Origin of the sequence: Devosia elaeis (genome assembly GCF_001650025.1) — a bacterium.
Lineage (GTDB): Bacteria > Pseudomonadota > Alphaproteobacteria > Rhizobiales > Devosiaceae > Devosia > Devosia elaeis.
In genome coordinates, this window is the sequence record NZ_LVVY01000065.1 from 1 (window position 1) to 57,671 (window position 57,671).

Annotated in this window: 49 protein-coding genes and 2 tRNA genes (1 of these 51 running past the window's edge); 26 read left to right on the top strand and 25 right to left on the bottom strand. The window is 62.8% G+C overall.

What is annotated here, in order from left to right; translation table 11 throughout:
* Positions 1–603, bottom strand: a 603-nt coding sequence (locus A3840_RS04095) for a hypothetical protein (protein WP_067452308.1), incomplete at its 3' end; no start/stop codon positions are given.
* On the opposite strand from A3840_RS04095, the gene A3840_RS04100 reads away from it, so the two are divergent.
* Both A3840_RS04100 and A3840_RS04105 read left to right on the top strand, forming a co-directional pair.
* Positions 602–985 (top strand): hypothetical protein, encoded by a 384-nt coding sequence (locus A3840_RS04100; protein WP_067452312.1) that lies wholly within the window; start codon positions 602–604, stop codon positions 983–985. The genes A3840_RS04095 and A3840_RS04100 overlap by 2 nt on opposite strands.
* Entirely contained in the window at positions 982–1,413 is a 432-nt protein-coding gene (locus tag A3840_RS04105) for a thermonuclease family protein (RefSeq protein WP_067452315.1), read from the top strand. Before A3840_RS04100 ends, A3840_RS04105 begins: the two co-directional genes overlap by 4 nt.
* On the opposite strand, the gene A3840_RS04110 is transcribed toward A3840_RS04105, so the two are convergent.
* Positions 1,414–2,286, bottom strand: a complete 873-nt coding sequence (locus A3840_RS04110) for a DUF2971 domain-containing protein (protein WP_067452318.1) — start codon at positions 2,284–2,286, stop codon at positions 1,414–1,416.
* Positions 2,287–2,344: 58 nt separating this feature from the next.
* Positions 2,345–2,707 (bottom strand): hypothetical protein, encoded by a 363-nt coding sequence (locus A3840_RS19390; RefSeq protein ID WP_131798243.1) that lies wholly within the window; start codon positions 2,705–2,707, stop codon positions 2,345–2,347.
* On the opposite strand from A3840_RS19390, the gene A3840_RS04115 reads away from it, so the two are divergent.
* The gene (locus tag A3840_RS04115; protein ID WP_342669887.1) at positions 2,691–3,053 is read left to right on the top strand and encodes a hypothetical protein; all 363 of its coding nucleotides are present in this window, start codon (positions 2,691–2,693) and stop codon (positions 3,051–3,053) included. The two genes, A3840_RS19390 and A3840_RS04115, sit on opposite strands and share 17 nt — an antisense overlap.
* 11 nt (positions 3,054–3,064) lie before the next feature.
* On the opposite strand, the gene A3840_RS04120 is transcribed toward A3840_RS04115, so the two are convergent.
* Together A3840_RS04120 and A3840_RS04125 are read right to left on the bottom strand one after the other, a co-directional pair.
* Complete coding sequence (locus A3840_RS04120; RefSeq protein WP_067452321.1) at positions 3,065–4,117, bottom strand: hypothetical protein; 1,053 nt, start codon at positions 4,115–4,117, stop codon at positions 3,065–3,067.
* Positions 4,118–4,343: 226 nt separating this feature from the next.
* Positions 4,344–4,420 (bottom strand) — tRNA-Arg (locus tag A3840_RS04125).
* A gap of 146 nt (positions 4,421–4,566) precedes the next feature.
* Here A3840_RS04125 and prfB point away from each other — a divergent pair.
* Positions 4,567–5,692, top strand: a protein-coding gene (prfB, locus tag A3840_RS04130) for a peptide chain release factor 2 (RefSeq protein ID WP_109442275.1) whose coding sequence is annotated in 2 segments (ribosomal slippage) — positions 4,567–4,635 and positions 4,637–5,692 — 1,125 coding nt in all. Because the reading frame shifts where the segments join, the coding sequence is not laid out codon by codon here.
* A 154-nt stretch (positions 5,693–5,846) separates the two neighbouring features.
* On the opposite strand, the gene A3840_RS04135 is transcribed toward prfB, so the two are convergent.
* Both A3840_RS04135 and A3840_RS04140 read right to left on the bottom strand, forming a co-directional pair.
* A complete protein-coding gene (locus tag A3840_RS04135; RefSeq protein WP_165603118.1) occupies positions 5,847–6,986 on the bottom strand; it encodes a M23 family metallopeptidase in 1,140 nt (379 codons plus the stop codon).
* A 79-nt stretch (positions 6,987–7,065) separates the two neighbouring features.
* The gene (locus tag A3840_RS04140; RefSeq protein WP_067452330.1) at positions 7,066–7,542 is read right to left on the bottom strand and encodes a peroxiredoxin; all 477 of its coding nucleotides are present in this window, start codon (positions 7,540–7,542) and stop codon (positions 7,066–7,068) included.
* A gap of 247 nt (positions 7,543–7,789) precedes the next feature.
* Between A3840_RS04140 and A3840_RS04145 the strand changes: the two genes are divergently transcribed.
* The gene (locus tag A3840_RS04145; protein ID WP_067452333.1) at positions 7,790–11,197 is read left to right on the top strand and encodes a YhdP family protein; all 3,408 of its coding nucleotides are present in this window, start codon (positions 7,790–7,792) and stop codon (positions 11,195–11,197) included.
* Positions 11,198–11,273: 76 nt separating this feature from the next.
* Here A3840_RS04145 and tyrS read toward each other — a convergent pair whose 3' ends face one another.
* Positions 11,274–12,518 (bottom strand): tyrosine--tRNA ligase, encoded by a 1,245-nt coding sequence (gene tyrS / locus A3840_RS04150; protein WP_067452336.1) that lies wholly within the window; start codon positions 12,516–12,518, stop codon positions 11,274–11,276.
* A 153-nt stretch (positions 12,519–12,671) separates the two neighbouring features.
* Positions 12,672–13,334, bottom strand: a complete 663-nt coding sequence (locus A3840_RS04155; RefSeq protein ID WP_067452339.1) for an alpha/beta hydrolase — start codon at positions 13,332–13,334, stop codon at positions 12,672–12,674.
* 286 nt (positions 13,335–13,620) lie between these two features.
* Here A3840_RS04155 and A3840_RS04160 point away from each other — a divergent pair, with 286 nt between their 5' ends.
* The 9 genes from A3840_RS04160 (at position 13,621) to aroA (ending at position 22,587) form a co-directional block, all read left to right on the top strand.
* Positions 13,621–14,766, top strand: a complete 1,146-nt coding sequence (locus A3840_RS04160) for a cysteine desulfurase family protein (RefSeq protein WP_067452342.1) — start codon at positions 13,621–13,623, stop codon at positions 14,764–14,766.
* Positions 14,767–14,829: 63 nt separating this feature from the next.
* The gene (gene sufB / locus A3840_RS04165) at positions 14,830–16,359 is read left to right on the top strand and encodes a Fe-S cluster assembly protein SufB (protein WP_067452345.1); all 1,530 of its coding nucleotides are present in this window, start codon (positions 14,830–14,832) and stop codon (positions 16,357–16,359) included.
* Positions 16,356–16,856: a cupin domain-containing protein gene (locus A3840_RS04170; protein ID WP_067452347.1), complete on the top strand. Its 501-nt coding sequence runs from the start codon at positions 16,356–16,358 to the stop codon at positions 16,854–16,856. Before sufB ends, A3840_RS04170 begins: the two co-directional genes overlap by 4 nt.
* A gap of 38 nt (positions 16,857–16,894) precedes the next feature.
* Entirely contained in the window at positions 16,895–17,656 is a 762-nt protein-coding gene (gene sufC / locus A3840_RS04175; protein ID WP_067452350.1) for a Fe-S cluster assembly ATPase SufC, read from the top strand.
* Positions 17,657–17,658: 2 nt separating this feature from the next.
* Complete coding sequence (sufD, locus tag A3840_RS04180) at positions 17,659–18,867, top strand: Fe-S cluster assembly protein SufD (protein ID WP_067452353.1); 1,209 nt, start codon at positions 17,659–17,661, stop codon at positions 18,865–18,867.
* Between the two features lie 176 nt (positions 18,868–19,043).
* Entirely contained in the window at positions 19,044–20,264 is a 1,221-nt protein-coding gene (locus A3840_RS04185) for a cysteine desulfurase (RefSeq protein ID WP_067452356.1), read from the top strand.
* Positions 20,265–20,275: 11 nt separating this feature from the next.
* On the top strand, positions 20,276–20,665 hold the full coding sequence (locus A3840_RS04190; RefSeq protein WP_067452359.1) for an SUF system Fe-S cluster assembly protein: 390 nt from the start codon (positions 20,276–20,278) through the stop codon (positions 20,663–20,665).
* Between the two features lie 55 nt (positions 20,666–20,720).
* The gene (locus A3840_RS04195; RefSeq protein ID WP_067452362.1) at positions 20,721–21,101 is read left to right on the top strand and encodes a HesB/IscA family protein; all 381 of its coding nucleotides are present in this window, start codon (positions 20,721–20,723) and stop codon (positions 21,099–21,101) included.
* Positions 21,102–21,309: 208 nt separating this feature from the next.
* Positions 21,310–22,587: a 3-phosphoshikimate 1-carboxyvinyltransferase gene (gene aroA, locus A3840_RS04200; RefSeq protein ID WP_067452365.1), complete on the top strand. Its 1,278-nt coding sequence runs from the start codon at positions 21,310–21,312 to the stop codon at positions 22,585–22,587.
* A gap of 49 nt (positions 22,588–22,636) precedes the next feature.
* On the opposite strand, the gene A3840_RS04205 is transcribed toward aroA, so the two are convergent.
* The 3 genes from A3840_RS04205 to parE form a co-directional block, all read right to left on the bottom strand.
* Positions 22,637–23,704, bottom strand: a complete 1,068-nt coding sequence (locus A3840_RS04205) for a GGDEF domain-containing protein (protein WP_131798244.1) — start codon at positions 23,702–23,704, stop codon at positions 22,637–22,639.
* Positions 23,705–23,845: 141 nt separating this feature from the next.
* Positions 23,846–25,294 carry a DEAD/DEAH box helicase gene (locus tag A3840_RS04210; protein ID WP_067452371.1) on the bottom strand — a complete coding sequence of 483 codons (1,449 nt, stop codon included), beginning with the start codon at positions 25,292–25,294 and terminating at the stop codon, positions 23,846–23,848.
* Between the two features lie 544 nt (positions 25,295–25,838).
* The gene (gene parE / locus A3840_RS04215) at positions 25,839–27,857 is read right to left on the bottom strand and encodes a DNA topoisomerase IV subunit B (protein WP_067452374.1); all 2,019 of its coding nucleotides are present in this window, start codon (positions 27,855–27,857) and stop codon (positions 25,839–25,841) included.
* 270 nt (positions 27,858–28,127) lie between these two features.
* On the opposite strand from parE, the gene A3840_RS19590 reads away from it, so the two are divergent.
* Positions 28,128–28,295, top strand: a complete 168-nt coding sequence (locus A3840_RS19590; protein WP_165603119.1) for a hypothetical protein — start codon at positions 28,128–28,130, stop codon at positions 28,293–28,295.
* Between the two features lie 262 nt (positions 28,296–28,557).
* The gene (locus tag A3840_RS04220) at positions 28,558–30,069 is read left to right on the top strand and encodes an ABC-F family ATP-binding cassette domain-containing protein (RefSeq protein ID WP_067452377.1); all 1,512 of its coding nucleotides are present in this window, start codon (positions 28,558–28,560) and stop codon (positions 30,067–30,069) included.
* 177 nt (positions 30,070–30,246) lie between these two features.
* Here A3840_RS04220 and A3840_RS04225 read toward each other — a convergent pair whose 3' ends face one another.
* The 3 genes from A3840_RS04225 to A3840_RS04235 form a co-directional block, all read right to left on the bottom strand.
* Positions 30,247–31,416, bottom strand: a complete 1,170-nt coding sequence (locus A3840_RS04225; protein ID WP_067452380.1) for a GGDEF domain-containing protein — start codon at positions 31,414–31,416, stop codon at positions 30,247–30,249.
* A 162-nt stretch (positions 31,417–31,578) separates the two neighbouring features.
* Positions 31,579–32,958, bottom strand: a complete 1,380-nt coding sequence (tig, locus tag A3840_RS04230) for a trigger factor (RefSeq protein WP_067452383.1) — start codon at positions 32,956–32,958, stop codon at positions 31,579–31,581.
* A gap of 47 nt (positions 32,959–33,005) precedes the next feature.
* Positions 33,006–33,090 (bottom strand) — tRNA-Leu (locus tag A3840_RS04235).
* Positions 33,091–33,406: 316 nt separating this feature from the next.
* Here A3840_RS04235 and A3840_RS04240 point away from each other — a divergent pair.
* Together A3840_RS04240 and glnA are read left to right on the top strand one after the other, a co-directional pair.
* Positions 33,407–33,745 (top strand): P-II family nitrogen regulator, encoded by a 339-nt coding sequence (locus tag A3840_RS04240; protein WP_067452386.1) that lies wholly within the window; start codon positions 33,407–33,409, stop codon positions 33,743–33,745.
* A gap of 55 nt (positions 33,746–33,800) precedes the next feature.
* A complete protein-coding gene (gene glnA / locus A3840_RS04245; protein WP_067452389.1) occupies positions 33,801–35,210 on the top strand; it encodes a type I glutamate--ammonia ligase in 1,410 nt (469 codons plus the stop codon).
* A 49-nt stretch (positions 35,211–35,259) separates the two neighbouring features.
* On the opposite strand, the gene A3840_RS04250 is transcribed toward glnA, so the two are convergent.
* Positions 35,260–35,919 carry a hypothetical protein gene (locus A3840_RS04250; RefSeq protein ID WP_131798245.1) on the bottom strand — a complete coding sequence of 220 codons (660 nt, stop codon included), beginning with the start codon at positions 35,917–35,919 and terminating at the stop codon, positions 35,260–35,262.
* A 127-nt stretch (positions 35,920–36,046) separates the two neighbouring features.
* Complete coding sequence (locus tag A3840_RS04255; protein WP_067452395.1) at positions 36,047–36,694, bottom strand: PilZ domain-containing protein; 648 nt, start codon at positions 36,692–36,694, stop codon at positions 36,047–36,049.
* A 145-nt stretch (positions 36,695–36,839) separates the two neighbouring features.
* Here A3840_RS04255 and A3840_RS04260 point away from each other — a divergent pair, with 145 nt between their 5' ends.
* On the top strand, positions 36,840–38,312 hold the full coding sequence (locus A3840_RS04260) for an NAD(P)H-hydrate dehydratase (protein ID WP_281180541.1): 1,473 nt from the start codon (positions 36,840–36,842) through the stop codon (positions 38,310–38,312).
* Between the two features lie 207 nt (positions 38,313–38,519).
* Here A3840_RS04260 and A3840_RS04265 read toward each other — a convergent pair whose 3' ends face one another.
* Both A3840_RS04265 and metH read right to left on the bottom strand, forming a co-directional pair.
* Positions 38,520–38,876 (bottom strand): hypothetical protein, encoded by a 357-nt coding sequence (locus A3840_RS04265; protein WP_067452398.1) that lies wholly within the window; start codon positions 38,874–38,876, stop codon positions 38,520–38,522.
* 340 nt (positions 38,877–39,216) lie between these two features.
* The gene (gene metH, locus A3840_RS04270) at positions 39,217–42,978 is read right to left on the bottom strand and encodes a methionine synthase (RefSeq protein ID WP_067452408.1); all 3,762 of its coding nucleotides are present in this window, start codon (positions 42,976–42,978) and stop codon (positions 39,217–39,219) included.
* A 268-nt stretch (positions 42,979–43,246) separates the two neighbouring features.
* On the opposite strand from metH, the gene A3840_RS20115 reads away from it, so the two are divergent.
* The 7 genes from A3840_RS20115 (at position 43,247) to A3840_RS04305 (ending at position 50,763) form a co-directional block, all read left to right on the top strand.
* Entirely contained in the window at positions 43,247–44,293 is a 1,047-nt protein-coding gene (locus A3840_RS20115) for a septal ring lytic transglycosylase RlpA family protein (protein ID WP_281180542.1), read from the top strand.
* A 62-nt stretch (positions 44,294–44,355) separates the two neighbouring features.
* The gene (locus A3840_RS04280) at positions 44,356–45,498 is read left to right on the top strand and encodes a D-alanyl-D-alanine carboxypeptidase family protein (RefSeq protein WP_245676545.1); all 1,143 of its coding nucleotides are present in this window, start codon (positions 44,356–44,358) and stop codon (positions 45,496–45,498) included.
* 388 nt (positions 45,499–45,886) lie between these two features.
* Positions 45,887–46,573: a dTMP kinase gene (tmk, locus tag A3840_RS04285; protein ID WP_067452413.1), complete on the top strand. Its 687-nt coding sequence runs from the start codon at positions 45,887–45,889 to the stop codon at positions 46,571–46,573.
* Complete coding sequence (locus tag A3840_RS19945) at positions 46,570–47,595, top strand: AAA family ATPase (RefSeq protein WP_067452416.1); 1,026 nt, start codon at positions 46,570–46,572, stop codon at positions 47,593–47,595. Before tmk ends, A3840_RS19945 begins: the two co-directional genes overlap by 4 nt.
* Complete coding sequence (gene metG, locus A3840_RS04295) at positions 47,592–49,142, top strand: methionine--tRNA ligase (RefSeq protein ID WP_067452419.1); 1,551 nt, start codon at positions 47,592–47,594, stop codon at positions 49,140–49,142. The genes A3840_RS19945 and metG overlap by 4 nt, the downstream gene beginning before the upstream one ends.
* Before the next feature lies 1 nt (position 49,143).
* Positions 49,144–49,923 carry a TatD family hydrolase gene (locus tag A3840_RS04300; protein ID WP_067452423.1) on the top strand — a complete coding sequence of 260 codons (780 nt, stop codon included), beginning with the start codon at positions 49,144–49,146 and terminating at the stop codon, positions 49,921–49,923.
* Positions 49,924–49,926: 3 nt separating this feature from the next.
* Positions 49,927–50,763 (top strand): MBL fold metallo-hydrolase, encoded by an 837-nt coding sequence (locus tag A3840_RS04305; RefSeq protein WP_067452426.1) that lies wholly within the window; start codon positions 49,927–49,929, stop codon positions 50,761–50,763.
* Positions 50,764–50,945: 182 nt separating this feature from the next.
* Here the strand turns inward: A3840_RS04305 and A3840_RS04310 are convergent, their stop codons facing one another.
* From A3840_RS04310 to A3840_RS04335, 6 genes are all read right to left on the bottom strand, one after another.
* On the bottom strand, positions 50,946–52,439 hold the full coding sequence (locus A3840_RS04310) for an amidohydrolase (protein WP_067452429.1): 1,494 nt from the start codon (positions 52,437–52,439) through the stop codon (positions 50,946–50,948).
* Positions 52,440–52,502: 63 nt separating this feature from the next.
* Entirely contained in the window at positions 52,503–53,516 is a 1,014-nt protein-coding gene (locus tag A3840_RS04315; RefSeq protein ID WP_067452432.1) for an ABC transporter ATP-binding protein, read from the bottom strand.
* Positions 53,513–54,520 carry an ABC transporter ATP-binding protein gene (locus tag A3840_RS04320; protein WP_067452435.1) on the bottom strand — a complete coding sequence of 336 codons (1,008 nt, stop codon included), beginning with the start codon at positions 54,518–54,520 and terminating at the stop codon, positions 53,513–53,515. Before A3840_RS04320 ends, A3840_RS04315 begins: the two co-directional genes overlap by 4 nt.
* Positions 54,517–55,428: an ABC transporter permease gene (locus A3840_RS04325; RefSeq protein ID WP_082903641.1), complete on the bottom strand. Its 912-nt coding sequence runs from the start codon at positions 55,426–55,428 to the stop codon at positions 54,517–54,519. The genes A3840_RS04320 and A3840_RS04325 overlap by 4 nt, the downstream gene beginning before the upstream one ends.
* Entirely contained in the window at positions 55,425–56,402 is a 978-nt protein-coding gene (locus A3840_RS04330) for an ABC transporter permease (RefSeq protein ID WP_067452438.1), read from the bottom strand. Before A3840_RS04330 ends, A3840_RS04325 begins: the two co-directional genes overlap by 4 nt.
* Positions 56,403–56,457: 55 nt before the next feature.
* On the bottom strand, positions 56,458–57,671 hold the 3' portion of the coding sequence (locus tag A3840_RS04335; protein ID WP_082903642.1) for an ABC transporter substrate-binding protein. It continues 364 nt past the right edge of the window; only the last 1,214 of its 1,578 coding nucleotides appear in the window; the start codon falls outside the window, past its right edge — the gene reads right to left on this strand; the stop codon is at positions 56,458–56,460.

Consider the following 57,671-nt stretch of genomic DNA (forward strand, 5'->3'; position numbering starts at 1 on the left):
TATGCCGGCTGTCCGGTCAAAATGGGGTGCGCTCCACGCGAACGGATCATGCAAAAACTCTGGATAGCGCTGTTTCAAATCCTGCAACGACGCCCCTTCGCCATGCTTATAGACGTTGACCACCAGCCGGCAGGCGTCGAGTGATTTGAAATATGGTGCGGCGCGCAATGCCCACCCAAAACTCTCCAGCAGATCGATTATCTGGACAAAGTCTGCTCCCCAGACTTTTGCACGAACGTTGTCACCACGATGCCAATGCTGAATCTCGCGGACGAGCCAATCTCGAAGGGCCTTGTCCCACTGATGGTACATGCCGGCCACGACGCTCAGGCGAGTTTGCTCGCGCATATCTCTGAGCATCTGATAATGCTGAATGCCGACATCATTGGCCGCTTCGTAATAGCTCCCCGGATCATCGTTGTCGGGATCGAACCATTTGCCGCTTGCTTCAAGCCACTCGTCTGCCGCCTTGTCAGAATCTGCTTCGATGTCGTCGAACCTCGAGAGCAACCGATTGCGGGCTTCTTTGACATAGAACTTATGCTGCTCGATCAGCGAAGCGCGATAGGGCCCCCACATCTGGAAAAGTACGTAGTCGCCCATGGCTGTCCTTTATTGTGTAAGGGATTGGAAGCTAGGCGGACTTGGGTTCAAATGGAAGCTGATTGCGGGGGGTAAGGTGCTGGCCAGACATGGCCGAATGGAAGCGAGTTTTGGTGCTGATGCTATGAGAGTTCCGAATGCAGGCAAAGCCGAGCGTGAACGGCAGGATCAGTTCCGTCGACTGGGGAAGAAGCTCGCCTACTTCCAGTCGATTCCAGCGCACCGGCGCGAAGCCGAATGCGCGGAGGAAGGCGCGGGCACCTGCCGCATGCTGCTCGCTGAGCTCGGTGCCACAGGACATGAGCGACCGCAGCGGGCCAGCGATGGCGTGGTCACGGTGATGACGATGGCTGAGCTGCTCGACGACTTGGAGAAACGATGAGACTGCTGACCGGCGCGGCGATAACCGCGCTCATGACTTTGTCGGCCGCCGCGCAAGAGCCCATGAGAATGTGTCATCCCGGGGAGCGCAACGGGCCCGAAAAGCACTGCGTCGTCGATGGAGATACGATCTGGTTCTATGGGGCAAACCTGAGGCTGCAGGATTTCGACACTCCCGAGCCGACCGCGCACAACTCGAAGTGCCCGCAGGGGCAAACGGCTCTCGAAGTCGAACTGGCGGCGCAAGCGAGCGCACGGCTGCTTGAGTTGATCAATACGCGACCGTTCACAGTCGAGCAGTACGGAGTCGATACGACCGGGAATCGGTGGGAGGGGACGGTCCGCATCGACGGTGTGGACGTCGGCGACATCTTGATCGAAGAAGGGCTGGCTCGAGAATGGCCTGATGGCTCGCTGTTCTGGTGCTGACTACTGGATCTGACAGTCCGATGCTTTGATCGTGAAGCCTTCGTAGCCCTCTGCTTCTAGGATCGCCGTCACCTCGGCGGCAGACATGGCACATTTGGGCCCAAGCAGAATGTGTTCGATGGCTCGCCGCGGATCGGGGCCGTTCTTCGTGTGTCGACCGAAGGGGAACTCGAAATACTTCACCGTTCGCCCCCGCGACTCCCGGGTTAAGGGTGGTGCCCATTCGATTATGGACCCATCAGGATGAGCGCTGACCATCTGGGTGAGTATCTCGTTCGGGTCGGGTTTCTCGTCTCTTTGGTTGAAGATCATGCGAACTTCGCGCTCATACGCCCACGTCCGATGCTTAAGCGAAGTGAACGTGGCAAAGGCTTCGGATGCGGCGAGTATTGCGGACACAGACCTTGGTTTGCCCATAGTGAGTGCTGCTCTGATTGCGGCATCGCGGAAGACGGCAGGCGTGGTCTCATCCGCGTAGCGGACGAGTTGCATGCGCCCAGGCATGGCGTTCATCGCCGTAGGTCGGAAGGCGATCGATACCCCTGAGCCCCCTGTGGCGTATTCTCTCCACATGGGCAATTCATCGCCGGCCAAAGCAAAACAAACGGTATAGCAGGTGCTGGTGCGGCTGAACCTCAGAACGTCGGCGAGGAATGCCGCGAGGTCGCGCCTATTGAGCAAGGGAATATCATCTTCGGTCAATGCATTGATGGCAGCCGAGAACATCTCTCTGCCGAGATTGACCTCTCGAGGGTCATTGGAAGCGGTCACATCAGTCAGCCAAAGCTTCTTAGAGCGGACAATGTTTTCGAAGGCGTCAATGCCGGTGTAATAGAAGAGAGGCGTTGTTGGTTTATACTCAAAATAGGCCATGCGAACCGAGAAGCGCTCTTGTTTCTAGCGGACCGATTCCGCATATCATTGTTACTCTCTAGAAGGTTGGCGTGTCATCTTGCTTCCGCGGCGGGCCATAGAACTCGTCACGCCAGAGCTGGATGCGCCGCTCGCCGGCAGGTCTGCGGATGACCGTATTCCCGACATCATCGCTATTCGGATGCCGCTCCCGCACTCGCCAACGCCAGCCTTGGCCGCAGTGAGGACAATAGGGGCCGAACAGGTCGCAGACGAAGGATTCTGCGTTGTAGCCTGCCGCGATCAGATCGCTCGCCAGATAAGTCCGCAATCTGCGGCAGGACCGACAATGGGCCACGATCAGCATATGTGCTTTCGCTGCTTGGCCAAGCCGTGTGCGATAGAAAAGCGATGATGGCGGGCTGTTGGTCATCGAATCCATGTTGAATGGTGTTCTTGTTATGTTCTATTTTCGGAGCATCGATCATGGCAAGCAGGGAGCGATCACGATGCGCCTAAAACAGCAGAGCACAGGGCAGCCGCCAGTAGCGAAAAGCACGACGCTGATCGTTTTGGCCGCCTTTGAGCGCGGGGAGGACGGCGAGCTTCGGCCAGCATTCGAGCCGCAGCAGATGCCGAGCGAGCATTCGGCGGTGCAGCGAGCGAAGCTGATGTCCCGGGGCTATGCCGGTGTCATCGCGTGGAAGCGCCCAGCGCGGCCCGATGAAGGCGAGTTCGGCGAGCCAGAGGTGCTGTTCAGTACCGGCGACGTGCCGGACATGGAATGAGGGCGCTGAAGTCAGCGAGGGCGATTGTTCCAGAGTTCCTCAATGTCGTTCTCCTCTGCGGAGAGCCAATCCTTCATTTTCCGCACCGCGTTGTCCGAAAAACATGGGATCTTCTGGGCGCCAAATTCGAAGACATGACGACACGAAGCGTCGTCATCGATGCCCAAGTGTGCGCGCAGCAGCTTCGATTTTGGCATGGTGATACCGAGCTTCTGGGCTAACTCGCTTGCTCTCGAATGGAACTTCTTCTGCAAGTCCAACTCTCGTACGGCAGCCGCTTCGCCGGGATCGTCACCTCCGATATATCGAACGGGCGCGCCTTCTTTCTTGCTGAAGTGCACCGTCATGTTGATGCCTTCGCCTTCAGTGCTGGTCCCCACAGTCGCGAGTCGAGGGAATACCTCGGCGAACTCCTTGCCGGCTTTCACCGCCTTTTCGATCCGATCGATGTCTCGCTCAGAGATCTCCACTTCGTCCACGATGATGGCTTCCATCGCCAGCATTGAACGGATCCGCGCTCTGGCTTCGTCTCGAGCACGTCGACCTGGCTGGAGCAGTTCGGTCACCAACGAATATTCGCGGTCTACCAAGAACTCAAAATCCCCGGGCGGGTGCGTCGAGATCGGCAACACGCGGAGAGGGATGTGGGATACCAGATCATCATCGAGCGCGCGTTTAAGATATCCATCGAAAGCCGTGATCAGCGCCCGCGTGTGCAAATAAAGGATGTCCTCGGCAACGAAGACATACCAATGCTGAGCGGCATCGCGAAGGCTGTCGATAGCACGCATAACGCCGGCCTCGTCTGCAGTTAGGCCGTGATCGGACGTGCATAGTCTCAGGCATTTCTCGAAGCCGAGCGATTTGCCGGTGTTCTTGTCGAACACCTTTGCCTTGTTTTGAACCAAGACTGCCTTGAGGAGCATTTCGCACGAATGCTGCAGGTGAAGCAGAATTGCGGTGACCCGACCGTCGTCATCAAAGCTGTTGAAGGCAGACATCCCGGCCCGCATCGAGCAGATGGCTTTCGTCTTTAGTGTTCGCGCTTCACGCACCAGCTTCATGCCAATCCCCCCGAATCCTGCCGGTATTCTGGTCGGACAATGGCTTCTCAACAACGAACTTCACCACTCAGGCGGGAAGTTAGTGGTGAACTTTCCGGCGATTTGTGGTGGTAAACGGCTCTGGCGACACGAATCCATATTTTGGCATGGTCGTCCCAATGTCGTCCCAATGTCAAGTCGTCCCAATAGCTGGCCCTGACGACAACAACGTTTTCAAGGAGTTAGGTGGTGGCCCCGGTGAGATTCGAACTCACGACCTCAGGATTAGGAATCCTGTGCTCTATCCTGCTGAGCTACGGGACCAGCCGACTTCGACCTAGCAGCCGGCCGCTTCCTTTTCAACTGTGAACCGGAGGCGTGGAGCGGCAATTCCCGGTGTGCGACCGGCTTGCGGGTTGATCCGTCCGGCGGCCTCCGCTAAACGGAGCGCGACACGAAAAGGAACGACAATGCGTACGGAAATCGAAAAGACCGTCGCCGAAATCGAGCAGGTTCTGACCCTGCTGAGGAGGCATCTTTGACTGGGATACAGCTCAACTCCGCCTCGACGCGCTGAACGCGCAAACCGAATCTCCCGAATTCTGGAACGATCCTGAAAAGGCTCGCGTCACCATGCGTGAGCGTGACGAGCTCGATGTGGCCGTCAAGACGGTGCGCGCTCTGGAAACGGGCATTGCCGACAATGTCGAACTCATCGAACTGGGCGAAGCCGAGGGCGACGAGGAGATCGTGCGCGATGCCGAAAACGCGCTGGTCGAACTCAAGAACACCGCGCGCCGCACCCAGATCGAGACTCTGCTTTCTGGCGAAGTCGACGGCAATGATTGCTATGTCGAAATCCATTCGGGCGCCGGCGGCACCGAAAGCCAGGATTGGGCAAACATGCTCCTGCGCATGTATACCCGCTGGGCCGAACGCCGGAAGATGAAGGTCGAAACCATCGAAATGCATGATGGCGAAGAAGCCGGTATCAAATCGGCGACCATCCTGGTCAAGGGGCACAATGCCTATGGCTGGATGAAGACCGAAAGCGGCGTGCATCGCCTGGTGCGCATCAGCCCCTACGATTCGGCGGCGCGCCGTCACACCAGCTTTTCGAGCGTCTGGGTCTATCCGGTCGTGGACGATTCAATCGACATCGAAATCCGCGAAGCCGATCTCAAGATCGACACCTATCGCGCTTCGGGCGCGGGCGGCCAGCACGTGAACACCACGGATTCGGCGATCCGCATCACCCATATTCCATCCGGTATCATCGTGGCGTGCCAGCAGGAACGTAGCCAGCACAAGAACCGGGCGACGGCAATGAACATGCTCAAGGCTCGTCTCTACGAGATGGAACTGCAGAAGCGCGAAGAAGCCGCCATGGCCCAATCGGCGAGCAAGACCGATATCGGCTGGGGTCACCAGATCCGCTCTTATGTCCTGCAGCCCTATCAGATGGTCAAGGACCTGCGCACCGGCGTGGAAAGCGGCCAGCCCTCGGTGGTGCTGGACGGCGATCTCGACGACTTCATGGAAGCCGCACTCGCCCAGCGCGTCGGCGTCGCCACGGATGTCGCGGCCGAAGAATAGGCGAGCTTACGCAAATGGCGGACTCATCGCCCCCTCGCCCCTTCAGGGGAGAGGGGTGGGGTGAGGGGTGAAGGCTTCTCGGAAAGAACGCGAAGCTGAACCCCTCATCCGGCGCTTCGCGTCACCTTCTCCCTCGGGGGAGAAGGAAAAGGGCCTATAAAATCGCCAGAAGCCTTTTACCCGCATCCAGGAACGGCTTGGGATCGAGGGCCTGGTCGGCGCGGCGCACCTCGAAATGCAGGTGCGGGCCGGTCGAACGGCCGGTGGAGCCGACCTTGGCGATGGGTGTGCCGATGCTGACCTTCTGGCCGACCCGGGCCAGGTAGCCGCTGAGATGGGTGTAGCGCGTGGAGAGCCCGTTGCCGTGCTCCACCTCGACCACCTTGCCATAGCCCGAGCGTTCGCCGACAAAGCTGACCACGCCGTCGGCGGCGCTGAAGACGCTCGTGCCGGAAGGCGCCGCGAAGTCGAGCCCGGAATGGAAGGCGCGGCCGCCCGTAAACGGGTCCTTGCGATTGCCGAAGCCTGAGCTTTGCCGGAAATTGCCGGTGATCGGCATGTGCACGGGCGCCAGCGTCAGGCTGTCCCTGGCGGCCTTGTAACGCATCAGCGCATCCATGACTGCATTCGCATCCTCGACCAGCGCGGCGCTTTCGCCGCTGCCGGTTGCCGCCAGCAGGGGGCCGCCCATGCCGGTAAGGGTCATGTCGGGGATTTCGGTTTGGATGCCGAGCCTGCCCAGTTCGCCGATAATGTTGTCGGCGCGCTGCGTGGCGGCCGTCGCGATGCCGGTCATGGCCTGCTGCGTTTCGGCCATCATGCGGACGACATTGTCGGTCGTGGCGGCGAGGTCGGGATTGCCGTCCGCGGTGGTGACTATGGAAAATTCGGCCGGGCCGCTCATATCGAGATCGAGATTGGCGAGGCCGAGCCGGTCGGCCTTGTCGACGAGCGCGCGCACCAATTGGTGTTGCTCAAGGAGCACGTCCTGCTGTTGGGAAAGTTCCTGCAATTGCAGGTTGATGTCGCCGGCTTGGGCATAGCTGCGCGAATGCAGCCGGTCGATTTCCACGCGCATCTGCGCCAGCCGGTCTTCGTAGGCGGAGATGACGAGATCGTTCTGTCCGCCCATCAGCCTGGCGATGTCGGGAGCCATGAGCAGGGCCGTGCCCGTTACGGCATTGCCGGCCAGAAGCAGCGCGAACATGCCGTAGAAGAGGGCGGGATGAACGCCTTTCCGCACGACCGCCCCGCCCTGATTCTTCCGGGCCCCGAAACTGGCTGATTGATGCACGCCACCCACCCCATAGGCACCAACATGGTTAGCGAAATATGGCGAGGTTTGGTTAAGAAAGGCGAAAACGCGGCAGAATTTACCCAGCCAGCACCTCGTCGAGCGCGGCCAGCATCTTGGCGGCATGGCCCTTGATCCGCGTTGCCCGGATGATCCGGGCGATCCGGCCATCGGCGCCGATGATGAAGCTGGTTCTCACCAATCCCATGAATTCCCGGCCATAGAGCTTTTTCATCTGCCACAGCCCGAAGGCTTCGATGGTCTTGCGCTCAGGATCCGCGCCCAGGGGAATTGCCAGCCCGTATTTGGTGCGGAATTTCCGGTGGCTCTCCACATCGTCCGGCGAAATGCCAATCAGTTCGGCGCTGCGCGCGGCGAATTCGGCGGCCAGCGCCGAGAATTCCTGGTTCTCGTCGACGCAGCCGCCCGAATCGTCCTCCGGGTAGAAGAACAGCACTGCCGGCCGGCCCTTGAGGGCGGCTGGTGTGATCGTCGAGCCGTCGTCGCGCAGCAGGGTGAATGCCGGGGCAGGGTCGCCCTCTTGAAGATGAGTCATCGGCCTGTTCCTTGTCGATGTCCCTCAATAGAGCATTTTTCGGCCAAGTCAGGGGGGAAATGACCTAGAGGGTGTCAGCGCCACATTACAGCCGGTATCATCGAACAATGGACCGCCTCGAGCGGATGATTCTTGCGGCAGGGTGACCGATCTGCCCCCGGCGTGGCGACAAGTGAGCGAAGCGACCATTTCGACAGACAAGCCGGAGTCTTCGCCTCAGCCGCCACGGCGCTCTCGTGCACGCCGGATGGCCAAGCGGGCCGTGTGGCTGGTGGGCATCCCTTGCGTGATCCTGCTGATCCTCTATGCGGTCCTGCTGGTCACGCCCATCCGCATGCCCTTTACCGGTCCGGCTATCCGCAGCTTCGTCCAGTCCTTCCTGCCGCCGACGGCCGAGCTGACCATGGGCGATCTGGCGCTGGCGCTGGAGCGCGGCGTCTGGCCGGTCCTGCGCTTCGAGCCGGTCAGCTACCTCGACCGCAAATCCGGCGCGCGAATTGCCATGGAGGCGCTCGAAATCGGCTTCTCGCCGGCACGGGCACTATTCGGCCAGCCGGGCACGACAGTCACCGTGGTGGCGCCGCATGTGCAGATGATCCAGGATCTCTATGGGCCGCGCCCCGCCAATTTCGAACTGGTTGAGGGCAGCAATGGCGCACCGCCGACGCTGCGGGTGCTGGAGGGAGACGAGAGTTTTCCGGCCGTGGAAATATCGGGGTCCGGGATTGCCTTTCAGTCCGGCGATCCGCTGCCCATGCGCTCGGACAATGATTGGCTGGTCTATAATCTGGAGGCCAGCGAGGTGGCCCTGGTCGACCTTGTGGAGCAGACCGCCCAGGGCCGCTTTTCTCGCCTGGTCATCCGCGACGGTCAGGTGGACATGGCCGATCCGGTCTATGGTCTCTTCCGCCAGTTTCGCGAGGTCTCGCTCGATATCGGCCCGGTGCCGCGCGAAGAGCGGGTCGAAGGGGACTTTTCGGCATCGATAGGCGGCCGCACAGTTTACGGCACGGTCGAGCGCTCCATCGACGAGGACGGCACACGACGGCTGCGCGCCGATATCACCAATCTCGATTTTTCCGCCTTCCTGCCGTTCATCGACGACAGGGACAGCCTGGCGGCCATGCGCGGCGCGGGCGCTCTGTCCATCGACGTGGCGTTCAGCGCCGATGAAGGCAAGGTGCTGGGCGGCGACTTCAAGGTCGATCTCACCGGCACCGACCTGCGCCTTTCCGATGATTATTTTCCCGTGGTCAGCTCCATTCTGGATGTCGCCTGGGACCCTGTGCGGGGGCAGTTCGAATTGAGCGAGGGCGCCATCCAGGTCGGCGAAAGCAGGGCGCGATTGTCCGGGATTTTCGCCATGGGACTCGATCCCGATTTTGGTCCCACCATCGGCATGTCGCTCAAGGCGCGCGACGTGTTCATCCACCCCAACGACATGGCCGCGCCGGAAGAACCCTTCGACAGCGTGGAATTCGCCGGCTGGTCGGCGCCGCTCTATGGCGCTTTGGGTGTAGATCGTCTGGTGGTGCACAAGAGCGATGCAGTCGTTGAAGCAGCGGGTCGCCTTGACATGCTCCGCGCGGGCATGGCCGTGGACATGACGATTGCGGGGCAGGGCGTCAGCGCGGACGATTTCAAGCGTCTCTGGCCCTATCTCATGGGCGAGGAAAGCCGCGACTGGTTCGTGGCCAATGTCACTGCCGGGCGAGTCAAGGATGCCCGCATGACCTTCGACTTTCCCGTAGGCTCCCTGGCCATGGCCGGAGAGGTCAAGCCTATCCCTCAGGACAGCATGCAGATCGAGATCGTCGGCGAGGGCGTCGCCGTCAAGCCGACGCCGGCCATGCCGCCGATCGTCATCGAGGGCGATACGCGGCTGCGGGTGGATGACGCCAATATCTCGGTGGCCGGCGGAGGCGGCACGGTCGATAGTGCAGGGGGCGTCGTCGCGGTGACCAATCCGGCTTTGGTCATGGACAATTCCGTGCCGGGCGAGAGCATTATCGAGCTGTCTGGCAGACTCGCGGCCCCCATTCGGGCCATCCTGGCGTTGGTGGAGGAACAGCAGCCGGGAGCGCTTTCCGGGCTGGACCTGCCCATCGATCTCCATGGCCTCACAGGCGCGCTCGACATGGACCTCGTCGCCACCATCGCCCTGGGAGACGAGGAAACCGGCCGGCCCCTGAAGGTGGATTACGTGGTCAATGGCAATGCAGTCGATTTCGCCAGCGCCGAGCCGATCCAGGGGCGTCGCATCGGCAATGGCCAATTAGCGTTTTCGGCTTCCCAGCTCGGCTACCAGGTGGGCGGAAGCGCTGAAATCGACGGCATGGACGCCGAAATCTCCATCGAGGGCACGCCGGAAACCGAACCGACCATCCGCCTGGCCTCGACAATGGCCGTGTCCGATCTGGCCGCCATGGGTTTCGACGCCTCCCAGTTCCTCAATGGCGAGGTCCGTTTCTTTGCCCAGCCGCTGCCCGACGGGGCGCTTGAAATGTCCATCGATCTGGAACAGGCCGGCCTCACCATCCGCGATCTCGGCATTTCCAAGGCCCGCGGCACACCGGGTACCTTGCGCGCCATCGTCCGGCCGGACGGAGCGCTGACCCATTTAGAGGACATCGCCCTGGCTTTCGGCAATGTCCGGCTCAATGGCGCGCTGGATTTCCACGCGGAGAACGGCCTTGTCTCGGCCAATTTTGACACGTTTGCGCTCAGCAGCGGCGATAACGCCAGCGTCAGCCTCGCGCCGATGGACGGGGGCTATGCCGTGCGTATCCGCGGGCGTCAGCTCGACCTCAAGCCGGTGCTGGGCCGCTTCTTCAGCCTGGGCGAAGGCAGCGGCGGGTTGCAGAGCACGCAGCTCAATGCCGCCATTGCGCTCGATGTGCAGCTCGATCGCGCCGTGGGCTATTATGCCACCACCGCCTTCAACCTGGACCTCAACCTGGTGCTGCGGGGCACCCAGCTCAGCCGCGCGACTTTGTCGGCCCAGTTCGGCGAGGGCAATGCGATCTCCATCACCACCAATCCCGCGCCCAATGGTCGCTCCCTGGTCATGGCCTTCAACGATGCCGGCACCGTGCTGCGCCTGCTCGGTATCTATTCGCAGCTTGCCGGCGGCTCGGGCAGTCTCGTCATGACCACCGACCGCAACCAGGATCAGGAAACCGGTCAGCTGATCATGCGCAATTTCGGTATCGTGGATGAAGCCAACGTCATCGAAGTGCTCGGCAATCATTCCGATTCCCGCGCTGCCATCGCTGCCAGCAATCGTCTCGATTTCGAGGCCGGGCAGGTGGATTTCATCCGCAAGAGCGACAGGGTCGAGGTTCTCAATGCGGTTCTGGCCGGCGATACGGTCGGCGGTTCTCTGCGCGGCTTCATCTATACCGATCGCCGCCAATACGATCTCAATGGCACCTATGTGCCGCTCTTCGGCCTCAACAACGCCTTCTCGCAGATACCGATTCTCGGGCCGCTCTTGGGCGGGCGGAATGGTGAAGGCCTGGTCGGCGTCACCTTCGCGGTGCGGGGGCCGCTCAACCAGCCCCAATTCCTGGTCAACCCGCTCTCGCTGCTGGCACCGGGCTTCCTGCGCGAATTGTTCGAGTTCCGATCGCGTGAATTGCCCGACGCGCAATAAAAAGGCGCCTCAAGGGCGCCTTCTTACCTCTCCCCCTGGGGAGAGGTCGCCCGAAGGGCGGGTGAGGGGCCTTCCCCTAAACCGGCCTGATCAGCGCATGCCGCTTCTTGCCGACCGAGAGCTTGATGACGCCTTCAGGCAGCAGGGCATTTTCCGCCAGGATCAGCCGCTCGTCCTCGATCACCGCATCGTTGACGCGTACGGCGCCCGAGGCGACATGCCGACGCGCTTCGCCATTGGAGGCTGCAAGCCCCGCCTTGACCAGGGCATTGAGCACGCCGATGCCGGCATTGAGCTCGGCATGGGTCACGTCGGCCGTGGGCAGGGACAGGTCGATGGCTCCGGTTTCAAAGGTCGCCCGGGCGGTCTCGGCGGCTTCCTCGGCCGCTGCGCGGCCATGCACCATGGCCGTCACCTCCGTTGCTAGGCGCTTCTTGGCTTCATTGATGTCGCCGGCCGCCACCCGCGCGATCTCGTCGAGCGGCAGGATGGTGAAGAGCTTCATGAAGCGCTCGACATCGGCGTCCTCGGTGTTCCGCCAATATTGCCAGAAATCGTAGACACTCATCATGTCGGCGTTCAGCCACATGGCCCCGCCCAGCGACTTGCCCATCTTCTGGCCGGAGGCCGTGGTCAGCAGCGGCGAGGTCAGTGCATAGAACTGCTTACCGAGCATACGGTGCCCGAGATCGATGCCGTTGACGATATTGCCCCACTGATCCGAGCCGCCCATCTGCAACACGCAGTCATAGCGCTTGTTCAGCTCGACGAAATCGTAGGCCTGCAGGATCATGTAGTTGAATTCGAGGAAGCTCAGCGATTGCTCCCGATCGATGCGCAGCTTCACCGAATCGAAGCTCAGCATGCGGTTGACCGAGAAGTGCTGGCCCACATCGCGCAGGAACTCGACATAATTGAGCCCCAGCAGCCAATCGGCATTATTGGCCATGATGCCATTGCCGCCCGCATCCTCGAACTGGAGGAAATTGGCGAACTTGGACTTGATGCCCTCGATGTTCGACCTGATGCCCTCGACGCCCAGCAGCTTGCGCGCCTCGTCCTTGAAGCTCGGATCGCCGATCATGCCGGTGCCGCCGCCCATCAGCGCGATGGGCCGGTGGCCGGTTGCCTGCAGCCAGTGCAGCATCATGATTTGGGTCAGGTGTCCCACATGCAGGCTCGCCGCTGTGGGATCGTAACCAATATAGCCGGTGATCTGGCCTTCCGAGGCCAGCTTGTCGAGCCCCTCGGGGTCGGAAATCTGATGAATGAATCCGCGCTCATCGAGGACGCGAAGAAAGTCGGATTTGAACTTGGTCATTTTGTGCGATCCGAGGTGCCATCCCTTTCACCGGGTCGTTCCCGCGAAAGCGGAAGGCCCTGTTTGGGATGCCATGGTAGAAACGGAGGTCCCCGCTTTCGCGGGGATGACGCCGCAGTGGATGTGATCGCAGCTTAATGCGCTCTTGCTGCCTTAGCGCCCGCCGCCGTCCGCGATCTCCTGACGGCGACGGTCGAGATATTCGGCGCAGCGCGTCGTCAATTCGTCGATCTTGCCCTCGTAGAAGTGGTTGGCGCCTTCCACGATCTGCTGCTCGATGGTGATGCCCTTCTGCGTCTTCAGCTTGTCCACCAGTTTCTGGACCGAAGAGGGCGGGGCCACGCGGTCCTTGTCGCCATGGATGATCAGGCCCGAGGACGGGCAGGGGGCCAGGAACGAGAAATCATAGAGATTTTCCGGCGGCGACACCGAGATGAAGCCTTCCACCTCCGGACGGCGCATCAGCAATTGCATGCCGATCCAGGCACCAAAGGAGAAGCCGGCGATCCAGCAGCCGCGCGACTCGCGATTGATGGTCTGCAGCCAGTCCAGCGCCGCGGCGGCGTCGGACAGCTCGCCGATTCCGTGGTCGAACACGCCCTGGCTGCGGCCGACGCCGCGCGAATTGAAGCGCAGGACCGAAAAGCCGCGCTCGGCGAACATGTAGAACAAGTTGTAGACGATCTGGTTGTTCATCGTCCCGCCGAATTGCGGATGCGGGTGCAGCACGATGGCCACCGGCGCATTGGGTTCCTTGCCCGGCTGGTACCGGCCTTCGAGGCGCCCTTCCGGGCCGTTGAAGATCACTTCAGGCATGGGTTTGTTTCCGGCCTTTCGAGGCTCTGTCACAATGGTCTTTCGGGCCCGGGAAAGCACCCCGCGCGGCTTGACTAAGCGCCGTGGGCTCCCTAAAACATGGGTCCGAAAAACCAGTTTAGAATTGTTCAAAACGGGTTTCTGGCCGTGTTTCGGCCAGTTGGAGCGCCCCTTGTAATGAAGTTGGGCTCGAAATTTCAAGAAGTGTTTGGTTTTCGCGGGCCGGCAGCGTCCCGGGCCGGGCATGTGAGGTATGACGGACGCGCAGGCGTCCCTTGAAGGTGAGATGACGAGACCGGCGGTCTATCTTGATCATAATGCCGCGTCCCCGCTTCGTCCCGAGGCGAGGGCGGCGCTGCTTGCCGCGCTCGAGCTCACCGGCAATCCTTCCTCCGTCCACGGCCATGGCAGGGCACTCCGCGACCTCATCGAGACCGGTCGGCAGCGCGTCGCGCGCCTGGCCGGTGCGGAAACCCGCCAGGTCGTGTTTACCGGCTCGGCCACCGAGGCCATCACCCAGGCCATTGTCGGCGGTGTTAAGGCCTTCGCGGCCGGAGCCATCGCGCTGTCGGCGGGCGAACACGCTGCCGTATCGAAAGCGGCCGAAGCTACCGGCCTGCCGCTCTGGACAATCGGGCTGGACAGCCAGGGCCGCATTGATCTCGATCAACTTGCCGCCGCCCTGGGCCGGGCCGATGCGGAAAATATTACCCTGCTGGTCGCCCTGCATTGGGTGAACAACGAGACCGGCGTGATCCAGCCCATGGGCCGCCTCAACGCCCTGATCGGCCCGACGCGTCACACACTGTTCATCGACGCGGTCCAGGCCTATGGCAAATTGCCTCTGGATTTCGCCGCCTCGGCACCCGACATGATGGCTGTGAGCGGTCACAAGATCGGCGCGCCGGCCGGAATCGGGGCGCTTCTGGTCAAGGGCCATGCCGATATCGTCCGGCTCATACCCGGTGGCGGGCAGGAGCAGGGCCGTCGCGGCGGCACCGAATCCGCCGCCCTGATCTCGGCCTTCGGCGCTGCGGCCGACGCGAGCACTTACGACGCGGCGGCGCTTTCGGGGCTGACGCGGCAGGTCGAGGACGGGCTGAAAGCTATGGCGCCGGACGTGGTGATCTTCGGCGCCGAAGCCGAGCGGGTGGGCAATGTGGTCAATTTCGCAGTGCCCGGTATCGGCAATGCGACGGCGATGATGGCGCTCGACCTGATGGGCCTGTCGATTTCCTCAGGCTCGGCCTGTTCGTCCGGCAAGGTTGGCGCCAGCCACGTCCTTGCCGCCATGGGCGTCGATAAGGCCCTGGCCGGCGGCGCATTGCGCGTCAGCTTCGGCTGGAATTCGACGAGCGAGGACGCGACCGCGTTCCTCGCTGGATTTGAAACGTTCCTTTCCCGCCAGAAGCGGGCAGGGAAGGCAGCCTAGCTGCCGAACTATGTACTCGTTCGCGGCGGCCTTGAACCGCCGATGGGCACAAAGGAGAGCCTTATGGCGGATTACGATATTCCAACGCTCAAGGAAGAAATCGACCGGGAAACCGTCGAGCAGGTCCTTGCGCTCGACGTCGACAAATACAAATACGGCTTCGAAACCGACATCGAATCCGATGTCGCGCCGGTCGGCCTCTCCGAGGATACGGTCCGTCTGATTTCCGCCAAGAAGGATGAGCCGGAATGGATGCTGGAATGGCGTCTCGACGCCTTCCGCCGCTGGCAGACCATGGACGAGCCGACCTGGGCCAAGGTCCATTATCCCAAGATCGATTTCCAGGCGATCAGCTATTATGCGGCGCCGAAGAGCTTTAAGGGCCCCAAGAGCCTCGACGAAGTTGATCCGGAATTGCTGCGCACCTATGAAAAGCTCGGCATTCCGCTCAAGGAGCAGGCGATCCTCGCCGGTGTCGAGGGCGCGGCTGAATCCGTGGGCACGCCGTTCGGCGCCAATGTGGCGGTGGACGCGGTCTTCGACTCGGTCTCGGTGGTCACCACCTTCCGCGAGGAATTGGCCAAGCACGGCATCATCTTCTGCTCGATTTCTGAAGCGGTGCGTGAATATCCCGAGCTGGTGAAGCAATATCTCGGCTCGGTCGTGCCGGTGTCCGACAATTACTACGCCACGCTCAATTCGGCGGTCTTCACCGATGGGTCCTTCGTCTACATCCCCAAGGGCGTCCGCTGCCCCATGGAGCTGTCGACCTATTTCCGCATCAACGAGAAGAAGACCGGCCAGTTCGAGCGCACGCTGATCATCGCCGACGATGACAGCTACGTCTCCTATCTGGAAGGCTGCACGGCCCCCATGCGCGACGAGCACCAACTCCATGCCGCCGTGGTGGAACTGGTCGCGCTCGACAATGCCGAGATCAAGTATTCCACCGTCCAGAACTGGTATCCGGGCGATAAGGACGGTAAGGGCGGCATCTACAATTTCGTCACCAAGCGGGGCGATTGCCGCGGCGTCAATTCCCACATTTCCTGGACCCAGGTGGAGACCGGCTCGGCCATTACCTGGAAATATCCGAGCTGCATCCTGCGCGGCGACGGTTCGCGCGGCGAGTTCTACTCGATCGCCATTTCGAACGGTCACCAGCAGGTCGACAGCGGCACCAAGATGCTGCACTTGGGCAAGAACACGTCCAGCCGCATCATCTCCAAAGGCATTGCCGCCGGCTTCTCGGACAATACCTATCGCGGCCAGGTCTCGGCTCATGCCAAGGCCAAGAACGCCCGTAATTTCACCCAGTGCGACAGCCTGCTGATCGGTGATAAATGCGGCGCGCACACCGTGCCCTATATCGAGAGCCGCAACGGCACCGCGGTCTTCGAGCACGAGGCCACCACGTCGAAGATTTCCGACGACCAGATGTTCTATTGCATGCAGCGCGGTCTTTCCGAAGAAGAAGCCGTGGCGCTGATCGTCAACGGCTTCGTCCGCGACGTGCTTCAGCACCTGCCGATGGAATTCATGGTCGAAACCCAGAAGCTGATCTCGATCAGTCTCGAAGGCAGCGTCGGATGACGTCAGCCACCCGACCCATCGTCAGCCTCGCTGACCTGCAGCTTGTGCCGTTTGAGCAGGGGAGCCTCTATAAGGGGGCGGACGCATCCTTCGGCGCACTGCTGGGTCTCAAGGACATGGGTATTCGCTACAACGAGATCCCGCCCGGCAAGTCCAGCACTCCCTTCCACAATCACCATGTGGAAGAGGAAATGTTTGTCATCCTCGAAGGCGAAGGGACCTATCGGTTTGGTCCCGATAGCCATGCCATCAAAGCAGGCGATGTTCTTGGTGCTGCGGCAGGCGGGCACGACACGGCGCATCAGATAGCCAATACCGGCAATTCGGTTTTGCGCTATCTGGGCGTTTCCACCGTCGCGGAAACTGAGGTCTGCGAGTACCCGGATTCGGGGAAATTCCAGGTCATGAGCCGCGTCGCGGCCGACCGACGCTTTCGCCATGTTGGCCGCGAGGGCCTGCACACACTCGATTATTGGGACGGCGAGCCGGGCGCCTGAGCGCCGCCAGCCAATCCCTCCGAAATTGGAGACTACACATGACCACTCCCGTTCTTGAAATCCGCAATCTGCATGCCCGTATCGAGGAACGCGAAATCCTCAAGGGTGTGAACCTCATCATCCCGCCCGGCGAAGTCCATGCCATCATGGGCCGCAATGGCTCGGGCAAGTCGACGCTGAGCTACGTGCTTGCCGGCAAGGAAGATTACGAGGTCACCGAGGGCGAAATCCTGCTCAACGGTGAGAACATCCTGGAAATGGAACCGGACGAGCGCGCCGCTGCCGGCCTGTTCCTGGCCTTCCAGTATCCGATCGAAATCCCGGGCGTGGCCACCATGACCTTCCTCAAGGCCGCCATCAATGCGCAGCGCAAGGCGCGCGGTGAAGGCGAACTGACGACGCCCGAATTCATGCGCCTGGTCAAGGAAGCCGGTTCGCAGCTCAATATCGACAACGACATGCTCAAGCGTCCGCTCAATGTCGGCTTCTCCGGCGGTGAGAAGAAGCGCGCGGAAATCATGCAGATGGCGCTGCTCAAGCCCTCCCTGGCCGTGCTCGACGAGACCGATTCCGGCCTCGATATCGATGCGCTCCAGGTCGTGTCCAAGGGCGTCAACGCCCTGCGCGACGGCCAGCGTTCCATGCTGGTCATCACCCATTACCAGCGCCTGCTCAACCACATCGTGCCCGACGTTGTTCACGTCTTCGCCGATGGCCGGATCGTGGAAAGCGGCGACAAGGAATTGGCGCTCAAGCTCGAAGCCGAAGGCTATGCCAATTACGGTGGTGAGGCGGCCTGACCATGCGTCCCAATTTTCCCGTAAGGCTTGGGGCCGCCGAACAGGCCCTGATCGATCAGCTCAAGTCGGCCGGTGCCGATCAGGCGGCCGAACGCATCAGCGTGGCCGGCCTGCCGACCCGTCGCGTCGAATCCTATCACTACACCGATTTGAAGATGCTGCTCCGGGCCATTCCCGCCCTGGGTCAGCCGGCCAACGAAGCCAGCGCGCCTGCGCTGCGCGTGCCGGGCGCCTTCAACCTGATGATCGCCAATGGCGTCATCCAGAACGCCTCGACGGCGCCGGCCGGCGTTATTGTCGGCAAGGCGCAGGGTGGCGTGCTCACGACGCGCGACGATGTGCTGGTCCATGTCAATAACGGCCTGGCCAAGGAAGCGCTGACGCTCACGCTCGAAAACAGCGTCGATCCGGTCATCCAGGTCGAACGCCGCATCGAGGGCGAGGCTGCACACGTCGCCGATGCGCTCAAGGTCTTCGTGGCCGATGGCGCCTCTGCCGTCATCCTCGAAACCTTCTCGGGTTCCGATGCCGCCCATGTCGGCAACCACGCCACCTATATGGCGCTCGGCAAGAATGCCGTGGTCACCCATATCACGCTCGATCTCAGCGCCCGGGGCGTCAGCCATTTCGCCACCAACGAATATCACCTGGGCGATGGCGCCAAATTGCGCACGCTGATCATCCATGCCGGCGCCGGCCTGTCCCGCACGCATCTCTTCCCGCATATGGGCGGGGCAGAGGCGCATGCCGATGTGACCGGGCTCAACCTCGTGTCCGAAGGCCAGCATGCCGATATCACGATGGAGACCAGCCACGCGGTGCCCCACACCTCGTCTCAGCCGCTGTTCAAGTCCATCGCCCGTGGGCGGTCCAAGGCGGTTGTGCAGGGCAAGCTGGTGGTCGCGCGCGATGCGCAGAAGACCGATGCCAAGTTCATGCATCAGGGCCTGATGCTGTCCGACGAGGCGGAAATCCTCTCCAAGCCTGAGCTGGAAATTTACGCCGACGACGTGGTGTGTGGCCACGGCTCCACCTGCGGCATGCTCGATGAAGACAGCCTCTTCTACCTGCTCAGCCGCGGCATTCCCAAGGCCGAAGCCGAAACCATGCTGGTCCGCGGCTTCATCGCCGAACTGCTCGACCCGGTCGAAGACGAGGCGCTGAACGAGGCCCTGCAGGGCGTCGTGGACGGCTGGTTGCTGGGCCAATAAGCCGTTGATAGGCCGCGATGGTGCCACCGGCACTGCGCGCACCTCCCCCTGAACGGGGGAGGATGGGAGGGGGTGCGGGAGCCCGGATATCGTGGCTCTCACCCCCCACCCTTGATCCCTCCCCGCAAGGGGGAGGGTGACGACTGAAACATCGCAGGTTCACTAGGACCAAGAAGATGATCTTCGACCTCGAAAAAGTCCGCGCCGATTTCCCGATCCTGTCGGAACAGATCCACGGCCATCGCCTGGTCTATCTCGACAGCGGCGCTTCGGCGCAGAAGCCGGTGCAGGTGCTCGACCGGATGGACCATGCCTTCCGGCATGAATATGCCAATGTCCATCGCGGCCTTCACACCCTCGCCAATCGTGCCACCGAAGGCTATGAGGCCGGCCGCGAGAGCGTTCGCCGCTTCCTCAATGCCGGCCGCATCGAGGAAATCATCTTCACCAAATCGGCGACCGAGGCTATCAACCTCGTGGCCTCGTCCTTTGCCGGCCCGCGTATCGGCGAAGGCGACGAAATCGTCACCACGATCATGGAGCATCATTCCAATATCGTGCCGTGGCACTTCCACCGCGAGCGCAAGGGGGCGGCGCTGAAATTCGTCGATGTCCGTGACGATGGCAGCCTCGATCTCGATGCCTTCGCGGCCGCTCTGACCGACAGGACCCGTATCGTCGCCGTTACGCATATGTCCAACGTGCTCGGCACCATCAATCCGATCAAGGACATGATCGCGATCGCGCATGCCCGCGGCATTCCGGTGCTGGTCGATGGTTCGCAGGGCGCCGTTCACACCAGGGTGGACGTGCAGGACCTCGATGCCGATTTCTACGTCATGACCGGCCACAAGCTTTATGGCCCGACCGGAATCGGCGTGCTTTACGGCAAATACGACCTCCTCGCCGAAATGCAGCCCTATCAGGGCGGCGGCGAGATGATCGAGACCGTGACCCTGGACGGCGTCACCTATAACGAGCCGCCGCATCGCTTCGAGGCCGGTACGCCGCCCATCGTGCAGGCCATGGGTCTGGGCGCCGCGCTCGACTATATGGAAAGCCTGGGCCGCGATTCGATCGAGGCCCATGAGCACGACGTCGCCGCCTATGCGCAGGAGCGTCTCAGCCGCATCAATTCCCTGCGCATGATCGGCACCGCGCCCGGCAAGGGCGGCATCTTCTCCTTCGAGATCGCCGGCGCCCATGCCCATGATGTGGCGACCATTCTCGACCGCTACGGCATCGCCGTTCGCGCCGGCACCCATTGCGCCCAGCCGCTGCTGCAACGTTTCGGCACCACCTCTACCTGCCGCGCTTCCTTCGCCCTATATAACGGCAAGGATGATGTGGACGCCCTGGTGGATGGCATCGAGCGCGCCCAGAAGTTTTTTGCCTGAGGAAGGCCGCCATGAGCGACGATACCAAGACCGAAGACAGCGCCACCGATACCCGGATCGCGCCCACCATGCCCAGCAGCATTCCCGAGGCGGAGGTGGAGCGCATCACCACCGACCTGATCGGGGCGCTGAAAACCGTCTACGATCCGGAAATTCCGGTCGATATCTATGAGCTCGGCCTCATCTACAAGGTCGATCTGGACGATGACCGCAACCTCACCATCGACATGACCCTGACCGCGCCGGGTTGCCCGGTCGCCGGGGAAATGCCCGGCTGGGTGGAGAATGCCGCCCGCGGCGTCGAAGGCATCCAGGATGTCACCGTCAACATGGTTTTCGACCCGCCCTGGGATGCGTCCCGCATGAGCGAGGAAGCTCAAGTCGCGTTGAACTGGTGGTAATCCGGCGCGTTTCGCCCTATATATCGTGAAACGCCGATAAAAGGTCGCCTGACCCATGCCCTTCAAGATCATGTCGCTGTCCGATGCTGCTGCCGAGCGCATCACCGAGATCATCGAGGATTCCGAAAAGCCCGTCATGGGGCTTCGGGTCGGCATCAAGAATGCCGGCTGCGCGGGTGTGTCCTACACGATGGACTATGTCGAAGCGCCCATCGCCGGCGACGATCATGTCGAGGACAAGGGCGTCAATGTCTGGGTCGATCCCAAGGCGACCATGTACCTTCTCGGCACGGTGATGGATTTCGAGCAATCCAAGCTCGGCTCCAGCTTCACCTTCAAGAACCCGAACCAGACCGGCGCCTGCGGCTGCGGCGAAAGCGTCACCCTGGCGCCTGCCGACCTGAAGGCATTGGCCGAGGCGCGGGCAGGGGCCTGAGGATCGGCAACGTTGGCGCTCTCATCTAGGCAGTCAGCGTAAACACACCGCAGGGCTCTCCTCTCCATCGTCATTGCCCGGCTTGTCCGGGCAATCCATCTCTCCGCAAGTATGGACCACCGGGACAAGCCCGGCGGTGACGAACACGGGACGCTCGGTTCGACAACTACTCGTTGCACAGAGCCATTGGCTGAGGCATACCCCCATCATGCCGAACGCTCTTCCCCCCGCCTATGCCATCACCCCGCCCAATCGCCCGCTGACCGGCCGTGTCTCGCCGCCGGGCAGCAAGTCGATCACCAATCGGGCGCTGCTGCTCGCCGCCCTGGCCGAGGGAACCAGCCACCTGACCGGCGCGCTCAAGAGCAAGGACACGGTGCTGATGGCGCGCGCCTTGACCGAGATGGGCGTGATTATCGAAGAGCCTGACGCCACCAGCTTCCGCGTCACCGGCACCGGCAAGCTTGCCGCGCCCTCCGCGCCGCTGTTTCTCGGCAATGCCGGCACGGCCACGCGCTTCCTCACCGCCGCCGTTGCCACCATCGACGGCATCGTCGTGGTCGATGGCGATGAGGATATGCGGCTGCGTCCGATCCTGCCGCTGGTCGACGCTCTCAAATCGCTCGGCATCGACGCCGATTGCCCGACCGGCTGCCCGCCGGTTACCATCCGTGGCACGGGCAGTTTCGGGGCAGGGCGGGTCGAGATCGATGCCTCGCTGTCCAGCCAATATGTCTCGGCCCTGCTCATGGCGGCGCCCTTTGGCGATGGTCCCATCGAGGTGGCCCTGACTGGCAAGGAGATCGGCGCGCGCGGCTATGTCGATCTCACCCTCGCCGCCATGCGCGCTTTCGGCGCCCAGGTGGAGGCCCGGGATGACGGGACCTGGCTGGTCCAGCCCACCGGCTACAAAGCCACGGATTTTCACATCGAGCCCGATGCCTCCGCCGCGACCTATCTCTGGGGCATCGAGGCGCTGACCGGTGGCCGGATCGACCTGGGTGTGGCCGCCGATGCCTTCACCCAGCCCGACGCCGCCGCGCAGGCGGTTATCGCCAGCTTTCCGAACATGCCGGAAATCATCGATGGCTCGCAGATGCAGGACGCCGTGCCGACAATGGCCGTCATTGCGGCCTTCAACAATCGCCCGGTCCGCTTCGTCGGCATCGCCAATCTGCGCGTCAAGGAAACCGACCGTATTCGCGCCGTCGCCAATGAGCTCAACCGCATCCGGCCGGGCCTCGCCGTCGAGGATGGCGATGATCTGATCGTGCATGCCGATCCGGGGCTGATGCAGGCGGCGCAGCGCAATGTCACAAGCCGCATCGAGACCTATCACGATCACCGCATCGCCATGAGCTTCGCCCTGGCGGGCCTCAGGATCGGCGGAATCACCATTCTGGACCCCGCCTGTACCGGCAAGACCTATCCCGATTACTGGGAGATGCTGAAAGGCCTGGGCGTGGAACTCACCGCCGGCAACTGAGGCGGCAATCCAGCGCCGGGCTCAGTAACGACATGATCGCCCGTGATCCTCAGGCGGCCGACACGTCCTTGTCCGAAACCTCTGCGATCTCGATCAATTCCGCTTCGCTCACCACCCGGTTGCGGCCGGCATGTTTGGCGGCATAGAGGCATTGATCCGCGCGCTCGATCAGCGCAGTGGCATTGTCCGTCGGCTTGAAGCTGGCCACGCCGAACGACGCGGTGATGCGGCCCAGCTTTTCATTGGTCGAGCGCTTGAGCAATTCCTTGGCCTGGATGGCCTTGCGGATATTCTCGGCCACGATGATCGCGCCCTTGAGGTCGGTGGAGGGCAGGACCGCCACGAATTCCTCGCCGCCATAGCGCGCCGCCAGGTCCTTGCCCTTGATATTGGACTTGAGCGTCATGGCGACCAGCCGCAGCACCTGGTCGCCGGTCTGGTGGCCATAGGTGTCGTTGAAGCTCTTGAAATGGTCGATATCGACCAGCATCAGGCAGAGCGGAGTGCCGTCGCGCCTGGCTTCGGCAATCGCGTCGGCCAGGCCTTCGTCGAAGCTCTTGCGGTTGGCGATCTTGGTCAGCGGATCGAGCATGGATTCGCGCCGCACGTCATCCAGGTCGCGCTGCAGCGCCGTGATGTCGTCCCGCGATGCCTCGAGCTTGCGCTCCAGCTCCCGATTGGTGTCCTGCATGCGCCGGGTTTCCGTCAGCAGGCGGGTGGCCAGCGCCTTCATCGCCGGGCCGCCCAGATCGCGTTCCAGGTCGCCGGCGGCCGATTGCAGCGAGCCGGAATAGGCATTGGCCGTGGTCATGGCCGCGTCGATGGCCTCGTGCACCGATTCGATGCGCGCATGCATGCGCTCGGACACGCTGGACATGCGATCGTTCATGTCCGACTTGAGGAATTCATTGTAAAGCGCTTCGGCCAGGTCGCTTGAGGGCGAAATGCCGCTGCGGAAAATGGCATTGATGCGATTGTTGAGCGAAGGATTTACGCCGGTCGCATAAGTATAGAGCAGCTCATAGAATTGAGGATAAGGCGGAATCGCGCTCCGCTTGAGCAGATCGAATGCCGCATTGGCATAGCCAAGCGCCCGCATGAATTCCTGGTCCGACACTGCTCACCCCGCGCTCCGTTGCGCTGCCCCCCCGGCAAGATAATTTAGCATCGATTTCGACGCTATATCGCCGTTGTCGTTTGGTGAACTCAACCACAACTTGCCGAGATTCGATAGTTCGGTGCCGAATATATTACCGGATCAAGTAGTTCGCGTCGGGCGCAACAGGAATGCAGGGATCGGGCCGGCCGAGCCGAACGGTCCGGCATCGGGCCCGTCCTCGGCGACGTCTTCCACCTTCTTGCCCCGGCGGCGCGATTGCGGCTCCGGCTGCGGGCGGGTTTCGGCCGTCACGTCCTCTTTCGCCTTGCTGCGGCTATTGGGCTTTTCGGCCTTGGGCTCGGCGGCGGGAGCGCTTTCGGCCACTTCGGCGGCGGGCGCCAGCTTGCGCCGGCGGGATGGCCGCTTGACCTTGCTTCCGGCTTCGGCGTCATCCTCGTTGCCGGCTTTCGCGCTCGCCCGGGCCTCGTCCAGCCAGTCGATCGGCTTCTGGATCAGCTTGAGGATGGCGTCGAGATGCTTGCTGTCGGCGGGCGCCACAAAGGTATAGGCCACGCCCTTGCGGCCGGCGCGGCCGGTCCGGCCGATGCGGTGCACATAATCCTCGGCATGCACCGGGACGTCGAAATTGAACACATGGCTCACGGCCGGAATATCGAGGCCCCGCGCCGCGACGTCGCTGGCGACGAGAAGCGTCAGCTTGTTGGTCTTGAAGGCATCCAGCGTTTCCATGCGGCTCTTCTGGTCCATGTCGCCGTGCAGCGCGCCGGCGGAATAGCCGTGCCGTTGCAGCGAGCGGGCCAGGGTGGCCACGTCCCGCTTGCGATTGCAGAAGATGATGGCGTTGGTCAGCCCCTCGGAAGCATCGATCCGCTCGCGCAGCGCCGCGCGCTTCTCGTCCGGCTTGGACGAAACCCTGACCAGCTTCTGGTCGATGGTGTCGGCGGTCGAGGCCGTGCGCGAGACCTGGACATGCACCGGGTCCTTGAGGAAGCGCTTGGTCAGCCGTTCGATCTGCGGATCCATCGTCGCCGAGAACAGCATGGTCTGGCGGCGCGGCGGCAGGCGCGAGCAGATTTTCTCGATATCGTCGATAAAGCCCATGTCGAGCATGCGGTCGGCTTCGTCGATGACGAGGATTTCCACCCCGGTCAGCAGGATTTTGCCGCGATCGAACTGGTCGAGCAGGCGGCCGGGCGTGGCAATCAGCACGTCGACGCCGCGATCGAGCTTCTTGTTCTGGTCCTCGAACGAGACGCCGCCGATGATCAGCGCCATGGAGAGGCGATGGTTCTTGCCGTATTTCTCGAAATTCTCGGCAACCTGGGCGGCCAGTTCGCGCGTCGGCTCGAGAATGAGGGTGCGCGGCATGCGGGCGCGGGCACGGCCGGCTTCCAGCAGGGTCAGCATGGGCAGCACGAAGCTCGCCGTCTTGCCGGTGCCGGTCTGGGCAATGCCGATCAGGTCCTTCTTCTCGAGAAGGTGCGGTATGGCCTGGGCCTGGATTTCGGTTGGCTTGGTATAGCCTGCAGCGGTCACCGCATCGGTAACCTTGCTGGAGAGGCCCAGTCCGGAGAAAGTGTCGGTCAAGTCGGTCGTTCCACTCAAGGATGCTGTCCGGCGTCGCCCCCGGCAGGATTGCCAGGGTCGCGCGACCGGTCATTGAAGGTCGACAGGCGCCATCCTGGCGGAACGGCTCCTGGGTGGGTGCCAACCAATCAACGAATTCCTCAGCACCCGCGGCTCGGGCGACGTCGGCCTGCCAGTGGCAGGCGGCGCCCCCGCCGGCTACCCAGGCGCTGCGACGGCAACAAGCCTGCGCGCACTGGTACTCTACCGGCGGCGCGGACCATAACGCAAAGGCCCCGGCTGTCAATGATTTTGGCCGCTTTAAGGTTAGCGGCACCGCCCTGCCTCCCCGTAAAACGGCGGAGTGTTTACCTATGGCGCACCAGTCCGTGAATTTCACGATGTCATCCCCGCGAAAGCGGCGTTACCGATATAGTGGTCGCAAACAGAGGTTCCCGCTTTCGCGGGAATGACGCCGTGGGTGAGGAAAGCGTCCAAAGGGAACACTCCCGTCAAAGGGGAGGTGTAAGCCCGGCATTTGCCTGGGCATCACCCCGCTAGGGCGTTAAATATCCAAGTCCGTCACAAACGCGGCATTTTCCTGGATGAATTCGAACCGCGCCTCGGGCTTGGTGCCCATCAGGCGGTCCACCGTCGTCTTGGTGGCGTCCCTGTCGTCCAGCACCTTCACCTGCAATAGGGTGCGGGTCTTGGGCGACATGGTGGTTTCGCGCAGATGCGCGAAGGGCATTTCGCCCAGGCCCTTGAAGCGGGTGATGTCGGCCTTGCCCTTGCCGTTGAACTCGGTCTCCATCAGCTCGTTCTTGTGCGCGTCGTCGCGGGCATAGAGCGTCTTGCCGCCCTGGCTGATGCGATAGAGCGGGGGCATGGCGAGATAGAGGTGACCGTTTTCGATCAGCCGCGGCATTTCCTGGAAGAAGAAGGTGATCAGCAGCGAAGCGATATGGGCGCCGTCCACGTCGGCGTCAGTCATGATGATGATCTTGTCGTAGCGCAGGTCTTCTTCGACATAGCGGTCGCGGGTGCCGCAACCCAGCGCCTGGATCATGTCGGCGATGAGCTGGTTGGCCGCGAGCTTGTCGCGGCTGGCGCCCGCCACGTTCAGGATTTTGCCGCGTAGCGGCAGCACGGCCTGATTGGCGCGATTGCGCGCCTGCTTGGCCGAGCCGCCGGCCGAGTCGCCTTCCACGATGAAGAGTTCGGCGCCCTGGGCGGCGTTCTGGGTACAATCGGCCAGCTTGCCGGGCAGGCGCAGTTTTCGCGTCGCGCTGGCCCGGTCGATTTCCTTTTCCTTGCGGCGGCGCAGGCGCTCCTCGGCGCGTTCCACGGCCCAGTCCAGCAGCTTGCCGGCCTGGTTGGGCGAGGCGGCCAGCCAATGGTCGAAGGCGTCGCGCAGGGCATTGTCGACGATACGGGTGGCTTCGCCTGAGGCCAGCTTGTCCTTGGTCTGGCCGACGAATTCCGGCTCGCGCACGAAGACCGAGAGCATGACCGAGCAGGAGGTCAGAACGTCCTCGGCGGTCAGGTTCGCGGCGCCCTTGTTCTTGGTCAGCTCGGCATAGTTCTTGAGGCCGCGCAGCAGCGCCAGGCGCATGCCGGATTCGTGGGTGCCGCCATCGGGCGTCGGCACGGTATTGCAATAGGATTGCACGCCGCCATCGCCCAGGGTCCAGGCAATGGCCCATTCCACCGAGCCGTGGCTGCCGGGCCGCCCGCTGCGGCCGGCGAAGATATCGTCGGTGATGCGCGTTTCGCCCTCGATGCGCGCCGCCATGAAATCCTTGAGGCCATCGGGATAATGAAACACCGCCTTGGCCGGCACTTCGTCATTGGCCAGGCTTTCGTCGCAGCTCCAGCGCAGCTCGACCCCGCCGAACAGATAGGCCTTGGCCCGCGTCATGCGGAAGATGCGGCCCGCCGAGAAATGGGCCGTGGGGCCGAAGATCTGCGGATCGGGGTGGAAGCGGGTGGAGGTGCCGCGCCGGTTCTGCACCCGGCCGACATTGACCACGTCCTCCACCACTTTGCCGCGGCTGAAGGTGATGCGGTAGAGCTGCTGGTCGCGCGCGACCTCCACCACCATGTCGTCCGAGAGCGCATTGACCACCGATACGCCCACGCCATGCAGGCCGCCCGAGGTCTCGTAAGCCTTGGAATCGAACTTGCCGCCGGCATGGAGCACGGTGTGCACGATTTCCAGCGTCGAGCGATTGGGGAATTTCGGATGCTTCTCGACCGGGATGCCACGGCCATTATCGGTAACCGTAATGTATCCGTCGGCGCCCAGATGCACCTCGATCCGCGTGGCGTGGCCGGCAATGGCCTCGTCCATGGAATTGTCGATCACCTCGGCGAAGAGGTGGTGATAGGCATTGATGTCGGTGCCGCCGATATACATGCCGGGCCGGCGGCGCACCGGCTCAAGTCCTTCCAGCACCTCGATATCGGCCGCGCCATAGGCGTCCGGGGCAGGCGCGACGCTGCGCGGCACCGGCTTGACCGGCGCTTCCTGCTTGGGTTCGTCCTGCTGGGGCGCGGCGCCACCGAAGAGATCCTGAGACATGCACGTTCCATCTTTGCTACCCGAATCGGGCCGGGCTGATTTCTAGCATATCCCAGCCTTTTCCGCGGGTCCGGCGCGAGAGGCAATTGCCCACAGGTGAGGCGGTATGATGGCCGTCAAGGTGAACGGGTGCGGAACGCCCTTGCCGGATCGATACACTTTGCGTCCCAAGATAAGCCGTCCGGTTTACCGCTCGTTTGCTCTTTGAAAGCACTTTCTTAAGCACGCGCTGCTAGAAGAATACACATACGGTTTGTCTGGAGTTGCCGTATGCGGACCGAACTGCCCAGTATTGCGTATCGAGGGGCCAGTTCCGGTTCGGACACGCCCGGACATTGGCCGATCGCCGGATTGAGTATTGCGTACCGGCTGGCCAATTTCCGCGTGTCGCGTCTGGGCGCCTTGCTCGGCGCGAGCCTGTTTTTCTATCTCGCATGATCGCTCTTGCCTTGCCGCCGCAAGGCGGTTAGCTATGCGCATCGACCAACACCTGAGACGGGAGGGCTGCATGACTGGTTTTCATACGCATCGTCAGCGCGGACCCGTTCATGCCCTGCGGTTTTCGCTGCAGGGCTGACCAGGCTGGTCCGGACGCTTCCCGCAAGTTTCCAAACCTCTGGTTTGCCCGTCATGGCGCGCTGCTTCGAGCGTGCCGGTTTGATGGCAATGGCGCTGTGCGCCGATCCAGTGAGTTGAATTCATGGGCATGATCAGCCTCCGCAATGCCGGCCACCGCGCCGGCGATCTTCTGTTCTCCAATCTCAATCTCGTCGTCGGCGAGGGCGACCGCGTGGGCCTCGTCGCCCCCAATGGCCGCGGCAAGACCACGCTGCTGCGGGCCATGGCCGGCCTGAGCGAGCTCAGCGAGGGGGAGGTCACGCGCTCGCGCGGCCTTGCCATCGGCTATGTGCCCCAGGACGTGCCCGAAGCCGCGCTCGGCCAGACGCCGATGCAATTCGTCGCCGGGGCGCTCGATGCGGCGACGCTGGACAGCGAGAGCTGGCGGGTCGACGTGGTGATGGAGGAATTTTCCATTCCCGAGGAATTCCGCCACAAGCCGCTCGGCCAGCTCAGCGGCGGCTGGCAGCGCATGGCGCTGCTGGCGCAGGCCTGGGTCACCCAGCCCGATGCGCTGTTGATGGACGAGCCGACCAACCATCTCGATCTGGGCCGCATCGGCATGCTGGAGCAATGGCTGGGCTATGCGGCGAAAAACCTGCCCGTAATCATCGCCAGCCATGATCGCGCCTTTCTCGATGCCAGCACCAACCGCACCCTGTTCCTGCGCCCCAGCGAACAGGTCTATCTGCCCTTGCCCTATTCCGCGGCCCGGGCCGAGCTCGACCAGGTCGATGCCGCCGCCGAGGCCCAGCGCGAGCGCGATCTCAAGCAGGCGGCGCAATTGCGCAAGCAGGCGGCCAAGCTCACCAATATCGGCATCAATTCCGGCTCCGACCTGCTCACCGTCAAGTCCCGGCAATTGCGAGACCGGGCCGAGAAGATCGAAACCCGGGTGCAGGAGGTCCACCGTGACCGCACGGGCCTGGTCAAGCTGGGCAATAGCGGCGCCGAGGCCCGCGTCATGCTGGCCTTCGAGAACGTGCCGGTGACCACGCCCGACGACCGCCAGCTCTTCACCATCGAGAAACTGCATGTCTTCCAGGGCGACCGCATCGTGCTGCTCGGCCGCAACGGCACCGGCAAGTCGCAATTCATGCGGCTGGTCACCGAGGCGCTCGATGGCAAGGTGCCGGCCGGCATGCGGCTCAGCCCGCAATTGGCGCCGGGCTATCTCGACCAGGCCCTGGGCTGGCTGCCGCTCGATCCGTCACCGCTCGATTACCTGTTGCATCGCTTCGACGAAGGCGACCGGCGCACCATCGCCCTGCTGGCGGGCGCCGGCTTCCCGCCCGATCGTCAGGGCAAGCCGATCCGCATGCTGTCGCTCGGTCAGCGGGCGCGGTTGGCGCTCCTGGCGCTGCGGCTGGCCAGGCCTAATTTCTACCTGCTGGACGAGCCCACCAATCACCTCGACATTCCGGGCCAGGAGCAATTGGAGACCGATATCCGGGAGCAGGGGGCGACGACCATCCTCGTCACCCATGATCGCGCCTTCCTCCGCGCCATCGGCACCCGTTTCCTGCTGATCGAAGGCAGGCGGCTGAAGGAAGTCGACGGCCCCGAGCAATTCCTGGCGGATATGGCGGGGTAGGGGGCTAAGGGGTGTGTCACGTCCGAGCCGGCCGCTCTCTCCGCAGCCGCGCCAATATTCCCGCTCGCGCCCCTTGGCTTTCATTTGCTCCTGAAACTGCCCCACGCACAGAGCGTCACCCTCGGGTCAAGCCCGAGGGTGACGACAGGCCCACCATGGCCTTCTGGGGGAACCGTTCTAAGCCGACCGGGCCGGGCGCACGTGGGGCGGCGACAGCACCGCCTGGTCCTTGCCGGCCGCCTTGGCGCGGTAGAGGGCGCGGTCGGCCTCGACCAGCATGTCCGAGAGCGTTTCGCCCGCGCCACGCTGGTGCAGGCCGATGCTGAGCGTCAGGCTCTGGCCTGGCGGCAGGCCGGCTATCGCCAGTTCGCGCATGGCCGTACGGATGGCTTCGGCCTGCTCCTGCAGGCGGGCAATGTCACCGCCGGCGAGCAACAGCGCGAATTCCTCCCCGCCGATGCGCGCAGCGGGCCCGCCATCGCTGTGGCGGGCGAGGACATGCGCCACCGCCGCGATCACCTGGTCGCCGGTCTTGTGGCCATAGGTGTCGTTGATGCGCTTGAAATTGTCGATATCGGCCACCAGCAGCGCGGCGGCGCCGTCGCCGGCCCTGTCGAGAACCGGATTGATGGCCGCCTCGAAGCCGCGCCGGTTCAGCAGGCCCGTCAGGTAATCGTGGTTCGCCTCTTTGCCGAGCCGCTCGAAGATGTCGAGACCCATGGCGGCCAGGAACAGCAGCGCGATGGTACCGAGCAGGATGGGCGTGAAGGCCTGGATCGTCAGCCAATAGGAGGATTGCTGGTAAGAAGGGCCGTCCGCCGTTTGCAGCACGCCGGTCAGTGCCAGGGCGGGCCGCAGCAGCGCCAGCACGATGCTGAGCAGGGCGGCGATGAGCAGCAGCCGGTCGGCCGTGGAAAGGGGACGCTTTGCCAGCAATTTCTGCACGGCGGCGCCAGTGATTCCAGCCAGGATCAATCCGACCACCAGGATACGGGCATTGAGCGAGGGATCGACGAAGAGAAACCAGCCGTAGAGGCCGAAACCGACGACAAGAATGGCGGCGAAGGCGCGCCAGGGCAGCGCGACCTCGATCCGCTGCAGGGCGGCGCAGCAGAACGCCAGCACCCCCACCACGAAGACGCCATTGCTGACCAGGCGATTGGCGGTCTCGTTTTCGAGCGGGGTGAGATCGACGAGAACGAAGCCCAGTGCCCCCAGCGCAAAGGCCAGAGCGAGCAGGGCCAGGTGGCGCTGCCAGGGCCAGCGCCGCCAGAGCAGCAGGAACATCACCGCGAAGGTGGCGGCGATAGCCGGGTTGAGAAGCGAAAAGTAAATCTGACCCGGCATCCCTGAAACGCTCGCGCACCCGTCTGCGGGCAGATGCTAGGGATATTCCCATAATCCTGGGTTAATCGCCCCGCGAAACGGCCGGAAGTCATTGCCGTCCAGACGAAAAAGAAGGCCGCCCGGAGGCGGCCTTCTTGCGATGCAGGCGACCCCTGCGAAAGCTTAGTGGTGATGTTCCTCGGGAACATCTTCCTCGCCGGCCTCGATCAGCTTGGCGAGTTCGTCGCGGGTCACCTTCTTGTCGGTGATGTCGCCGAGTTCGATGATGTGGTCCACCACCTTGTTCTCGAAGATCGGGGCGCGCAGGCTGGCGAGGGCTTGCGGGTTCTTGCGATAATAATCGTAGACCTGCTGTTCCTGGCCGGGGAAGCGGCGGACTTCGGCGATCAGCGCCTGCTGGTGTTCCTCATCGGTCACCTGCACTTCGTTGACATTGCCGATTTCGGCGACCACCAGGCCCAGGCGCACGCGGCGTTCAGCGATGCGCTTGTACTGTTCCTTGGCTTCTTCCTCGGTCGTGCCTTCGTCCTCGAAGGAGCGGCCATGGCTCTGCACTTCGTGTTCGACGCGCTGCCAGATCGTGTTGAATTCGGCATCGACCAGCTGGGCCGGCACGTCGAACTTGTGGCCGTCGTCCAGCGCGTCGAGCACCTGGCGCTTCATGTGTTGGCGGCCCATGGAAGCGAGAGCGCTTTCCATCTGCTCGCGCACGGCCTTGCGCAGGGCGGCGACGTCTTCGAGGCCCAGGCGCTTGGCGAAATCGTCGTCCAGCTCGCCCTGGTTCGGACCATCGACATGCAGGATGGTGACGTCGAATTCGGCGGCTTTGCCGGCCAGATCCTTGTTCTGGTAGTCGGTGGGGAAGGTGACCGAGATCGTCCGGGTCTCGTCCTTCTTCATGCCGACGAGCTGCTCTTCGAAGCCGGGGATGAATTCGCCCGAGCCCACGGTCAGGTGCGCGTGGTCGGACTTGCCGCCCTCGAATTCCACGCCGTCGATCTTGCCGACGAAGGAAAGGCCCAGGCGGTCGCCGTTTTCGACAACGGCGTCGTCGCCCTTGTCGGTATAGCCGCGATTCTGGTTGAACACGCGGGTCACTTCGGCGTCGACTTCGGCTTCGGTGATGTCCACGACCGGCTTTTCGATCTTGACGCCCTTGATGTCCATCAGGGTGACCGGCGGCAGGACTTCATATTCGACTTCGAAGGCGAGGTCCGACTTGCCGTCCAGCACGTCGTTGATGACGGTCTGGTCCTGGGGCAGGTCGACCTTCGGCTGGGCGGCGGCGCGTTCCTTGCGCTCGTCCAGCGTGTCGGAGACCGTGGCGTTGATCGCGTCGGTCATCACTTCGGACATGGCGGAGCGGCCATAGACCTTCTTGAGATGGGCGGTCGGCACCTTGCCGGGACGGAAGCCCTTGATATTGGCCTGGCCCTTGAGTTCTTCGAGCTTGGCGTCCAGGCGCGAATTGAGGTCTGCGGCCGGAATGGTGACGCTCAGCTTGCGCTTCAGGCCTTCATTGAGGGTTTCGGTAACCTGCATTGGGGTCTTATTCCCGTATTGATTGATCTCGTTAGGCCGAGGCCATGTGGTGCGGGTGAGAGGACTCGAACCTCCACGCCTTGCGGCGCTGGAACCTAAATCCAGTGCGTCTACCAGTTCCGCCACACCCGCAAGGGCCCCCGTCGGCCGGGTTGGCGTTGCATCTATATGAAGAGTGAAAGCCAGTCAAAGCTTCATTCTCCGCCGCTCGTGGCGGCTGCCCGCCCATTTGCGCGCCATTCGCCCCGGTGATAGGGACGGGACTTGCGCAGAACGTGGGCATATTGCACATTTTTTGCGCAACTGACCTGCCACTGGTCTTCCCGTCCTCTGGCATGACTTTCTCTAACTCTTTTGATTACAAGGCAATTTTGGCTCTGGCATGGCGTGGCACAGCCCGTGCATACGCTTTGGCGGTAACTGCCGAAAACGGCCATTGGAGGCGTAAGTGAAAAAAATCGAGGCTATCGTAAAGCCGTTCAAGCTCGACGAAGTCAAAGAAGCGCTGCAGGAAGTTGGCCTGCAGGGCATCACCGTAACCGAGGCCAAGGGATTTGGGCGCCAGAAGGGCCATACCGAACTCTATCGCGGCGCCGAATATGTGGTGGATTTCCTGCCCAAGGTGAAGGTCGAGGTGGTTTGCCCCGACGACCTGGCCGAAAAGGCGATCGAGGCGATCCGCGTGGCCGCGCAAACCGGTCGCATCGGTGATGGCAAGATTTTCGTCTATTCCATCGAGCAGGCCATCCGTATCCGTACGGGCGAATTCGGCGACGACGCGCTCTAGGCGCCGGCGCCGCACCATCAGCAACAGCATTCCGAATTAGACAGGGGAAGACCTAATGACCACCGGAAGCGATATCGTAAAGCGGCTCAAGGAAGAGAACATCAAGTATCTCGACCTGCGCTTCACCGACCTGCGCGGCAAGCTGCAGCATGTCACCATGGACGTTTCGGTGGTCGACGCCGACATGTTCGAGGAAGGCGTCATGTTCGACGGTTCCTCCATCGCCGGCTGGAAGGCCATCAACGAGTCCGACATGGTGCTGATGCCCGATCCGAACTCGGCCTATCTCGACCCGTTCTTCGCCGCCTCCACCCTGGCCGTGAACTGCGACATTCTCGAGCCCGCGACCTACCAGCCCTATAACCGCGATCCGCGCTCCATCGCCAAGAAGGCCGAAGCCCTGGTCAAGTCCTCGGGCATCGGCGACTCGGTGGTGTTCGGGCCCGAGCCGGAATTCTTCATTTTCGACGACGTCCGCTATTCCAACACCACCTACAAGGTGGGGTTCTCGGTCGATCATTCGGAACTGCCGACCAATAACGACGCCGAATATGAAGGCGGCAATAACGGCCACCATATCGGCCTCAAGAAGGGCTATTTCCCGGTCCCGCCGGTGGACAGCGCCCAGGACATGCGCGGCGAGATGCTCGAGGCCATGGGCGCCATGGGCGTCATCATCGAGAAGCATCACCACGAAGTGGCCTCGGCCCAGCACGAGCTCGGCCTCAAGTTCAAGCCGATGATCCAGTCGGCAGACGACGTGCTGATCTACAAATATGCCGTCCAGCAGGTCGCCAATGCCTATGGCAAGACCGCGACCTTCATGCCCAAGCCCGTCTACGGCGATAACGGTTCGGGCATGCATTGCCACCAGTCGATCTGGAAGGACGGCAAGCCGCTCTTCGCCGGCGATCAATATGCCGGCCTGTCGATGGAATGCCTCTATTACATCGGCGGCGTCATCAAGCATGCCAAGGCGATCAACGCCTTCACCAACCCGACCACCAATTCCTACAAGCGCCTGGTGCCTGGCTTCGAAGCCCCCGTGCTGCTGGCCTATTCGGCCCGCAACCGCTCGGCGTCCTGCCGCATTCCCTTCGGCCAGTCGCCGAAGTCCAAGCGCGTCGAGGTTCGCTTCCCCGATCCGCTGGCCAATCCCTACCTCGCCTTCACGGCGCTGCTGATGGCCGGCCTCGACGGCATCAAGAACAAGATCCATCCGGGCGATCCGATGGACAAGGACCTCTACGAGCTGCCCAAGGAAGAGCTCAAGGAAATCCCGACTGTGTCCGGCTCGCTCCGCGAAGCGCTGGAAAGCCTCTCGGCCGACCGCGACTTCCTCAAGGTCGGCGGCGTCATGGATGACGACTTCATCGACAGCTATATCGACCTCAAGATGCAGGAAGTGATCAAGTTCGAGCACACCCCGCACCCGGTCGAGTACGAAATGTACTATTCCGCCTGAGCGGATCGATCATCGCATGAGGGAGGGGGCCTTTCGGGGCCCCTTTTCTTTAGCCGCCGGCGCCGGCCGGAAACGCGCGGCGGACCATGGCGCTCCATTCGTCGGGCGCCTCGAGCAGGGCTTCGATCTCGTCGGCATCCTGCGGCTCGAAGAAGCGGATGGCGAAGCCGACATCGAACAGGCGCACCACTTCGGCGGTCACCTTGCCGATGGTCACCACCTCGCCGATGGCCGGCAGGAAGGCGGCCGAAACGGCCGCGCCGACGGTGGAGCAATCCAGGATCAGGCAGGGCTGGGACCAATTATCGGGGCGCGATATGACCGTGCGCGGATTGCGCGGCATGAAGCGCCTGTCGGCCCGGCGGTCCAGCGCTCCGGTCCAGAGCCGCTCGCTGAACGCGGTGATGCGGGCATTGAGCTTGTCGCGACCGGCATCGTCCTGCTCGATGGCGACCAGGAAGCCGTCCTCCAATTGCCGCTCCACGATCCCCGAGAGATTGCCCAGCGGCCCGAAACTGGCCGCGACCGTTTCGCCCTGTTCGGGAATGATTGCCGCGGTGACGCGGAAGGCGTCGCTCGAAATCATGCGCAGGCGGCAACCGAACAGGTTGACGCCGGGATAGCTCTGCTGCTGGCCAATCACATAGCGGCCGGTCACCGTGCGTATGCCATGCAGCGCGATACTGGGGCGTTCCGGAGCAGCGGACACGACAGGCCTCCTCTGGCTATGCCCTCAGCATGAACCAGCCGCGTCAACGTGCCCTTGCGGGCAAGGACCGTAATTTATCGGAAGTGCTAACCGATTGCAGACGATTGTGGCAGCGGGTCGAAAACGCTCATTCGGAAGGTGGCTGCAACAGCTTTTCGAGCCGGTCGGGATCCTGGATTTCGATGAATTGCAGGGCAAACCCGACTTCGAGATAGCGCACGACCCGCCCCACCAGCCGGCCCAGCGCCATGGGCGTGCCGATATCGGGCCAGAAATGGGCTGATATCGCCGCGCCGGATTGGGACATGTCGATGACGAAGCAGGGAATGGTGCTGCCATCGCCCAGGGTCAGCACGCTGCGCGGATCGCGGGGGATGAACCGCTTGTGCACCCGCTTGTCGAAGACCTGCGCATTGACATGCTTCTTGTGCCACTCGATCCTGGCGCCCAATTTGCCGCGGTCGCCGTCCGACAGCATGATATTGCTGACGAAACCGGAGGCCAGCCGGCGGGTTATCCGCCCATGCAGGAGCCCGAATTCATCGAAATGGCAGGAGACGGTTTCGCCCTCGCGCCCCACCACCGGACCCATGGCGACGAGCATGCGGGTCGAGATCGAGCAGAGGCGGCAGGCATAGACGGGCAGCTTTTCCTGCGGCGTGGCGCGGCGATCGGGCAGGGCGTAGCGCCCCGGCAGCGCGCCGATGAACCGCACGTCGTGCCATTGATAATTCGATTTCTGCCCGTCATCGACGGTGGCGGCATATAGTGACACGGGGGCCCTCTCCCATAGATCACCAATCGCGATATTGGGTGCGACTCTTACGGACTATTCCCAAGGAGAAGACAGATGAGGTCAGATCCGTGAATTTGTTGCTAATTGTATTGGCGGCATCTTCGCCATCTCTTGCGGGGCCGGCGTGAACAGGTCCGCGGACATCCTGCTGACGCCGGAGGAAATGGCCCGGGCCGATGCGCTCGCGGTCGAGACCGGCATCGATTCCCTGGCCCTGATGGAAGCGGCGGGCGGGGCCGTCACGGCCGATATCGCAGCGCATTTTGCGCCCCGGCCCGTTCTGGTGCTTTGCGGGCCGGGCAATAATGGTGGAGATGGCTATGTAGTCGCCCGCCAGCTCCGGGCGCAGGGTTGGCCAGTTACGCTCGCTCGTGCCGGCGCGGCCGAACCGAAGGGCGATGCGGCGACCATGGCGGCGCGATGGCAGGGTTCGGAGGTTCCGCTATCGAACCTGCGGCTGGCGGATTTCGGCCTTGTCGTCGATGCGCTGCTCGGCGCGGGGCTGGACCGGGACCTGACCGGCGCGCTGGCCGAGCTGGTCGAGAGGATCAATGCTTCGGGCCTGCCCGTGGTCAGCATCGATATGCCCAGCGGCATTGACGGCGCGACCGGCGAGGTTCGCGGCAGCGCCGTCCGCGCCACGCGCACCGTTACCTTTTTCCGCCGCAAGCCCGGCCATCTGCTGTTGCCGGGGCGCGCCCATTGCGGGATGCTGGTGCTCGCCGATATCGGCATTCCCGAAACCCTGCTCGATGCCATCCATGCCCGGGCCTGGCGCAATCGCCCTGGCCTCTGGTCCGTGCCGGTGCCGCGCGCCGAGGATCACAAGTTCAGCCGCGGCCATGTCCTGGCGCTGTCGGGCGGACCCTTGCAGACGGGCGCCGCGCGCCTGGCCGCGGAGGGAGCTTTCCGCGCCGGCGCGGGCCTCGTCACCCTCACCGGCACCGAGGACGCCCTGCGCGTCCACGCCGCCCATGTCACTGCCATCATGCTCAAGCCGCATGAAAGCGTCGCCGATCTCGGGGCCTTGCTGTCCGACCGCCGGATCAATGCGGTCATCATCGGCCCCGCCGCCGGCATCGGCCCCGAAACCCAGGCGAGAACCCGCGCCATACTCGAGAGCGAGGCCGCCGCCATCCTCGATGCCGACGCCATCACCAGCTTTGCCGATGATCCCGAAAGCCTCTTCGCCGCCATTCGCGCGCGCAAGGCGCCGGTGGTGCTGACCCCGCATGAGGGCGAGTTCGGCCGCCTGTTCGGAGCGATAAAGGGCAGCAAACTCGATCGGACGCGCCAGGCCGCGCGCCGCTCCGGCGCCATCGTCATCCTCAAGGGCAGCGATAGCGTCATCGCATCGCCCGATGGCCGCGCCGCCATCAACGACAATGCCCCGCCCTGGCTGGGCACGGCGGGGGCAGGGGACGTGCTCGCCGGCATCGTTGCCGGTCTACTGGCACAGAACATGAATGGGTTCGAGGCGGCGGCCGCCGCCGTCTGGCTGCATGCCGAAGCCGCGAAACGCTTCGGCGGCCCCGGCATGCTCAGCGAGGACCTGCCGCCCCTCCTGCCGCCGGTGCTGAAGGATTTGGCGGGTTAGAGCGGTTCACATTCAGCTGGAATCACGGCCCTTTCGCGTCCCTCACCTTTAAGAGGAACCATCCCCACCCACGGATCGTCACCCTCGGGCTGGACCCGAGGGCGTTTGCGATACACCCAAAAACAAAGAACCCTCGGGTCAGGCCCGAGGGTGACGATCCGGATTGGGTTAGATGCCCCTAAAACAGTCCACTTTTAGCCATCCAGCCTACGCGGTGCCCACCAGATAGAACATCCGCGCCACGCTATGGTCGCGCAGCGCCTGGGCCGGCAGCTTGCCGGTCAGAGCCAGCACCACCTGCTGCGGATCGGCCACGGCGCGCGCATCGACCACGACGCGCCGGAAGGCGGGACGCATTTCGCGCCGCTGCTCCTCGAGCAGATTGTAGAGCAGCGCCCGCACATCGGTCTGGCTCGCGCAGGCGATACACACCTCGCCATCGGCATGCCCATGGCCGGAATTGGCCGGCAGCCGGATCAGCGCGGTGTCGGCATCCAGCGGCACCAATTGTCCCGGCGCTGTGATCAGGGTGACGGGGATGGGCTCGATATGAGGCATGGTCATCCTACGCTCGATCTTCGGGAGCCAGAGACGCGGCACCTTCCCCACTCGGGTAGCGCTGAGCCGATAAGATCGAGGGGACCATCCCCCTCCCCAACCCTCCCCGCAAGGGGGAGGGTGCCGGGCCGGTGTTTGACACAAAAACCGGTCCCAAACTGGATGCGGCACCTCCCCCTTGACGGGCTCCGACCCGTCCCGCAGGGCAAATCTCTCCGGTGGAGAGATTTGAGGCGAGGAGGATGGGAGGGGGTGCCGGCACGCGCGAGACATTTGGCTATATGTGATGGCCCCGCCTCTTGCGGGGAGGGTGCGCATCGAGCGTGTGGCAGCCTCCGCCCCACCATCACTCCGCCGCCACCTTGCCCGGCATGTAGTTCAGGATCGGCCCGAGCCAGCGCTCGACCTCTTCCACGTCCATGCCCTTGCGCTGCGCATAGTCGATCACCTGGTCACGCTCCACCTTGGCCACGCCGAAATAATAGGCGTCCGGATGGGAGAAATAGAGCCCGGAAACCGACGAGCCCGGCCACATGGCATAGCTTTCGGTCAGGGTGACGCCGACGCTGTTCTCCGCGTCGAGCAGGCGGAACAGCGTGGTCTTTTCCGTATGGTCGGGCTGGGCCGGATAGCCCGGCGCGGGCCGAATGCCCTGATATTGCTCCAGGATGATCTCGTCGGGCGTCAGCGTCTCGTCGGCCGCATAGCCCCACAATTCCCGCCGCACCCGCATATGCATGAATTCGGCCAGCGTTTCGGCATAGCGGTCGGCCAGCGCCTTCACCAGGATGGAGGAATAATCGTCATTGGCGCGCTCGAACCGCTCGGCAATGGCGACTTCCTCGATGCCGGCCGTCACCACGAAGCCGCCGAGATAATCCGGCTTGCCGCTGTCCAGCGGCGCCACGAAATCGCTCAGCGCCATGTTGGGCTTGCCGTCACGCTTGGACAATTGCTGGCGCAGCGTGAAGAAGGTGGCCAGTTCCTCCTGCCGGTCCTCGCCGGTGAACAGGCGCACGTCGTCGCCCACGGCATTGGCCGGCCAGAAGCCGAGTACGGCCTTGGGAACAAACCATTTCTCGTCGATGATCCGAGCGAGCATCTTCTGGGCGTCGGCCCAGAGCGCCCGGGCCGCCTCGCCCTGCCGCTCGTCTTCCAGGATGGCCGGATAGCGCCCCTTGAGCTCCCAGGTCTGGAAGAACGGTGTCCAATCAATGTATCGGGCCAGTTCCGCCAGGTCGAAATCCTCGAAGACCCGCGTGCCGAGGAAGCTCGGGGCAGGGGGCGCATAACCCGTCCAGTCCGGCTTGAAGGCATTGGCGCGCGCCACCTCCAGCGGCAGGCGCTTCTTTTCCGCCTCGGCCCGCTCATGGGCCGCTGCGGCCTTGGCATACTCGGCCTGGACCCCTTCGATGAACGCGATCTTGTCGTCGGACAGCAGGTTCGACACCACGCCGACGGCGCGGCTGGCGTCGTTAACATGCACGGCCTGTCCCCGCGCATAGCGCGGATGGATTTTTACGGCCGTATGCACGCGGCTCGTCGTTGCCCCGCCGATCAGCAGCGGAATGTCGAAACCCTCGCGCTCCATTTCCGAGGCGACATGCACCATCTCGTCCAGCGACGGGGTGATGAGGCCCGAAAGCCCGATGATGTCGACATTCTCGGCCTTGGCCGTTTCCAGGATTTTCTGGCTCGGCACCATGACGCCCAGGTCGATGATCTCGTAATTGTTGCAGGCGAGGACCACGCCCACGATATTCTTGCCGATATCGTGCACGTCGCCCTTCACCGTCGCCATCAGCACCTTGCCGGCGCTCTGGCGTCCGGCGGCATCGCCATTGGCGGCCTTTTCCGCCTCCATGAAGGGCAGCAGATAGGCTACGGCCTGCTTCATCACGCGGGCCGATTTCACCACCTGGGGCAGGAACATCTTGCCGGAGCCGAACAGGTCGCCCACCACGTTCATCCCGGCCATCAGCGGCCCTTCGATGACGTGTAGCGGCCGGTCATAGGTTTGGCGCGCTTCCTCGGTGTCCCCTTCGATATATTCGGTGATGCCGTTGACCAGCGCATGGGTGATGCGCTCGCCGACCGGCAATTGCCGCCAGGACAGGTCCTTTTCCTTGCCGGCCCCGCCGCCCTGGCCCTTGTAGCGCTCGGCGATTTCCAGCATCCGGTCGGTCGAATCCGGCCGCCGGTTGAGGATCACGTCCTCGCAGGCCTCGCGCAATTCGGGGTCGATGCTTTCATAGACCGCCAATTGCCCGGCATTGACGATGCCCATGTCCATGCCATTCTGGATGGCATAATAGAGGAACACGGCATGCATGGCCTCGCGCACGGGCTCGTTGCCGCGGAACGAGAACGAGAGGTTCGAGATGCCGCCCGAGATGTGCACATGGGGCAGGCGCTGGGTGATCTCGCGGGTCGCCTCGATGAAATCGACGCCGTAATTGTTGTGCTCCTCGATGCCGGTCGCCACCGCGAAGACATTGGGGTCGAAGATGATGTCCTCGGCCGGCAGGCCCACCACTTCGGTGAGGATCTTGTAGGCGCGGGCGCAGATCTCGACCTTGCGTTCCTTGGTGTCGGCCTGCCCGGTCTCGTCGAAGGCCATCACCACCACGGCGGCGCCATAGGCTTTCACCAGCCGCGCGTGATGGATGAACTGCTCCTCGCCTTCCTTGAGCGAGATGGAGTTCACCAGCGCCTTGCCCTGCACGCATTTCAGGCCCGCCTCGATCACCTCCCATTTGGAGGAGTCGATCATCAGCGGCACCTTGGCGATGTCCGGCTCGGCGGCCAGCAGGTTGAGGTAATCCACCATCACCTGCCTGGAATCGATCAGGCCCTCGTCCATGTTGATGTCGATGACCTGCGCGCCATTGGCCACCTGGTCGCGCGCCACGTCGAGCGCCGCCGTGTAGTCGCCGGCCGTGATCAGCTTGCGGAAGCGGGCGGAGCCGGTGACATTGGTGCGCTCGCCGATATTGACGAAGGGAATGTCGCTGGTCAGCGTGAAGGGCTCCAGCCCCGACAGGCGCAGCAGCTTGTCGGCCCTGGGCACGGCGCGCGGCTTGTATTGCGCGGCCATCTGCGCCACGGCGCGGATATGGTCCGGCGTCGAGCCGCAGCAGCCCCCGACGATGTTCAGCAGCCCGTCGCTGGCAAAGGCCTGCAACTGGCTGGCCATCTGTTCGGGCGTCTGGTCATAGGCGCCCATTTCATTGGGCAGGCCGGCATTGGGATAGGCGCAGACAAAGGTGTCCGCCACGCCCGAAAGCTCGGCGATATGGTCGCGCATCAGGTCGGCGCCCAGCGCGCAATTGAGCCCGATGGTGATCGGCCTGGCATGGCGCACCGCATACCAGAACGCGGTCGGCGTCTGCCCCGACAGGGTGCGGCCCGACAGGTCGGTGATCGTGCCCGAGATCATGATCGGCACGTCGATGCCGCGTTCCTCGAACAGTTTTTGCGCCGCGAAAATGCCGGCCTTGGTGTTGAGCGTATCGGTGATGGTCTCGAACAGCAGCAGGTCCGCGCCGGCATCCACCAGCCCGCGAATGGCCTCGCCATAGGCTTCCACCAATTCGTCGAAGCTGATCGCCCGATGCCCCGGATTGTTGACGTCCGTGGACATGGACGAGGTCTTGTTGGTCGGCCCCAGCGCGCCCGCCACGAAGCGGCGGCGGCCGTCCTCGGCCTCGGCGCGCAAGGCAGCCCGCCGCGCCACCACGACGCCCTGGTAATTGATGTCGTAGACCGCTTCCTCGCAGGCGTAGTCGGCCTGCGCCACCGCGGTGGCCGAGAAGGTATTGGTCTCCACGATATCCGCCCCGGCCATGTAATAGGCGTAGTGGATATCCTCGATCATGCGCGGCTCGGTGAGGACGAGCAGGTCGTTATTGCCCTTGAGTGGGTGGCTCCAGTCCTTGAACCGCTCGCCGCGGAAATTCTCCTCCTCCAGGCCCAGCCGCTGGATCATGGTGCCCATGGCCCCGTCCAGGATCAGGATGCGCTCGGCCATCGCCTTGCTCAGGGCGGCGCGCACATCCTTCCAATCGGGAATGGGCAGATCCGAAATCGGGGCAGGGGAGGGGCTCATCGCCGTCCTCTCTTTCATCTATAGGGGCAGGTGCCTTACGGCGCCGGTCATGACATAAAGATATCTTTATATCAGTCAAGCGGCAATGGCGCTGCGTGGCAAAGGATCGCGCCGCGGCAGCGTCGGAGCGAAAATGCTACCCTTGGCGCTAACGCTTCGTTGGTCTTAACGTCTCCTAAACCGTAAAATTGTTCCTTTCTGTGAAACCGGGCGCTGTCGCGTTATCCTTTCGCGCGAAAAGTTCTGATTTCATAGAGTATTGCCCCTCGTGACGACCTCCTGGCGCAGCACCGTCCGCATGATTGCCCTTTCGGCCCTCATCCTTCCCATGATCGCCGCCTGCGCCACGGGTGGCGGGCTCGGCGCCACGGTGAAGCGGAGTGCCTTCACCTCCAGCGAATATGGCGTCGCCGTTTCCCCGCGCGTCACCAGCAATCCCAATCCGCCGCGCGGCGGCGGGCGCTATCAGGTGGGCAAGCCCTATACGGTGCGCGGCAAGACCTATGTGCCGCAGCACGATCCGAGCTATTCGGCGGCGGGCACTGCCTCCTGGTACGGTTCGGATTTCCATGGCCGCCGCACCGCCAATGGCGAGATTTTCTCGGCCAATCACATCACCGCCGCCCATCCGACCCTGCCGCTGCCCTCCTATGTGCGCGTCACCAATCAGGACAATGGCCGCTCGCTGGTGGTGCGCGTCAACGATCGCGGCCCCTATGTCTCGGGCCGCATCATCGACCTCTCCTATCGCGCCGCCTCCATGCTGGGCTACGTCAACAAGGGTTCGGCCAATGTGACGGTGGAATATGTGGGCGAGGCGCCGCTCAATGGCGACGATACCCGCACCCTGGTCGCCTCCTATTCCGGCCCGGCCGATTACGACAATGGCCCGATCCGCGTCGCCAGTTCCGGCGGCCAGAGCGATCGCAGCCTGGTGGGGATAACCACCAATTTTTTCAATGGCTTGTTCTCGTATGCTGATAATGCGCAACAAGCCGATGCCGCTATCGGCTCGGCCCATGCGGCCGCCAATGCCATGGCTGCGGGCAATGCCGACCTGGCCGCCTGGGCGGCGACGGTCGATGCCGACAATCGCCAGGTCCAGATCGGGCTGGGTATCTATGCCGACCCGGCCAATGCCGCGCGCCTGGCGCAGGAATTCGCGCTGCTCGGTTCGGTCGCCGAAGATGCCGTCACCGCCGATGGCCGCGCCGCCACCCGGCTCACTCTCACATATTTGAAGCCCGGCGTCGGCCCGGACGACGTCTCCGGCCTGGCCCGGGAACTTGGCCTGCACGATATAGTTCTCTATTAGTGGAAATGCCCGTCCGCCCCGAATTCCGCGCGGTTCGGGCGCAAGAGGGGAAGGGCCTTTCCGTGAGAGTGCTGACCATCATCGCCGCCTTCATGGTTTTTGCGGCGCCGGTCTTCGCGCAGGTCGATTTCGACACCAAGGCGCGCTTTGCCGTCCTCATGGATTATGAATCGGGCGCGGTGATCTTCCAGAAGGACGCCGATGCGCGGCTCGAGCCCGCCAGCATGACCAAGCTGATGACCCTGGCCGTGGTGTTCAACGAAATCCGCGCGGGCCGCGTCAGCCTCGACGATACCTTCTTCGTCTCCGAAAATGCCTGGCGCACCGGCGGCGCCGCCTCGGGCGGCTCGACCATGTTCGCCGAGCTCAATTCGCAGATCCGCGTGGAGGACCTGATCCGCTCGGTCATCATCCAGTCCGGCAACGACGCCGCCATCGTGCTGGCCGAAGGCATTGCCGGCACCGAGCCGACCTTTGCCGCCATGATGAACGAATTGGCGCGCGAGCTGGGTCTGGAAGGCTCCAATTTCACCAATTCCACCGGGCTTCCCGATCCGGATGAGTATTCCACCGCCCGGGACCTGGCCGAAATTGGCCGCTATCTCATCCGCGAATTCCCCGAATTCTACCACTACTTCGCCGAGCCGGAGATGGAGTGGAACAATATCAAGCAGGCCAATCGCAATTCCTTGATCGAGGTCGGGATCGGCGTCGATGGCCTCAAGACCGGCCATACCCAGGCCGCCGGCTACGGCGCCGTGCTCTCCACCGCTCAGGGCGACCGCCGGCTGATCGGCGTGGTGCATGGCCTCACCTCCATGCGCGAGCGCGCCGAGGAGGGTCGCAAGCTCCTGACCTGGGGCCAGCGGGCCTTCGAGCGCATCACCCCCTATGCCGATGGCGCCGTGGTCGGCTATGCCGATGTCTATGGCGGGGAAGCGCCCAATGTCGCCATGGTGGGCGATGGCGAGATCGCGCTCTACCTGCCGCGCGGCTCGCGCCAATGCCTCACCGCCACCCTCAATTATACCGCCCCGTTGCTGCCGCCTGTGCGCCAGGGCGACCGGATCGGCGAATTGCGCGTCTTCTGCAACGACCAATTGGTCCAGGCCGCCCCGCTTTACGCCGCCGAAGATGTCGGCCAGGGCGACCTGATCCGCCGGGCAACTGATGCGCTCAAGCATTTGGCGATTGGCTGGCTTTGACTTGTAACGTGTCACAGCTCGTCACCCTCGGGCTTGACCCGAGGGCTCTTCGCGGCTCCCCCGTCAAGGGGGAGGTATCCACTTTGGACGCTCAGGCTCGCGCGGCGTGCTCGGCTCCATGGCCCCCTCCCCCTTGAGGGGAGGGCCGGGGTGGGGGTTCTGCGGTTCCAGCGAACGCCGCGTTCCTGGATGGTGCAGAACCCCCACCCTCTATCCCTCCCCTCAAGGGGGAGGGAGGCGATGAACCGATGGCCTAGGGAAGTCCCAAAGTAATGCTTTCCTTGAAGAGCGAGAGGGGCCGGCCATCGTTGACACTCTCGCTGCCAGCGGCGTTTCATCACCTGCTGAAACGCTATAAAATAAACCGACCCAAGGAATCATCCCGCCAATGCTCGAAGCGCCCAATCGACGCCAAGCCCGCTTCATCACCTTCGAAGGTGGTGAAGGCGTGGGCAAGTCGACCCAGGTGCGGCGGCTGCTCGCCAATCTCGGTCGTCATGCCGTCGAAGTCGTGCGTACCCGCGAGCCGGGCGGCACGCCCAAGGCGGAAGCCATACGCTCCTTCATCCTCCAGGGCCGGTCCGAGGCCTGGGGCGCCGGTGCCGAGGCCGTTTTGTTCGCTGCCGCCCGCCTCGACCACGTCAACGAGCTGATCGCGCCCAACCTGGCCAAGGGCACCTGGGTGATTTCCGACCGCTTCTGCGATTCCACCCGCGCCTATCAGGGGCTCACCGGCGGCGTCGACGACCGGCTGATCAATGCGCTGGAAGATCTGGCGCTCGATGGCCATACGCCGGACCTGACCATCGTGCTCGACATGGACCCCGAAATCGCCTTCCGTCGCGTCGAGCAACGCACGCTCGAGGACGGGCTGCAATTGACCGGCGACCGTTTCGAGAAGGAGGAACTGGAATGGCATCGCCGCCTGCGCCAGAACTTCCTCGATATTGCTGGCAACAATCCGGACCGCTGCGTGGTGATCTCGGCCGAGCAGGACGAGGCCGCGCTTGAAAACGCCATCTGGTCGGTGGTCAGCGAACGGTTTCCCGAATTGCAGGGCGGGCCGGACGCGTGACCGATCCCGCCGCTCTCGACGGTCTGCCGCTGCCCGAACACAGGCAGGCGGCCCGGGGCCACGATGCCGCCCGCGCCGCCATTCTCGCGCAATTGGCCGAGCACCGGCTGCCGGGCGCGATCCTGCTGCATGGGCCGCAGGGCATCGGCAAGGCGACCCTGGCGTTCGAATTGGCCGCCGCCATCCTCACCGCGACGGGAGACGAGGACGCCACCCGCGTCCGCGAGCAGATCGCCGCCTTTTCGCATCCCAATCTCTCGGTGCTGCGCCGCCGCCCCAAGGACAGCAAGAGCTTCTATTCGGTGATCCGGGTGGAGGATATCCGCGAATTGCGCGACACCCTGCAGCAGACGCGGGGCCGGGCAGGGCACCGCATCGCCATTCTCGATACCATCGACGATTGCAATCCCAATGCCGCCAATGGTCTGCTCAAGACCCTGGAAGAGCCGCCCGCCGACACCACGTTCTTCCTGATTTCGCACCGCCCCGGCTCGCTCCTGCCCACCATCAAGTCGCGCTGCCACAACCTGGCCCTGCGCCCACTGCCGGACGATCTGCTGGCGCAGGTGGTTTCCGGGAGCCTCCCCGATATCGATGCCGCCGCGCTCGACCGGGCCATCCAGCTGGCCGGTGGTCGCCCCCGACGCGCCTTCGAAACCCTGGCCCTGGCCGAGGATTCCCCCGTGGGGGCGCTGATCCTTTGGCTGCGCGACCCTGAGGCGACGCCCATCGCCGCCCAATTGCTGCTCGCCGACGCGCTGGGCAGCAATCCGCAGGGGCCGGACATGTCTTTTGCCCGCGAAATCCTCAATGACTGGCTGGCCGGCGAAATGCGCGAGGCGGCCATGCAGCCGGGCCAGCGTAGGCGGCTTGCCTCGGCCACCGAGCTATGGGAGAAGGCGAACGCACTTCTGGCCGAAGCCGACAGCGTCAATCTCGATATGAAGCAGACGCTGGCGGTGATCTTCGATTCCATCCGGAAGCATTGCGCCCTCATCGCCAGTCCCGCCGAGCCAGTATGAACAGCAAGCCCTTTTACGTCACGACCGCGATTTCCTATCCCAATGGCGCCCCCCATATCGGGCATGCCTATGAGATGATCGCCACCGACGCCATTGCGCGCTGGAAGCGGCTCGAGGGCAGGGAGGTCTATTTCCTCACCGGTACGGACGAGCACGGCATCAAGATGGTGCAGACCGCCGCCAGGGAAGGCATTCCGGTGCGCGAGCTGGCCGACCGCAATGCCGGCGAATTCCTGCGGCTCGCCGGGGCGCTGAACCTGTCCAACGACGATTTCATCCGCACCACCGAGCCGCGCCATTTCGAGGCTTCGCAGGCCATCTGGAAGAAGATGGCGGCGAGCCACAATGGCGATATCTTCCAGTCCACCTATAAGGGCTGGTATTCGGTGCGCGACGAGGCCTATTTCGACGAGGACGAGCTGACCGAGAAGGACGGCAAGCGCTTCGCTCCCTCCGGCGCCGAGGTCGAATGGGTGGAGGAACCCACCTTCTTCTTCCGCCTCTCGGCCTATCAGCAGAAGCTGCTCGACCTCTATGAGGCCAATCCCGATTTCATCGCGCCCAAGGAACGGCGCAACGAGATCATCTCCTTCGTCAAGAGCGGGCTGCAGGACCTCTCCATATCCCGCACCACCTTCGACTGGGGTATTCCGGTTCCCGATGCGCCGGGCCATGTCATGTATGTGTGGGTCGATGCGCTGACCAATTACATCACCGGCGTCGGCTACCCCGACGAGCAGAACGAGCTGTTCAGGAAATTCTGGCCGGCCGACCTGCACGTCATCGGCAAGGACATCATCCGCTTCCACACCGTCTATTGGCCCGCCTTCCTGATGAGCGCCGGCCTCGAGGTGCAGCACCGCGTCTTCGCCCATGGCTTCCTCACCGTGGACGGGCAGAAGATGAGCAAATCGCTGGGCAATGTCATCGACCCGTTCGATCTGGTCGAAACCTTCGGCGCCGATGCCGTGCGCTACTTCTTCCTGCGCGAGGTCTCCTTCGGCAGCGACGGCGATTACAGCAATGAAAAGCTGGTCAACCGCGTCAATGCCGACTTGGCCAACAATCTCGGCAATCTTGCCCAGCGTTCGCTGTCCATGATCAACAAGAACTGCGAGGGCAGGGTGCCCGAACTCGGGGCCCTGACCGATGCCGACAAGGCCATCATCGCCGAGGTCACCGAGGCACTCGAAACCGCGCAGAAGGCCATGGACCAGCAGCTCGTCCATGAAGCCACCGGCGCCATAATCGCCGCGCTCAGTTCCGCCAACAATTACTTCGCCGCGCAGGAGCCCTGGGCCCTCAAGAAGACCGATCCGGCCCGCATGGCCAGCGTGCTCTATGTCACCGCCGACACCGTTCGTCGGCTTGCCATTCCGATGCTGGCCTTCGTTCCGGCCTCGGCTTCGCGCCTTCTTGACCAATTGGGCGTCGAAAATGACCAAAGGACGCTTTCGGCCGCGCTCAACGTCAACAGTCTGCTAGCGAATACGGAGCTGCCGTCACCTCAAGGTGTATTTGCGCGCCTCGAAAAACCGGCCGAGTGACATGCTGATCGACTCCCATTGCCATCTCGATTTCGACGCCCTTTCCGCCGATCTGGACGGGGTGATGGCCCGTGCGGCGGCGGCGGGCGTCACCGGCATGGTGACGATTTCCACAAGGGTGGATAACTTTTCCACATATGCCGGACTGGCGGAACGTTTCGACAACGTCTGGTGCTCCGTGGGGACACATCCGCACAATGCGGATCAGGAATTGCATATTGAAATCGAGGACTTGGTGCGGCTGAGCGCCCATCCGCGCTGCGTTGCGATCGGCGAGGCGGGTCTCGATTACTTCTACGACAACGCCCCGCGCGAGGCCCAGGCCATCGGCCTGCGCCGGCATATCGCGGCAGCACGAATCACAAATCTTCCACTGGTTATCCACAGCCGCGCCGCCGACGACGACATGGCGGCCATCCTCGAAGAAGAAGCCGGGCAGGGAGCCTTCCCCTTCGTTCTGCATTGCTTCACCGCCGGCATGGACCTCGCCCAGCGCGCCCTGGCCCTGGGCGGCTATATCTCGTTTTCCGGCATTGTGACATTCAAAAATGCGCAGGAAATTCAAGAGGTTGCCAAGATCGTTCCGGCCGACCGCTATCTGGTCGAAACCGACGCGCCTTATCTGGCGCCGATCCCGCATCGCGGCCAGTCCAACGAGCCGGCTTTTGTCCGTCATACGGCAGAAAAACTCGTGGAAATCCGGGGACTTAGCCTCGAACAGGTGGGGCGCGAAACGACCGCGAATTTCGGCCGGCTCTTCTCCAAGACCGGCATAGTCTGAGCCATGGCCGCGCCCGACCGGATCATCGCCACCATACTGGGCTGCGGCTCCTCCGGCGGCGTCCCGCGGATCGGCAATGATTGGGGCCTGTGCGATCCGGACGAGAAACGCAATCGCCGCCGCCGCTGCTCGTTGCTGATCGAGGCCTGGCGGGACGGAATTATCGAGCCGACACGGATACTTATCGATACCGGCGCCGATATGCGCGAGCAATTGCTGGATGCCCGGGTCGATCGCGTGGACGCCGTTTTCTATACCCACGAACACGCCGACCATACCCATGGCATAGACGATCTGCGCGTCCTGGCACTGCACAATCGCCGGCGCGTCGACGTCTATTTCACCCGCGAATGCGGCGAACGCCTGCGCGAAGCCTTCGGCTATTGTTTTTCGACGCCGCCGGGCAGCACCTATCCGCCGATCCTCAATGCCCATGAAATCGAGCCCGGCGCGATAGTTTCCGTCGATGGCCCGGGCGGCACGCTGGAATTGCAATCCTTCCTGCAATTGCACGGCGATATTACTTCGCTGGGCTTCCGGCTGGGCGGTTTCGCTTACAGCTGCGATCTGTCCGGCATTCCGGAAAGCGCTCATGCCGCCGTCAGCGGGCTCGCGATCTGGGTGGTCGACGCCTTGCGGCCGACACCGCATCCGAGCCATCTGAGCCTGCCGGAAACGCTGGATCTGATCGCGCATTTCCAGCCGCGCCAGGCCGTGCTCACCGACATGCATATCGATCTCGACTACGCCACGACCGAAGCCGCGACTCCGGACAATGTCACGCCGGCCTTCGACGGCATGCAGATCGACATCATCGCCGGCCGCATCCTCAATCGCTGACCGGACTTATCCTCTGGCAGCCAAAGCGTGGTAGAACCGGAAAGCCCATAAAATCCTCGGGTTTTCCATTCAGAAAAGTTCCATAATATATATTATACGAAAATCGGATGCGCGGATTTGGGAGGCTGTTCGGCCAAAAACGTAGCCTTGCTAATCCCGCAACGAGAGGTTGGCGTTCTCCATTAGAGAAGATCGCCTGACGATTGAGCTGCTGAGCGTCGGTTCGATGTCGAGTTGCTCGGCGGCACCACCCCTTCCGGTAGTGGCGATGTGTACGGTTCGCCTCGACGCCGATCAATCAGGTCGGCGGCGGCACGGGCTCTCAGGTCTGGGTCGCGGATGAACTTGGCGGCCGTCGCCGCCATCACCTTTGCCGCCGTGATCATCCCCTTGTGTGCCGCGGGCAGCTTGCCCTGCGTCACGGTTTGCCACGTGTGGAATGGCGTACCAATGGCGGTTGTAGCAACAAGACATTGTGCGGTCGGCACAATGCAACTGACATCGCCGACATCGGTAGACCCAAAAAACAGACGCGGCTCGGCAGGCAGGGGCAAAATCTCGTCGTGTAGCGACTTCGTGAAATGTGTCGGCACCCCGAGAGACTGGGCGCTGGCGCGGCGGTCGGCATCCGTCAGAGCGGCGGCACTCAGCCGATCGGCAAAATCGAAATCGTCATCGTCGAAGGCCGGCGCGCCCAAGCGCTCGAACTCCTCGCGCATCGCCTCTTCCAACGGGCGGTTTGGCAAGACACCTGAAGTGGCGCGATCAAAAATCATTTCGACCTTGGTCTCGGTCATCATCGCAGCGCCTTCTGCGATTTTCTGTACACGGCCGAACAGCGTGCGGACGTCATCGAGGCGCGGTGCACGGACCAGATAAAGCCCTTCGGCGACCGATTGCACGACGTTGGGGGATACGCCGCCCGTGTCCGTCACGGCGTAATGCACGCGCGCTTCAGACGGCATATGCTCGCGCATGTAGTTGATGCCCACATTCATCAACTCGATAGCGTCAAGCGCGCTGCGCCCAACTTGCGGGCTCACGGCGGCATGGGAACTGCGTCCGGTAAATCGGAAATAGGCCTGGAAATTGGCGAGAGTGGCAGCCGACATGACTGCGTTATAGTCGCTCGGATGCCAACAGAAAGCCGCATCGAGATCGTCAAAGGCGCCCTCGCGCGCCATGTATGTCTTGCCCGAGCCGCCCTCTTCTGCGGGGCATCCGTAATAGCGCACCCGAGCCGAAATTCCGGATTCTGCCAAAGCGTCGCGCAGCGCTACTGCAGCAAGAATCGACGCGGCGCCGAGCAGATTGTGGTGGCAGCCATGGCCATTGCCGCCCTCTTTGAGCGGGCGATATTCGGTCAGCCCGGCGTCCTGCGAAAGCCCAGCGAGGGCGTCGAACTCTCCCAGGAATCCGATGGTCAGGTCCCCCTCCCCCGCCTCAGCCATAAAGGCGGTGCGAATGCCAGCCAGATTCCGTTGGATGGAGAAGCCTTCGGCTTCGAGTGCCCGGATATGCTCTTCGACAGAACGATGCTCTTCGAAGCGCAGCTCCGGCATCCCCCAAATGCGATCACTCAAATCTTTATAGACATCTGCCTTGCGATCGGCGCAGCGGGCAATCTGTTCGGTACCGAGAATATCATTGCCGACAAAAGGGGTAGTGGTGGTCATGTTCTTACTCAAAAGGGAATTTTCACACTGCTGGACCTGGAGAGCTACGAAGCGACCAGGCGTTCAGACCGGTGCGTTCAAGTGGCAGGCTGAAACCCGGTCCGGGCCGACAGGCAGCAATTGCGGCATTTCGCTTCTGCAGCGGTCCATGACGTGAGGGCAGCGGGGATGAAAAGGACAGCCCGGCGGCGGATCCAAGGGCGAAGGGAGCTCGCCGATTATGGGCTGGTAGTCGCGTTCACGCGCCTCGAGCAACGGCAGCTGGTCGAGGAGCAAACGCGTATAGGGATGGTTCGGATTGTCGAATAGGTCCTCGGTCGAGGCCACCTCGACCGCCTTGCCGAGATACATGATGACCACGCGGTCCGAGATATGCTCGACCACACCCAAATTGTGCGAAATGAATAAGTAGGTCAGGTCAAATTCTTCGCGCAAGTCCATGAAAAGGTTGAGAACTTGTGCCTGGATTGAAACGTCGAGAGCCGCTACCGCTTCGTCGCAGATGAGTATGGACGGCTTCACGGCAAGAGCGCGGGCGATGCCGATGCGCTGGCGCTGTCCCCCGGAGAATTGATGCGGATACCGATCCGCATAGGCTCCCGAAAGGCCAACTTTTTCCATCAGTTCGATGACGTAGTCGCGTTTCTCGGAGGACTTCACGATACCATGAACCACGGCAGGCTCGCCGATAATGTCGACGACTCGCATACGCGGATTGAGCGAGGCGAACGGGTCCTGGAAGATCATCTGCACGCCAAGGTCGAATGCCCGGCGCTGTTCTCTCGTCATGTCCGGCAAACGGACGCCTTGATAGGAGATTTCACCTGCAGATAGGCTGGAAATGCCGGCCAGCATGCGCGCGACCGTTGATTTCCCACAGCCCGACTCGCCGACAATGCCGACGACCTCGCCGCGTCGGACCTGGAGGTCCACACCGGCCACCGCCTTGATTTCCGTCTTTTTCACCCTGGCGCCGAACAGATTGGCGACGTGGCCGATAACCCCGATCGGTGTCACGAAGGTCTTGGTCAGGCCCTGAAACTCGAGGATCGCCTCGGCATTCGGTTGCGTCGTCATGGGCGGGGCCCTCCCAACGGGTTCCAGCAGCGGTAGGTTCGCCCCCCGGCCTCGACTGTATTGAGCGGTTCATCACCGCAGGCGGAAACGGCATAAGCGCAGCGCTCCCGAAAGGCGCAGCCCTGTGGCAAGTTGAGCAGCGACGGCGTCATGCCCGGGATTTGGTGCAGGCGACTACCGCGCGTCGAGCGGGACGGAACAGACTCGATCAGCCCCTTCGTATAGGGGTGTCGCGGATTTTCGATGATTTCCTCGGCCGTGCCGAGTTCGACGATGCGGCCCGCATACATGACGGCGATGCGATCGGCCAAGCCTGCGACCACGGCAAGATCATGGGTGACCCAGATCAAGGCGGTGCCGACCTGCCGGCACAGCTTCTTTATCTCGTGGATGATCTGACCCTGGATCGAGACGTCCAGAGCGGTCGTGGGCTCATCGGCGATAATCAAGCCGGGCTTGTTCATCAACGCGATGGCAATGGCGATACGCTGACGCATACCGCCCGACAATTCGTGGGGATAGCTGCGCAGGCGTTCGTCGGGCGACGGGATGCCAACCATGACGAGAACTTCGCGTGCCCGTGCGTAGGCCTGGGCCGGGCCGACATTGGCGTGGGCCTGCATGGCCTCGATCATCTGGGCGTCAATCCGCAGAACCGGATTGAGCGTCATCGATGGATCCTGGAAGATCATGGCGATGTCGCCGCCGCGCAGCTGCCGCCAGCCTTCCTCGTCCAGCGCCGTGAGGTCTTTCCCGTTATAGCTCATCGATCCGGAGACGATGCGACCGGGCGGATCGATCAGGCCCAGAATGGAGAAGCCCGTGATGGATTTGCCCGAGCCGGACTCTCCGACAAGGCCCAGGATTTCGCCCTTTGCCAATTCAATGTCGACACCATCGACTGCCTTCACGACACCTGCGCGCGTCGCAAAATACGTCTTTAAGCCCTTTATCGACAGCAGACTTCCGGCGTCCTGAGCGCGCGCATTATCTGTCGGGATCATTGTGCGCTCCTCGGGTTGAGAATGTCGCGCAAGTGGTCGCCCACCAGATTAATGGCGACGATGATGAGGGCCAGCGCGATTCCAGGGCAGAACGAGATCCAGTACTGCCCCGAAAGCATGAACTCGAAACCGTTTGCGATGAGCATGCCCAGGGATGGCTGGGTCACTGGAACACCGATGCCCAGATAGGACAGAGTCGCTTCAGCGGCGATGGCATGCGCCAGATCGATCGTGGCGATGACGATCAGCGGCGGCATGCAGTTGGGCAGCATGTGTCTGAAAATGATGCGTAGCGGCGAGAGGGCGAGGCAACGAGCCGCCTGCACATATTCGCGGTTGCGCTCGACCAGCGCCGTTCCTCGGGCGGTTCGCGCGAAGTACGCCCATTGGACCGCGATCAGCGCAATGATCACCTTGTCGATGCCCTGCCCCAGGACCGACAGCATGATCAAGGCAAGCAGAATCGCCGGGAATGAAAGCTGCAGATCGACAATACGCATGAGCAGCGCATCGACTTTCCCACCGAAATAGGCCGCCGTGAGACCTACAGTAGCGCCGATTAGCAACGCCCCAGTCACCGATACGAAGGCGACGACCAGGCTGGTGCGCATGCCGTAAAGGATTGCCGAAAGCACGTCACGGCCCTGCCCATCGGTGCCCAACCAGTAGGTAATGCCAAGCGATTCCGAAACGCTGCCCGGCGGCAATTGGGATTCGAAAATATCGAGCTTACCAATATCGAACGGGTTCTGTGGTGCGACCCAGGGCGCCAGCACAGAAGGTACAATTATAAGCGCGAGAAGGATCAGGCCGAAGGTGGCCAACCGGTTTTCCAGAAACTGGGACCTGAGCCGCTGAAACGGGGTTTCAACCGCAACAACTGGCGCTTGTGGTGATGCAATGCTCATTGGTCGCGGACCTTTTCACGCGCCGTGGGATCGATCGCCATGTAGAGAATATCGACAACGAGGTTGAGCATGATGAGGAAGAACACCATCAGGACGAGGTAAGCGACGACGACGGGGCGATCGAGAATGATGATGGAGTCGATCAGCAGCTTGCCCATGCCGGGCCAGGCGAACACTGTTTCGGTCACTACGGCGAAGGCCACTGCTTGGCCGAACTCCAGCCCGGTCACCGTGACGATCGGAATAAGGATGTTGCGGAGGAGATGAACGCCCACAACCCGGCGCGGACGAACGCCTTTGGCACGGGCGAACTTGATGTAGTCCATCGGGAGCACTTCGCGGGTGGCGGCCCGCGTCACGCGAATGATGAGTGCCGCCTTGGCCAGCCCCAGCGTCAGTGCGGGCAGGATGAGATGGCGCCAGCCGTCGGGCGTCAGAACACTCAACGACACTCCGGCGACATTCACCGTGCTACCCCGCCCCGAAGCAGGAAGCAGCCCGAGATAGACCGAAAAAAACATGATCAGCATCAGCCCGATCCAGAAGGTCGGCAAGCTGAATCCGAGGATGGAAACGGTCATGACGGCCTTTGTGGAGGCAGCCTTGGGACGCAAACCCGCCAGCATACCGAGCGGCACGCCGACCAGGACGGCAAAGCCGATGGCAACCACAACCATCTCGATGGTCGCCGGCATGCGCTCGAGAATGAGCTGCATGGCCGGTTGGCCAGTCAGGAAGCTGCGGCCAAAGTCGCCGCGAACGGCGTTGCCGACAAAGGTCAGGTATTGCATCCAGATGGGTTGATCGAGACCGAACGCCTGCCGCACGGCGGCGCGTTCCAAATCATTCGCCTCGGGGCTGACAAGCATCGCTGTCGGGTCGCCGATGAGGTAGAGGCCGATAAAGACCAGCATCGACATCACGACCACTGCTCCCGCAGCCTGGATGAGCCGATTGATGATGAAAACGAGCACTGGACCGTTCCCCGGTGATTGAATTGGCCCCGGCATGCACCGGGGCCAAACGGAGTTATTCTGCGCTGACGATATACTGGGGCAGCGTGTACTGATCAGCGCGGCCTTCCATCGTCAGACCATTGCGCAAGGCCCAGACTGGCACTTCGTAATGCACTGGGATGATGCCGAAGTCGTCCAGAACCACGGCGTCGGCCTTGGATAGAATCGCACCACGCGCTGCGTCGTCCATGGTGGAGGCTGCTTCGGCGAGCAACGCATCCACCTCGGGATTGGAATAGCGGCCGCCATTGGCGGTGCCCTTGCCCTGTTCGCGATCATAGGTATTGACCAGAGCATTCAGCGTGGTGAGGTTCTCCCCGCTGCCGTTGCCCCAGGCACCCAGATAGGCGCTGTACTTCATTTCATCGCGGTTCTGGAAGAATACCGGCGGCGCCGAAGCCTCGACCTCCGTCGTTACGCCGATGCGGCTCCACATGGATGCGATAGTCTGCGCAATGCGGACGTCGTTGACGTAACGGCCGTTTGGCGAACCCAGCACGATCGAGAACCCGCCGGGATAGCCGGCTTCGGCCAGCAAAGCCTTGGCCCGTTCTACGTCGACGGTCGGCGCGGTCGCGTGGTCCGGGCTCGAACCGAGGAAGTGGGCAGGAACCAGATCGCCCGCGGGTTCGGCCAGGCCACCCATCACGCGATCGACAATGCCGTGGCGGTCAATGGAAATGAACAGGGCTTCGCGGACCCGAGCATCCATCAACGGGTTGGTGTCCGTACCGGAAATACCGGGGCTTTCACGATCCTGCTGATCGAGCGCGATGTAGACAACACGGCCCGCCGGCGCCTTGGCGATGGTGAGGTCTGGGTTGTTTTCGAAGTCCGAGAGGTTTGCAGTCGGCGGATCTTCCATGACCGCAATGTCGCCGGAGAGCAACGCGGCGGCACGAGCAGCAGCATTGGTCATTGGGCGCATGGTGACCTTGTCCCATTCGGGCGCGTCGCCCCAATAGTTCGGATTGCGCTCGACCACAAAGTCAGCGCCCTTTTGCCAGGAGACAAATTTGAATGGACCGGTGCCGATCAGACCTTCGCCGCGGTTGAGCTCAGTCGTCGTCTTGCCTTCGGGCGCGTCGCCGGCGGCGGCGAGATGTGACATGATCACGACTGACGTGATGTCGGCGGCAAGCAGAGGATACGGCTGGAACGTCGTCATCTTGACCGTATGGTCGTCGATGGCCTCAACGCTTTCAATTTGACGGGTGAACAGAGTGT

What these genes read in the sequence shown, in the direction of transcription:
- A3840_RS04100 (WP_067452312.1), top strand. Translation starts at nt 602, where the DNA reads ATGGCTGTCCTTTATTGTGTAAGGGATTGGAAGCTAGGCGGACTTGGG.
- A3840_RS04105 (WP_067452315.1), top strand. Translation starts at nt 982, where the DNA reads ATGAGACTGCTGACCGGCGCGGCGATAACCGCGCTCATGACTTTGTCG.
- A3840_RS04110 (WP_067452318.1), bottom strand. Translation starts at nt 2,286, where the DNA reads ATGGCCTATTTTGAGTATAAACCAACAACGCCTCTCTTCTATTACACC.
- A3840_RS19390 (WP_131798243.1), bottom strand. Translation starts at nt 2,707, where the DNA reads ATGGATTCGATGACCAACAGCCCGCCATCATCGCTTTTCTATCGCACA.
- A3840_RS04120 (WP_067452321.1), bottom strand. Translation starts at nt 4,117, where the DNA reads ATGAAGCTGGTGCGTGAAGCGCGAACACTAAAGACGAAAGCCATCTGC.
- A3840_RS04140 (WP_067452330.1), bottom strand. Translation starts at nt 7,542, where the DNA reads ATGACTCATCTTCAAGAGGGCGACCCTGCCCCGGCATTCACCCTGCTG.
- A3840_RS04145 (WP_067452333.1), top strand. Translation starts at nt 7,790, where the DNA reads ATGGCCAAGCGGGCCGTGTGGCTGGTGGGCATCCCTTGCGTGATCCTG.
- tyrS (WP_067452336.1), bottom strand. Translation starts at nt 12,518, where the DNA reads ATGACCAAGTTCAAATCCGACTTTCTTCGCGTCCTCGATGAGCGCGGA.
- A3840_RS04155 (WP_067452339.1), bottom strand. Translation starts at nt 13,334, where the DNA reads ATGCCTGAAGTGATCTTCAACGGCCCGGAAGGGCGCCTCGAAGGCCGG.
- A3840_RS04160 (WP_067452342.1), top strand. Translation starts at nt 13,621, where the DNA reads ATGACGAGACCGGCGGTCTATCTTGATCATAATGCCGCGTCCCCGCTT.
- sufB (WP_067452345.1), top strand. Translation starts at nt 14,830, where the DNA reads ATGGCGGATTACGATATTCCAACGCTCAAGGAAGAAATCGACCGGGAA.
- A3840_RS04170 (WP_067452347.1), top strand. Translation starts at nt 16,356, where the DNA reads ATGACGTCAGCCACCCGACCCATCGTCAGCCTCGCTGACCTGCAGCTT.
- sufC (WP_067452350.1), top strand. Translation starts at nt 16,895, where the DNA reads ATGACCACTCCCGTTCTTGAAATCCGCAATCTGCATGCCCGTATCGAG.
- sufD (WP_067452353.1), top strand. Translation starts at nt 17,659, where the DNA reads ATGCGTCCCAATTTTCCCGTAAGGCTTGGGGCCGCCGAACAGGCCCTG.
- A3840_RS04185 (WP_067452356.1), top strand. Translation starts at nt 19,044, where the DNA reads ATGATCTTCGACCTCGAAAAAGTCCGCGCCGATTTCCCGATCCTGTCG.
- A3840_RS04190 (WP_067452359.1), top strand. Translation starts at nt 20,276, where the DNA reads ATGAGCGACGATACCAAGACCGAAGACAGCGCCACCGATACCCGGATC.
- A3840_RS04195 (WP_067452362.1), top strand. Translation starts at nt 20,721, where the DNA reads ATGCCCTTCAAGATCATGTCGCTGTCCGATGCTGCTGCCGAGCGCATC.
- aroA (WP_067452365.1), top strand. Translation starts at nt 21,310, where the DNA reads ATGCCGAACGCTCTTCCCCCCGCCTATGCCATCACCCCGCCCAATCGC.
- parE (WP_067452374.1), bottom strand. Translation starts at nt 27,857, where the DNA reads ATGTCTCAGGATCTCTTCGGTGGCGCCGCGCCCCAGCAGGACGAACCC.
- A3840_RS19590 (WP_165603119.1), top strand. Translation starts at nt 28,128, where the DNA reads ATGCGGACCGAACTGCCCAGTATTGCGTATCGAGGGGCCAGTTCCGGT.
- A3840_RS04220 (WP_067452377.1), top strand. Translation starts at nt 28,558, where the DNA reads ATGGGCATGATCAGCCTCCGCAATGCCGGCCACCGCGCCGGCGATCTT.
- A3840_RS04225 (WP_067452380.1), bottom strand. Translation starts at nt 31,416, where the DNA reads ATGCCGGGTCAGATTTACTTTTCGCTTCTCAACCCGGCTATCGCCGCC.
- tig (WP_067452383.1), bottom strand. Translation starts at nt 32,958, where the DNA reads ATGCAGGTTACCGAAACCCTCAATGAAGGCCTGAAGCGCAAGCTGAGC.
- glnA (WP_067452389.1), top strand. Translation starts at nt 33,801, where the DNA reads ATGACCACCGGAAGCGATATCGTAAAGCGGCTCAAGGAAGAGAACATC.
- A3840_RS04265 (WP_067452398.1), bottom strand. Translation starts at nt 38,876, where the DNA reads ATGACCATGCCTCATATCGAGCCCATCCCCGTCACCCTGATCACAGCG.
- metH (WP_067452408.1), bottom strand. Translation starts at nt 42,978, where the DNA reads ATGAGCCCCTCCCCTGCCCCGATTTCGGATCTGCCCATTCCCGATTGG.
- tmk (WP_067452413.1), top strand. Translation starts at nt 45,887, where the DNA reads ATGCTCGAAGCGCCCAATCGACGCCAAGCCCGCTTCATCACCTTCGAA.
- metG (WP_067452419.1), top strand. Translation starts at nt 47,592, where the DNA reads ATGAACAGCAAGCCCTTTTACGTCACGACCGCGATTTCCTATCCCAAT.
- A3840_RS04300 (WP_067452423.1), top strand. Translation starts at nt 49,144, where the DNA reads ATGCTGATCGACTCCCATTGCCATCTCGATTTCGACGCCCTTTCCGCC.
- A3840_RS04305 (WP_067452426.1), top strand. Translation starts at nt 49,927, where the DNA reads ATGGCCGCGCCCGACCGGATCATCGCCACCATACTGGGCTGCGGCTCC.
- A3840_RS04310 (WP_067452429.1), bottom strand. Translation starts at nt 52,439, where the DNA reads ATGACCACCACTACCCCTTTTGTCGGCAATGATATTCTCGGTACCGAA.
- A3840_RS04315 (WP_067452432.1), bottom strand. Translation starts at nt 53,516, where the DNA reads ATGACGACGCAACCGAATGCCGAGGCGATCCTCGAGTTTCAGGGCCTG.
- A3840_RS04320 (WP_067452435.1), bottom strand. Translation starts at nt 54,520, where the DNA reads ATGATCCCGACAGATAATGCGCGCGCTCAGGACGCCGGAAGTCTGCTG.
- A3840_RS04325 (WP_082903641.1), bottom strand. Translation starts at nt 55,428, where the DNA reads ATGAGCATTGCATCACCACAAGCGCCAGTTGTTGCGGTTGAAACCCCG.